General features: G+C 50.4%; 48 protein-coding genes and 2 pseudogenes (1 of these 50 running past the window's edge). 27 read left to right on the forward strand and 23 right to left on the reverse strand.

What is annotated here, in order from left to right; all coding sequences use genetic code 11:
• The first annotated feature begins 55 nt into the window (after positions 1–55).
• The 3 genes and pseudogenes from K7J14_RS00005 (at position 56) to K7J14_RS00015 (ending at position 1,651) form a co-directional block, all read left to right on the forward strand.
• A complete protein-coding gene (locus tag K7J14_RS00005; RefSeq protein ID WP_230751980.1) occupies positions 56–472 on the forward strand; it encodes a hypothetical protein in 417 nt (138 codons plus the stop codon).
• Between the two features lie 372 nt (positions 473–844).
• A pseudogene (locus tag K7J14_RS00010) lies at positions 845–1,135 on the forward strand (Ig-like domain-containing protein); the annotation flags it as partial.
• A 27-nt stretch (positions 1,136–1,162) separates the two neighbouring features.
• On the forward strand, positions 1,163–1,651 hold the full coding sequence (locus K7J14_RS00015) for a pilus assembly protein N-terminal domain-containing protein (protein ID WP_230751982.1): 489 nt from the start codon (positions 1,163–1,165) through the stop codon (positions 1,649–1,651).
• Positions 1,652–3,577: 1,926 nt separating this feature from the next.
• Here the strand turns inward: K7J14_RS00015 and K7J14_RS00020 are convergent.
• From K7J14_RS00020 to K7J14_RS00050, 7 genes and pseudogenes are all read right to left on the reverse strand, one after another.
• Positions 3,578–3,814 carry a TIR domain-containing protein gene (locus tag K7J14_RS00020; protein WP_230751983.1) on the reverse strand — a complete coding sequence of 79 codons (237 nt, stop codon included), beginning with the start codon at positions 3,812–3,814 and terminating at the stop codon, positions 3,578–3,580.
• A gap of 71 nt (positions 3,815–3,885) precedes the next feature.
• Positions 3,886–4,561 (reverse strand): annotated as a pseudogene (locus K7J14_RS16290) (hypothetical protein).
• Complete coding sequence (locus K7J14_RS00030) at positions 4,525–5,145, reverse strand: SIR2 family protein (RefSeq protein ID WP_230751985.1); 621 nt, start codon at positions 5,143–5,145, stop codon at positions 4,525–4,527. Before K7J14_RS00030 ends, K7J14_RS16290 begins: the two are co-directional and overlap by 37 nt.
• Complete coding sequence (locus K7J14_RS00035; protein ID WP_230751986.1) at positions 5,117–5,260, reverse strand: hypothetical protein; 144 nt, start codon at positions 5,258–5,260, stop codon at positions 5,117–5,119. The genes K7J14_RS00030 and K7J14_RS00035 overlap by 29 nt, the downstream gene beginning before the upstream one ends.
• Before the next feature lie 982 nt (positions 5,261–6,242).
• Positions 6,243–6,623: a hypothetical protein gene (locus K7J14_RS00040; RefSeq protein ID WP_230751987.1), complete on the reverse strand. Its 381-nt coding sequence runs from the start codon at positions 6,621–6,623 to the stop codon at positions 6,243–6,245.
• Positions 6,624–6,730: 107 nt separating this feature from the next.
• On the reverse strand, positions 6,731–11,980 hold the full coding sequence (locus K7J14_RS00045) for a MuF-C-terminal domain-containing protein (RefSeq protein ID WP_230751989.1): 5,250 nt from the start codon (positions 11,978–11,980) through the stop codon (positions 6,731–6,733).
• Between the two features lie 104 nt (positions 11,981–12,084).
• Positions 12,085–12,903 carry an ArdC-like ssDNA-binding domain-containing protein gene (locus K7J14_RS00050; protein WP_230751990.1) on the reverse strand — a complete coding sequence of 273 codons (819 nt, stop codon included), beginning with the start codon at positions 12,901–12,903 and terminating at the stop codon, positions 12,085–12,087.
• Positions 12,904–13,076: 173 nt separating this feature from the next.
• Between K7J14_RS00050 and K7J14_RS00055 the strand changes: the two genes are divergently transcribed.
• Together K7J14_RS00055 and K7J14_RS00060 are read left to right on the forward strand one after the other, a co-directional pair.
• On the forward strand, positions 13,077–13,523 hold the full coding sequence (locus K7J14_RS00055; protein ID WP_230751991.1) for a hypothetical protein: 447 nt from the start codon (positions 13,077–13,079) through the stop codon (positions 13,521–13,523).
• On the forward strand, positions 13,501–14,208 hold the full coding sequence (locus tag K7J14_RS00060; protein ID WP_230751992.1) for a PilZ domain-containing protein: 708 nt from the start codon (positions 13,501–13,503) through the stop codon (positions 14,206–14,208). Before K7J14_RS00055 ends, K7J14_RS00060 begins: the two co-directional genes overlap by 23 nt.
• 594 nt (positions 14,209–14,802) lie before the next feature.
• Here the strand turns inward: K7J14_RS00060 and K7J14_RS00065 are convergent.
• From K7J14_RS00065 to K7J14_RS00085, 5 genes are all read right to left on the reverse strand, one after another.
• Complete coding sequence (locus K7J14_RS00065) at positions 14,803–15,207, reverse strand: YHYH domain-containing protein (RefSeq protein WP_230751993.1); 405 nt, start codon at positions 15,205–15,207, stop codon at positions 14,803–14,805.
• A 109-nt stretch (positions 15,208–15,316) separates the two neighbouring features.
• Positions 15,317–16,063 carry a hypothetical protein gene (locus K7J14_RS00070; RefSeq protein ID WP_230751994.1) on the reverse strand — a complete coding sequence of 249 codons (747 nt, stop codon included), beginning with the start codon at positions 16,061–16,063 and terminating at the stop codon, positions 15,317–15,319.
• A 15-nt stretch (positions 16,064–16,078) separates the two neighbouring features.
• Positions 16,079–17,371: an ISNCY family transposase gene (locus K7J14_RS00075; protein ID WP_230751995.1), complete on the reverse strand. Its 1,293-nt coding sequence runs from the start codon at positions 17,369–17,371 to the stop codon at positions 16,079–16,081.
• Positions 17,372–17,385: 14 nt separating this feature from the next.
• Positions 17,386–17,766: a hypothetical protein gene (locus K7J14_RS00080; RefSeq protein WP_230751997.1), complete on the reverse strand. Its 381-nt coding sequence runs from the start codon at positions 17,764–17,766 to the stop codon at positions 17,386–17,388.
• A gap of 178 nt (positions 17,767–17,944) precedes the next feature.
• Positions 17,945–18,385, reverse strand: coding sequence for a GNAT family N-acetyltransferase (locus K7J14_RS00085; protein WP_230751999.1), 441 nt, complete (start codon positions 18,383–18,385; stop codon positions 17,945–17,947).
• Positions 18,386–18,669: 284 nt separating this feature from the next.
• Here K7J14_RS00085 and K7J14_RS00090 point away from each other — a divergent pair, with 284 nt between their 5' ends.
• A complete protein-coding gene (locus K7J14_RS00090; protein WP_230752002.1) occupies positions 18,670–19,956 on the forward strand; it encodes an MFS transporter in 1,287 nt (428 codons plus the stop codon).
• 99 nt (positions 19,957–20,055) lie between these two features.
• Here the strand turns inward: K7J14_RS00090 and K7J14_RS00095 are convergent, their stop codons facing one another.
• On the reverse strand, positions 20,056–22,092 hold the full coding sequence (locus tag K7J14_RS00095) for a S1 family peptidase (protein WP_230752003.1): 2,037 nt from the start codon (positions 22,090–22,092) through the stop codon (positions 20,056–20,058).
• Between the two features lie 111 nt (positions 22,093–22,203).
• Between K7J14_RS00095 and K7J14_RS00100 the strand changes: the two genes are divergently transcribed.
• Positions 22,204–22,773, forward strand: coding sequence for a hypothetical protein (locus K7J14_RS00100; RefSeq protein WP_230752004.1), 570 nt, complete (start codon positions 22,204–22,206; stop codon positions 22,771–22,773).
• Between the two features lie 36 nt (positions 22,774–22,809).
• Here the strand turns inward: K7J14_RS00100 and K7J14_RS00105 are convergent, their stop codons facing one another.
• Entirely contained in the window at positions 22,810–23,565 is a 756-nt protein-coding gene (locus tag K7J14_RS00105; RefSeq protein WP_230752005.1) for an SDR family NAD(P)-dependent oxidoreductase, read from the reverse strand.
• A 73-nt stretch (positions 23,566–23,638) separates the two neighbouring features.
• On the reverse strand, positions 23,639–25,360 hold the full coding sequence (locus K7J14_RS00110) for a glycoside hydrolase family 5 protein (RefSeq protein ID WP_230752006.1): 1,722 nt from the start codon (positions 25,358–25,360) through the stop codon (positions 23,639–23,641).
• Between the two features lie 109 nt (positions 25,361–25,469).
• Between K7J14_RS00110 and K7J14_RS00115 the strand changes: the two genes are divergently transcribed.
• The 15 genes from K7J14_RS00115 (at position 25,470) to K7J14_RS00185 (ending at position 44,689) form a co-directional block, all read left to right on the forward strand.
• Positions 25,470–26,033 carry a hypothetical protein gene (locus K7J14_RS00115; RefSeq protein ID WP_230752007.1) on the forward strand — a complete coding sequence of 188 codons (564 nt, stop codon included), beginning with the start codon at positions 25,470–25,472 and terminating at the stop codon, positions 26,031–26,033.
• Between the two features lie 103 nt (positions 26,034–26,136).
• The gene (locus tag K7J14_RS00120) at positions 26,137–28,245 is read left to right on the forward strand and encodes a type II secretion system protein GspD (RefSeq protein ID WP_230752008.1); all 2,109 of its coding nucleotides are present in this window, start codon (positions 26,137–26,139) and stop codon (positions 28,243–28,245) included.
• Positions 28,242–30,038 carry an ATPase, T2SS/T4P/T4SS family gene (locus K7J14_RS00125; RefSeq protein ID WP_230752009.1) on the forward strand — a complete coding sequence of 599 codons (1,797 nt, stop codon included), beginning with the start codon at positions 28,242–28,244 and terminating at the stop codon, positions 30,036–30,038. Before K7J14_RS00120 ends, K7J14_RS00125 begins: the two co-directional genes overlap by 4 nt.
• Positions 30,035–30,886 (forward strand): type II secretion system F family protein, encoded by an 852-nt coding sequence (locus K7J14_RS00130; protein WP_230752010.1) that lies wholly within the window; start codon positions 30,035–30,037, stop codon positions 30,884–30,886. The genes K7J14_RS00125 and K7J14_RS00130 overlap by 4 nt, the downstream gene beginning before the upstream one ends.
• 43 nt (positions 30,887–30,929) lie before the next feature.
• Entirely contained in the window at positions 30,930–31,385 is a 456-nt protein-coding gene (gspG, locus tag K7J14_RS00135) for a type II secretion system major pseudopilin GspG (protein WP_230752011.1), read from the forward strand.
• Positions 31,357–31,536: a hypothetical protein gene (locus K7J14_RS00140; RefSeq protein ID WP_230752013.1), complete on the forward strand. Its 180-nt coding sequence runs from the start codon at positions 31,357–31,359 to the stop codon at positions 31,534–31,536. The genes gspG and K7J14_RS00140 overlap by 29 nt, the downstream gene beginning before the upstream one ends.
• Entirely contained in the window at positions 31,533–31,850 is a 318-nt protein-coding gene (locus K7J14_RS00145) for a hypothetical protein (protein WP_230752015.1), read from the forward strand. Before K7J14_RS00140 ends, K7J14_RS00145 begins: the two co-directional genes overlap by 4 nt.
• Positions 31,851–31,868: 18 nt before the next feature.
• Positions 31,869–33,224 (forward strand): hypothetical protein, encoded by a 1,356-nt coding sequence (locus tag K7J14_RS00150; protein WP_230752016.1) that lies wholly within the window; start codon positions 31,869–31,871, stop codon positions 33,222–33,224.
• The gene (locus tag K7J14_RS00155) at positions 33,221–33,763 is read left to right on the forward strand and encodes a carboxypeptidase-like regulatory domain-containing protein (RefSeq protein WP_230752017.1); all 543 of its coding nucleotides are present in this window, start codon (positions 33,221–33,223) and stop codon (positions 33,761–33,763) included. The genes K7J14_RS00150 and K7J14_RS00155 overlap by 4 nt, the downstream gene beginning before the upstream one ends.
• Positions 33,760–34,242 carry a hypothetical protein gene (locus K7J14_RS00160; protein ID WP_230752018.1) on the forward strand — a complete coding sequence of 161 codons (483 nt, stop codon included), beginning with the start codon at positions 33,760–33,762 and terminating at the stop codon, positions 34,240–34,242. The genes K7J14_RS00155 and K7J14_RS00160 overlap by 4 nt, the downstream gene beginning before the upstream one ends.
• A gap of 1 nt (position 34,243) precedes the next feature.
• On the forward strand, positions 34,244–37,402 hold the full coding sequence (locus K7J14_RS00165; protein ID WP_230752019.1) for an InlB B-repeat-containing protein: 3,159 nt from the start codon (positions 34,244–34,246) through the stop codon (positions 37,400–37,402).
• Between the two features lie 4 nt (positions 37,403–37,406).
• Positions 37,407–42,815, forward strand: coding sequence for an RHS repeat-associated core domain-containing protein (locus tag K7J14_RS00170; protein ID WP_230752020.1), 5,409 nt, complete (start codon positions 37,407–37,409; stop codon positions 42,813–42,815).
• Complete coding sequence (locus K7J14_RS00175) at positions 42,812–43,471, forward strand: hypothetical protein (RefSeq protein WP_230752021.1); 660 nt, start codon at positions 42,812–42,814, stop codon at positions 43,469–43,471. Before K7J14_RS00170 ends, K7J14_RS00175 begins: the two co-directional genes overlap by 4 nt.
• Before the next feature lie 101 nt (positions 43,472–43,572).
• Positions 43,573–44,337, forward strand: coding sequence for a substrate-binding periplasmic protein (locus K7J14_RS00180; RefSeq protein ID WP_230752022.1), 765 nt, complete (start codon positions 43,573–43,575; stop codon positions 44,335–44,337).
• Positions 44,338–44,344: 7 nt separating this feature from the next.
• Complete coding sequence (locus tag K7J14_RS00185; RefSeq protein ID WP_230752023.1) at positions 44,345–44,689, forward strand: hypothetical protein; 345 nt, start codon at positions 44,345–44,347, stop codon at positions 44,687–44,689.
• 58 nt (positions 44,690–44,747) lie between these two features.
• Here K7J14_RS00185 and K7J14_RS00190 read toward each other — a convergent pair whose 3' ends face one another.
• The 3 genes from K7J14_RS00190 to K7J14_RS00200 all read right to left on the reverse strand — a co-directional run bounded on the left by K7J14_RS00190 (position 44,748) and on the right by K7J14_RS00200 (position 49,426).
• Positions 44,748–45,803, reverse strand: coding sequence for a hypothetical protein (locus K7J14_RS00190; RefSeq protein ID WP_230752024.1), 1,056 nt, complete (start codon positions 45,801–45,803; stop codon positions 44,748–44,750).
• A gap of 102 nt (positions 45,804–45,905) precedes the next feature.
• A complete protein-coding gene (locus K7J14_RS00195; RefSeq protein ID WP_230752025.1) occupies positions 45,906–47,534 on the reverse strand; it encodes a methyl-accepting chemotaxis protein in 1,629 nt (542 codons plus the stop codon).
• Between the two features lie 767 nt (positions 47,535–48,301).
• Positions 48,302–49,426, reverse strand: a complete 1,125-nt coding sequence (locus K7J14_RS00200; RefSeq protein ID WP_230752026.1) for an aldo/keto reductase — start codon at positions 49,424–49,426, stop codon at positions 48,302–48,304.
• A gap of 181 nt (positions 49,427–49,607) precedes the next feature.
• Here K7J14_RS00200 and K7J14_RS00205 point away from each other — a divergent pair, with 181 nt between their 5' ends.
• On the forward strand, positions 49,608–50,750 hold the full coding sequence (locus K7J14_RS00205; RefSeq protein ID WP_230752027.1) for a GGDEF domain-containing protein: 1,143 nt from the start codon (positions 49,608–49,610) through the stop codon (positions 50,748–50,750).
• A 67-nt stretch (positions 50,751–50,817) separates the two neighbouring features.
• Here the strand turns inward: K7J14_RS00205 and K7J14_RS00210 are convergent, their stop codons facing one another.
• The gene (locus K7J14_RS00210) at positions 50,818–52,308 is read right to left on the reverse strand and encodes a PTS transporter subunit IIC (protein ID WP_230752028.1); all 1,491 of its coding nucleotides are present in this window, start codon (positions 52,306–52,308) and stop codon (positions 50,818–50,820) included.
• Positions 52,309–52,442: 134 nt separating this feature from the next.
• Between K7J14_RS00210 and K7J14_RS00215 the strand changes: the two genes are divergently transcribed.
• Positions 52,443–52,766, forward strand: a complete 324-nt coding sequence (locus K7J14_RS00215) for an STAS domain-containing protein (RefSeq protein ID WP_230752029.1) — start codon at positions 52,443–52,445, stop codon at positions 52,764–52,766.
• On the opposite strand, the gene K7J14_RS00220 is transcribed toward K7J14_RS00215, so the two are convergent.
• The gene (locus K7J14_RS00220; RefSeq protein WP_230752031.1) at positions 52,703–53,071 is read right to left on the reverse strand and encodes a helix-turn-helix domain-containing protein; all 369 of its coding nucleotides are present in this window, start codon (positions 53,069–53,071) and stop codon (positions 52,703–52,705) included. The two genes, K7J14_RS00215 and K7J14_RS00220, sit on opposite strands and share 64 nt — an antisense overlap.
• Before the next feature lie 142 nt (positions 53,072–53,213).
• Between K7J14_RS00220 and K7J14_RS00225 the strand changes: the two genes are divergently transcribed.
• Positions 53,214–53,927: an SGNH/GDSL hydrolase family protein gene (locus K7J14_RS00225; protein ID WP_230752033.1), complete on the forward strand. Its 714-nt coding sequence runs from the start codon at positions 53,214–53,216 to the stop codon at positions 53,925–53,927.
• A gap of 14 nt (positions 53,928–53,941) precedes the next feature.
• On the opposite strand, the gene K7J14_RS00230 is transcribed toward K7J14_RS00225, so the two are convergent.
• The 3 genes from K7J14_RS00230 to K7J14_RS00240 are packed head-to-tail and all read right to left on the reverse strand — an operon-like array spanning position 53,942 to position 55,561.
• On the reverse strand, positions 53,942–54,334 hold the full coding sequence (locus K7J14_RS00230) for a nucleotidyltransferase domain-containing protein (protein ID WP_230752035.1): 393 nt from the start codon (positions 54,332–54,334) through the stop codon (positions 53,942–53,944).
• Complete coding sequence (locus K7J14_RS00235; protein ID WP_230752037.1) at positions 54,321–54,833, reverse strand: ribonuclease toxin HepT-like protein; 513 nt, start codon at positions 54,831–54,833, stop codon at positions 54,321–54,323. Before K7J14_RS00235 ends, K7J14_RS00230 begins: the two co-directional genes overlap by 14 nt.
• Before the next feature lie 47 nt (positions 54,834–54,880).
• A complete protein-coding gene (locus tag K7J14_RS00240; RefSeq protein WP_230752038.1) occupies positions 54,881–55,561 on the reverse strand; it encodes a DUF4386 family protein in 681 nt (226 codons plus the stop codon).
• Positions 55,562–55,741: 180 nt separating this feature from the next.
• Between K7J14_RS00240 and K7J14_RS00245 the strand changes: the two genes are divergently transcribed.
• Both K7J14_RS00245 and K7J14_RS00250 read left to right on the forward strand, forming a co-directional pair.
• On the forward strand, positions 55,742–57,022 hold the full coding sequence (locus K7J14_RS00245) for an ABC transporter substrate-binding protein (RefSeq protein ID WP_230752039.1): 1,281 nt from the start codon (positions 55,742–55,744) through the stop codon (positions 57,020–57,022).
• A 74-nt stretch (positions 57,023–57,096) separates the two neighbouring features.
• Positions 57,097–57,671 carry the 5' portion of a carbohydrate ABC transporter permease gene (locus tag K7J14_RS00250; protein WP_230752040.1) on the forward strand. 313 nt of this gene lie beyond the right edge of the window, so only the first 575 of its 888 coding nucleotides appear in the window; the start codon lies at positions 57,097–57,099; its stop codon lies beyond the right edge, outside the window.

A 57,671-nucleotide genomic window follows, 5' to 3' on the forward strand; every position in this document is an offset into this window, starting at 1 on the left:
CTCAAGCAGATATTGATGGACTTTCCTATCTTACTACACACAAAACGTTGTTCGGATGGTAACCGGTACTCAACAAACCGTAAGTGTTCGTTTATCAGGTACATCTGAAACAAGTGCTGCGGATTATGCTTGGACTTCTGACAACCCCTCTATCCTGCAAATCGTTGATAATGGTGGAACTGCGGTATTATCAGGAATCAGTGCGGGTGTCGCTCGTGTTACAGTGAAGCACGCCTCCTGTGTTTATCCGCTTGATATTACTGTAATTATATCAAATACACTCCAAGACGCAGCCTCAAGTCCTTACATCACATCAAGCCAAAACATTCTTTCCGTTACCAAGGGAGGATCTTCTAAAACGCTTTCAGTGACACTCGCTGGTGGAAGTGAATCGGATAACCAACATTTTTGTGGACGGTTGATCGTGGAGATCTTATTCAGCTTACCTCGAATGGTCAAAGCGCAGTCGTGAAAGGTATTTCCGCTGGAGAGTGCCGTCTTACTGTCACTCATCCAAATCGACATATCCATTCCCCTTGGTGGTAATTGTTGATGAAGCGGCCCCATCTTCAAACCTCTATAAACCCTTCGCTTCCAATTGTATCAATGAAACCTGCTGATTCAGCACAAACTGTCACAGCTACCTTAGTTGGCGGTACAGCTGAAGATAAATATGGCTTTGTATGGAGCGGATAACTATAATGTTATAGACCTTACCTATTCTGCAAATACAGCGGTCATAACGCCCCGACAAAGGAAAAGCTGAAATAACTATCTCGCATCCAAAATCTCCGTATGATGGGAAGATAATTGTCAGGTCACCGAATATTCTCAATTTGCTTTTTCTCAGTCATCAATGACGATTGCTGAAGGTACGACTCAATTTGTTGCAATGCAGGTTCCGGCTATCGAAGGAGAGTATTCCGGTAGAGTTACCTATGCAACTGACAACTCAAAGATTGTAACAATCACTGGCACTAATAAGGTCGCTCAGGTAACTGCTCTTGCAACTGGAACAGCGATTGTTACTGCTACAAGCCCTTCCGGAGCTAAAAGCGACTTAATGATTTATGTTAAGAAAGCTACTGAGATGACAGCTCCTATATTACGTCTCAAACCAATGTCCTTGCGATGAAAATTACTGATTCTCAGAGATCTGTGAGTGCTTCGATTGTCGGAGAGGGAATCTCGACTCCAGACCAGTATAATCTACAATGGAAAAATTACTGATCCATCTATTGCAAGTCTTATAGGCACCTCTGGATCAAATATCATCGTTAAGCCGTTAAAAGCCGGTGAAACGTCCATACGGATTTCTCACCCGAAGACATCAACTATCTATACCATACATGTACAGGTAGAAGGATCAAATGCTGGAATCTCGCTAAACAAGAACTATATAGCAACAGAGACCGGTAAAACGGTTGAAATATCTGCAAATATAGATCTTGGTACAAGCGAGGACTATAAAGCTATTACATGGAGCGCTGATAAGGTCGGTGGTGCTGAGATCGTGTCAATTCTCGGAAGCGGGAAAACAGTCGCCCTTTATGCCTTATCTACCGGAAAAACCACGGTTACGGCCGAGTTCAAGGGAAAAACAGCTAAATGTGATGTGTTGATAGCTGCATCAAGGCAATTCAGTTTTTGATACCCAGTCAATGCGTCTACAACCTGGTCAAAAGAAGACTTTCAAGTATGTCTTGATTCCTGAGGATGCTTCGATAAATTGGATGACCAATTCAAATGATTTTGTAACGTACGCTGTTGATACGAGCTCAAAAACAGTGACCGTTACAGGCCTTTCCGAAGGAGTTACAAAACTTTCCGGAACAGCGAACAGTATGAGCGCAAGTATCAATATTACTTGTGCTTGGGATTATAAGCTGAGCATAAATAAGACGCTTATTTAAGACTGACCAAAATATGATTCATCAAACCCACAATTGTACATAATTAGTTATGAGGTAAACCCTGCTGATGCTCGCATTGATTTGCTCATTGATAATGATATTGCAACATATACCATTGATAAGACTAAACGGGAGATTTACATACGTCCAACAAAGGAAGGAACCGCTAATTTCTCGGTTTCAGCAACAAATGTGTATAATAATTACAAATTCGGAACACAGACCTGTAGCCTAAATTTCGGATATAGCCGCCTTACAGTAAAACCAGTGATAATCTCCAAGCAAGGATCGTATTCAAGGTATAACGCTGAAGGTGGTATGTTGGTCTTAGGTGATGGAGAAGATGTATCAGTCTCTTTGTCCGTTGTAGAAGAGACGCTTCATACTCAATTAGCAATGTGCAATATGTTAATGCAACTTCATCTCCGACTCCAATAGTGCTAAGTCAACCGTCAACAGACTGTGGAATGTCAAGCATACGGTAGATTACATTATTTATGAAACGGCTTGTTACTCATGATACATATTTCAAAAAGATAATGACCGGCTAACAGTAAGATGGGAACATGCAGTGTATAATGGTGATAACCAATACTGGTATGCTTCATTCGGAAATAACTTGTATTTGTTCGCTATAAAGATGATGGCGGGACTCATACTGGGTATAATGCCTATATTTCACCAAATCTTCCGAACGGAAACGGTAACTCAAGCTGGACGTCAATTACAACATGGTCTCCAACTTTTGTTAGGCAAGAGCGTTCTACTCCGTTACGAATGTCTGAATCTGACTATAAAGCCAATACAGATTATTATTGGCCAGAACATGAACAAAGATATTCGTATAAAGTTGGGGAAGTGGTATGATCATCATGGAACCTGGTCTGCATGGATATAAATGAAGCTGCAAAAGTACCATCACTTGATAATCGATTATCAGCACAGTAACAGCCGGTATATTAATGGAACGGTTGTACGGCCAAGCGGAAATCAAGCCTTCCAGATTCCGATTGTTGTAGAGACAAGAAAGTGTACTAAATAGTAAGTACTACCTTATAAGGCCGTCCCAACAGACGGCCTTTTTTGTAACCGTAATACGCAAATTACTTAGTTCAGAATTATTAATTCTGAGTTAATATGTAATTTCATGTCTTAATTTCGATTTTTGTATTATTATCTGCTGAACATTTGCTTAACCTGCATTGCGTACATTGGCGCACTTTTTGCCGAGGAGCAAAGCGACGACTAGCAAAAAGTGTGACAATAGCAATGTAGGTTGAAGCAGTTGTTCGACGATATTATTGGCCTATTATATAGTTTCACATCCTTATAAATTCAGATATCCAATAAATCTTACAATTGATAGACCACATATATACACTTTATTAATCGTGAAAAAATATTGGTCTGAGTTAGAGCTTATTTTCTGTCTTCAATTGCTTTTTCAATCCAGTCTGCAAGATTTTCTTTTATATCATTATAAGCGTCTGTACTTTTAGGATTATAACATTCTACATAATCAGATAATTTTTTACCACTATTACAAGTAAATTGTTCAAAAGGGTTGTTCCCTTATAGCAAGTTCCTGTTTTTGGGTCTTTCAAATTATGTATGTAAATACCAACAGCCCTCTTTTTTCATTCCAAGCTTTTACAATTTCATGTTTAACCACGGTCTTTATAAGTATCTTCACCTATAAGAACAACTACACAACTTTTTCCATCCATATTTTCATCAATCCATTTTTCAATTGCTTTATCCCCACCTTTCTTTACTGTTTCCCAGTCATTCTTCGAGACAGGTTCATCTCCATCAATAGCACCCATGTTCCTAATTTGTTGAACTCTAAAAACATCGTTGTCGTAATGAAAACTGTAAAAAACTCTTCTTTTTGTTGCCATATAAATGCTCCTTTTTGTGTTCTATTGCCTTGAATTCAATGTATTGATTATTTTTAAAACGGTTTTAATTATCACTGAGTTATCAATAGTAGTATCACCAAGTAGTTTGAAATCGTCAAGTAAATATTCATGATTAGGAAAGAATCCTTAAATGAAGCAATAATTTGATCCCAAAGGCATTTTGACACAAATCCTGTGGCTCCAATAGGAATTAATAAGAGTCCATTCTCAAAAGCAATGTTGAACTCATCAATTACTCCAGTTGCTTCTTCAAGAACTCCGGTAGTTTTGTTCTTTCTGTTTCCAAAAACAAAAATTGCAATACCAGCTAAGGGTATAAATCTTTTCGATATTCGACCCATAATTCTTTTAAGTTTTTTCCGTGAGTTTCAAATTGAGGGAAAGGTCTCATAATTAAGTAATTGTCCATGTTTTGATTTCTTTCACTTTCCATATTATCTAAAACCCCGTTAATTACAGCACTACCAACACCCCAGCCAAAGCCTGTCAGAATCTTGTATGAATTATTTGAAAGAGACTTGCTAAGTCATGTAGAAGTTCTACAGCTCTTTTTTCACCAAAACTTCCATAATTTTCAGCGCTACCTGATATTAAAATTGTTGTCCGTAAAAATCTAGATTCTACTTCCTTAAGAATTGTAGTTATTTCGGGATATTCATTTATCCATAATGGATTTAATCCGTATTTTTTTAAGGAGTTCGCTCTAAGTTCTTGCCTTCTCTGCAATCTTGTATCCGTTTCTTTTTTATGAAATAATAGTCTGGTTTTATATTCTGGCCTAATGTTGTTCTTATACGACTAATTAAGTAGTCAAGATTGGGATCAGTAAAACTGAATCCGATAAATAAAAATGTTCTAGAAACATAGTCACTTTTAAATGCATTACTAAACAATTCTCTTTTTTTATTATAATCTTCATACTCATGTTTTGTTAGAACTGTTTCAGATACAGTTTCAATATCTCCATGCATTTTGTATATAATTGCATCTCGCTTTGGTAGATTTACTGTCAAATCTGATTGTGCTTTTTTAATATCAGGTGTTTTACCCTGTTCTAATAATGCGTTTTCAATTAGTCTATCATAATTGGTGGTCCAATATATTTGAATTGGAAGTCTAGCTAGAATCCGATGATTATCAGAGACTGACATTTTTGTTTTACCATATTCTTCGACAAGTATTTGGTCTAGTTCTCCCCTAACTCCTCCATGATCGTCAACAAAAAATTGAGCCAATGAAGTTAAATCATGTTGCTCATCATTAATGTCAAGCCCAAGCTTATCAGCAACTGGTTTTAATAGTTTTTCCAATCGAAAAACCTTGAGATACCGACATTCCTGATCCAATAAACGCTACAGCATTTTTTTCTTTCAACGCTTTTACATAGTTATTTATAAACGATTCAATATCCCTATCTAATTTCATTCTATTACTCCTTCATTTAATACAAATTTTCTATAATCTATTGAGCATAAAGCGGAAAACAAAATAGGTGTAATTTTTTCATCTCATTGCGCCGCAGGCGTCCGTCGAACAACTATTTGGCTGTTCTCAATAAATAATATGTTTATGTTAAACAACAAGATAATATGATAAATATAGATTGAAAAAATAAGATTGATAGAAACTACGAATCTAACAATTCTCGTATGTAGCTTGTCTGGAGTGATAGATTCACAGTTGCTTGTTTGTCCATGTAGAATCTTCTTGTGTACATGAAAAGAATCAATATTATCTTGTTTTAGGACATTAATATGGTTTTGATAAAATATGTTAAAAGAAACTAGTAAAGAACCACAAAAAATCATTAGTTAATGAATAGTTATTACATATAGTATCCTCAAGTAAATCTTTGTTGTGAATTCATACACTTCAAAGGGTTTTCTACTGATCAGTATAACATGATCTAAAAAAATGTCACTGATTTTATTTTATATAGTTATTCTTTGTGTTGACTTAAACCTAAGTTCTTCATTTTGATCTTTGAATTTCCACTATTTAGAATATTTCTAATGCCTTATTAGTCTTATTACTGATATCCAGAAGATTCGATCTTCTTTTTTTCAACTATTCGGAGTATGTATTAGTTAACAAGTGTGCTTTCTTAGGATTCTTACTCCCTATAAGAAAAGTAGGGTTTAATTTAACACTGCCTTTTTGAAAAACCAGATTGTTTTCATCCTTGTTGATTGAGTGAATTCTATTGCATGAACAACAAGGGTATCGTATTTTGGCACATTGTGGGTATTATTGTAATTCTTACTTCTGTAATAGGTATTTGAGTGATATTCAAGTGGTTCGTAAGTGTTATCAACAAGAAAGGCCAGTACCTATGTACTGGCCTTTATATGATAGTACCTACATTAAAGTTGGGTGATCAAAGATTCTCCAAAGTGATGTTTATACACTATTTTTTGGTATAAGTAAGAATGATTGGATATTTAAGCTGATTATACTCATCTCTTTCTGGCGATTCTGAGAAGTATACCTCCTTTGCTGTTATGCTTTTTTTCTGCCTGAGATATGATTCATTACCAGGAAGTCTGTCTTCGGGAATAATATCATTATCTGAGAATCCTCTTGTCGTTTGAAGAGTTATTTCAGTATCTGAAAATGTGTATGTACCAGAATATGAAGATATGGAGACTGTATCATCGACATATTGTAGAATAACACTTTGTTCAAAGGTTCCGTCATCGTTTACAGTCATCACGTGCTCTACAAGTTTAATTGCGACTGGCATAAAATATGAGTTTGTATATCCAGATTTATATACATATGTACTCATCCATGTTCCTACATACGGATTTTCTTGTGAAGAGCGACTTTGAAATTTCTTACACCCAATGTTTAAGAGGGAAAGACATATGAGTAATAGCACAAGAGGTCTGTTTCTCATAATTGCAGCTCCGCATCGGTTTTACTTCGTTGTTGACTCAGGCTAATTGTCTTAATCTTGATAGGTGGTACCCCTTCAACATCTTTCGCATTATAGAAAAATCGTGACTTACCATTATCAGAGATAACCAAGGGCTCTTTTACAGCCTCTTTTAGTTTTAATCCGGCCTTCAATATATCGGAAAGCTCTAAGAATCGTGGATCATGAGAATTGCTCATCCCCATAACATGCTGAGCTTTTTTTGCGGCCAAACCAACAAACTTCTCCCCTGTAACCGGGTTGTATGGCTCATATCTAGATCTGCTTTCACTCACCTTTTGCCTGATTTTTTCTCCGTCACGTGCTTGTTGTCCAATTTCACTCATGGTATTTTGACAAATCACGCTCGCTTTATTCCCAAGCTCGAAAATTCTGGTATAACACTTCTCATCATAAGATCGTTTGAGATCTTCCTCAAGGTTCTTCTGAAATGCCTCCATCGTGTCTTTCGTAGTTTCAAATCGAGCACCGAGAGATGTTGCCGCTAGATACTTACCAAGATATTTATCTGGTGTTGTTTCATTACACTCGACAATAATTTCAGGATTCTTGTTCTGTTCTGGTAATTTTGGAAGTTTTTCCTGATTATATACAGACGATTTAGGATAATAGCGATAGACATTCTGATGTTTGGTTGCAACATCAAATGTTGTAAGATTTATCCCTACAGAACCTTTCTTAATACCTGCCCCATGCCGTTTTGCCTGTTCGTAGGTAATAAGCTCGTAGTCTTTTCCTCCTGCTTCCTGTGTCATAATTTGCGCAATGATTTGATTCATTCCACGAAACGCTCTTCCTGTTTCTGCAGAACGGATTGCTTGTGGTACAAGTGTTATGGAAGCATTCTTAGCCGGTTGACCAAGGAAGGGGGCGGAACTTGACTTAAGCGAAGCAAGAATCCGTTCTGTGTGTAGCTGATTATACGACTTTTTAGGTTCTTCTATCGCTTCTTTAACTTCAGTCTGTTGAGGGTTTTTCAGGTCTTTCTGTATTTCGAGGTATCTCTCTCTTTCAGCGAGCGCTTTATTGAATAAGTAATTTCCTTGTTCTATACCATCGAGACTGAAGTTTTTTTTGACTAGAAAACTATCAAGTCCGTGTATAGACGAAAGTGGCGTACCCTGTTCATGGTCTATATCAGAAACAAATGCTGCATATAAAACGTCATCTGCTGATAATACATATTCTTTCTGGCTGACAAAGCCTGACTCATCATGAGCTAGCGGCCCCGCCATAACCGAAGTAATGTCTTGTAATGATTTCCCTTCGGGAAACAAGGGTTCAGCAGGGTCAATACCGATGCTTACATAAAAATGCTTTCTGTCCTGCTCATTGGTTAACACAAAAGACTCCAATGAATTTGCTTCTTTTCTGTTATCTTCCATCGTTCTTCCTCCATTTCCTCTTGAATATTCTTGTTGTGATTCTTGTACAAAACCACTGTTGACAAGCTCAGATTTACGTATTATATTTTTACTGTAAGCGACTGAATTGGACTTAACTCGCATTTGGAGCGTAAAGGTCAATTCAGTCGCTTTTTCTTTGTCGTTTACATATCGTAAAAGACCATCCTGTGCCCATCGTTCAATTCCCGCTTCATTTTTCCCATAGAGCGAAGTGATCCAGTTTGCCTCTACTTGGTGGTCTGCATTTTTATGTCGGAATGAAATAATAACGGGCTCGCCGTTTTTATCTTGAATGTCATACACCCCCACCAGTGAAGCTCCATCTCTCGACGCAAACACGTAATATGGGTTTGCAAGCTCCTTGAAGACCCTCTTAATGATATTTTTATCCAGTCCATCGGAATGCCCATGTTGGAACCGTTGGCCAGGCTGTACCGGCTCCAGATACAACGCACGTGCAATTTTATCGCGGTACATAGCTATTTTTGTGTCAGGTAACCCATTTACTGTAAGGGCGAAAGGTGTCTTTTCTGTGATAGTGATAAACACATTTGGTTTACCTATATCCGCTCGTGAGATACCCTCAAGAGCTGCAAAAAGTCCAGCGGTAATGTCCGTTCGGAAGAGGTTCTCATTACGTTCTTTTCCGTTATATTCTTCCAAAACTTTTGATGCTACAGACTCATCCGTTGTTTGTGTAATTACAGTTAGTCCTTCAAGCGCGAAAGTCGCATCGGTCGTTGTTCGCTCCTTTACCTCTGCTTGTGACATAAACGAGAAATAAGAGCCTCTATAATGATGGAGGTCAAATTCTTCTGATGTGGCTCCGGCAATATAGAAGTCCATGAAACACCCTTCTTTCATGTGCTCTTTGATAGCAGTGCATAAAAGGGTGTCCTGAGCAAGTTCATCTGAAAGAATTGGAAATGCCCATAGTGCACCTGTTTGAACGCTTATAGTCTGAAATTGTCTCGCCATGTCATTGGAAGAGACGGTTTCAAACCATTCTTTTGAGTAATACCGTATGCCTCCAATTCGAGCATCGGCACTGGTAAATGCTACAGGAACCCAGTCCGTATTATTCCATCTATCATTTTCATTGATTTTTTCGGCTATATCGCGCAATACCATCGGATTAATGATTTTCTCTTGAGTAAACTCCGGTAATCGTGTTTTTAGTAGTGGATCACGCCCCTGAGTCTTAACATGAATGGTATCCCAGGTATTCGATTCGTATAATCCAAAAGAATCATGGTCAAGAATAATATGACCAAGTAAAAGAGGCCGCCCATCTGTCCCGATCAATGTTGATTCAAGGTCTTTGGTGATTGCTTCATCTTGTGGTGTTTGAGACACATTCCCTGAAGGATGATTATGGACAAATACAATTTTAGTATTTGTTCGTACAGCATAGTCTTTAACGTGCTCTCCCAGTTCACTAGTGAGTGAAAAAAGAGCCACTTTTGTGGGTAAATAGCTGGAAATCGCTAACTGGTCAGTGATAACCCCATCAGGGGTGACGAAAAGCACACGGAATGTTTCAAATCGTTTATCGCGATAAATATGTAATGCTTGGTGAAGTTGCTCCCATCCTTCACGGGTAATTTTTCCATCTTGACCGGTTGCCACCTGAGCGCCTTGAATATCAAAAATACCGTGCTTTTTGAAATCTCTAAAGGCTGTCCATAATCCGCTTTTTGTTCCCTTGAGAATCCCCTTGGTATATTTTCTTTGCGCTGCCTTTACCTCTCGAATATGCTCCCTCGTTATCGTGGGATCTCCTTCGATTATTTCAGTAACACTTCTCCCTTCTTCCCTCTCTTGCGCACTATATTCTGCCGCCTTTTCAAATAACTCTAGCTGAGTAAACGTACCCGTCAGTAGAGAATGTTCCTTTTCTTCCTTTTTTCTTTCCTCTTCCTTCTTCTCAAGTTCCATCAACTTGAGGGTAAGTCGCATACCTTCTTTATCGATTTCTTGTAGGCTTGAATGTAGTTGCGTTTCCTTTTCACGATACGCTCTTAGGCTTTCGCTTTCTGGAGTAAAATCATATCGAACGGCATTGTATCTTTCAGCAAGTTCCTTTTTTTGTCCTTCGAGGTTGCGTGCTAGTTCTTCAGCACCGCCTGATTCACTTTGCAATAATAGCTTCCTATCAATGGCTCCTATTTCTGTACTGATTCTTTTCAATTCCTGCTCGAAAAGAATTCTGCGTTCTTCATTTATTTTTTCAGTTATACTTCTCGCTTCTTTCTCAAGTCTGTTTTTTTCCACGGCCAGGCTATAGATCTCTTTTTGAAGCTCTTCGATAGTGACTTCCTGAGGAATAGCAGGAATAGCTTTGCTCGTAGTATTTTCCAGAACAAGACCGGACTTACTCACCTCTTGCTGTTTACTTGTATAACGCTCTCTATACTGCTCTAAAAGTCTATTAACCAAAGGTTCTATATTTTCTTTGAAAGGAAGATATTTCACACTACCGGGCTTCGCTATTTTTTCATTGATTTTGTTTATAGAGTCTATCGAAAAGTTGTCAACCACCTCTTGTTCACGAATATGCGTGATCTGTGCATACTCTTCTATCGCACGGGCAAAACACTCACACGTTCTGCTCCAATATGCGCCTTTTACATCTATCATCTGTCCACGGAATTCCACCGCAATTTGGTTTTCAAGAGTTCCTGGAATATCGGAAGCGTGCCATGCATTTAGTTCTTTGCCGGACAAATGATCCATAAAGTGCGCATATTCGTGAATTGCCGTCAGGCTTGCTTCGGCTTCACCTCCAGCAAAGGAAATACCGATTGCCCGATAGTACGGGGTAAAAAGACCGATATACTTTGAAGCGTGCATCTTTGTGTTTCCTGCATGGCTTACTTTTAGCCCCCATGCTTGTGAAACATCAGAGATATTTCCAAATACTGAATGAACTCGATCAAGAGCTATTTTTAGCTCCTCAATCTCCTTTTTGGATATATTCTCACCGTTCTGTCGTTTAACCCGTATGCCATACGTTTGCAGCAACGAATCATCAAGATTTGTATCCCCATACGAGGTTTCCCGACCCTTAGTCCAGGTCGATTCCCAGTCGGCCTTCTGTAGCTCCATATCGAGTATTTTCTGGTTAACATCATCAAGGCATTCACGGTGCATTCTAAATATGCCGCCCCGATTTAATGTTCCTCCATACGCGTTATTCATGTCTTGAATGAAATAAAAGGCTTCTACCCCCATTCGTCCGCTTTTAGTGCTCTTTAAGGAAACCCTGGATGGTTTATGTTCTATATGCGGGTATCTATGGGTGTACGTGTTACTTATTGAACGTGCATCAAATCTACCAGGGATTATTGGTATATCTTTTTCTCTTATTGCAGGGTATTCATTTATTCCCTCTTTTAACGCTTTTGCACGTGACTCTTCGTTTAGCTTTGCGACTGCTACGAAGGCGGCACGGTCAAACTCAAGATGATAATTGACCAAGGCGGCATATACATCAAGCGAGACTTTATAGATACGTGGATTATGGAGTTTGCCATTCTCATCACGCCGTAATTCATCGGATTCACGAAGTAAATACACATTATCACGTACCTTGTACGCAGGAATGTCATAGTTGGTATTTCTTCGTATGTGTACTGGTGGAAGATAGGAAGGGTATTCTTCTTCCAGTATTGTTTTCCGGTTTGCAAGGTAAACTTTATCCGGTTCTACTCCCGTGTAATCAATAAAACCATCAGCTCCGACTGAAGGGATATATTTATAAGTATTGCTTGAAGCTTGTCTAAAGTCAGAATCGCTCATTGTATTTTTGCTCCATCGAACAGTTGTTAAAAGAATGATTGCTCAGGTGGGATAAAAAAATAATTAGCTTCATATGAAGCTAATTATTTAAATTGTTACATTTCTTACAGTGAAAGCCCTTGTTGATGTTCTTGTTGTCTAGTTCGTGCGACTGTTCGCACTTTATCATTTTCAAGATTCATACCTCGGGAGATAAAACGATCTTTTGCAACTTCTGCGTGATATAAGGTTGTAAGAAGTGTAGCTCCGTGTGTTTTAATTGAAGCATCCTTCATGGCAAGTAGTGGAGCCTGTGGAATAAAATTTCCTTTGAATTCTTGAGTCATACGATAACGTGAAAGTTCTTGAGCGATAAGCCGTGCTTTTTCATCCGTTATCTTCTGTTCTGCACTACTACTTACCTTATCAAGTATTTCGGGAAACCGATTTGTCTTGGTATTCTCTACAACTGTTTTAATCTTTTCTTGAACCAGTGCTCGATCAAGTGTTAAGCCTGATTCTCGTATTAAAGAATACTCTTTCAGTTGTTCAATATTGTACATGTAGTAGTATTTCTGTTTCGGATGTTTTTCGTCGAATGCTTTTCCAGTTGAAGGATGTACATCAGTTGCATGAGCGTAACGGTTTACATAGGCAATGGGTGTTGGTTCCATTCCTGGGCGAACACGTAATTTCAGATTATTGACTTCGCTTTCTGATAACCATCTGGATTCTTTGAAGCCTTGCTCAGCAGCACTCATTTCGAGCATGAGTGCATTAACGCCTTTAAATATAACTCCGGAAGTTGGATTGTACGCTATATCACGTTCAATCTTTCCTTCTTTGAGCCATGGTGCTTTTCCGGTTAATGTAAGATTTTGATAAGTTCGTTCAAATTTTTTATAGAACAGTTCGTCAGTGATCTGCCGTTCTCTGATACTCATAGACACCTCTCTGATGAGGAAATCAATCAATGCTCACGAATAATGTTTCGTAAGAAAAAACGAGTGATTGATTCTGTCGTTGAGTTCAGCTTGTAGTTAGTATAACAACAACCACTTGTATGCGTCAATGTCATTGTATTGCACTTTTTGTTATTCGCTGTATAGTGATTTATATGAACAATAGAATTCTGAGTGTTGAGATATTGAATGCACCTCATTTTTATACTCTCTATGCTGATGGTCATGAGGACACCATGATTGAAAAACCAAACGGTGTTGAATTACTCTATCCCCCTCATGCTGTGTTATTTCTGTATTACACATTCCCTGCTCATCGAAGAGTATATTGTGTAAGAAATTCTGAAACTGGGAAAAGCTCTTTACCTGGCTTATCCATGCCAGTATCGATACTATTTAAGCAGTATGCCTCTCGGGTTGATAAAACAAAACGCGCAGTCTCATATCTTCGGGAACACTATCCTGATTATACATATTCATTATCTGATTCGTTTTATACACGACTTGGAATACACTTGCTCACAAAAGGCAAGCTATCGTATGAAGCGATTGATTCATTACTTCAAAGGAGTCTTTCTCATGGATGTTTTACTCACACCTGATGTTATATCTCGTCTTGATATTGCAAGTGTATCAATTCATAGTACGAACACAATACAACCTTCCGTTGTATTTGCTTTTTCAAAATCTCATATCTCGTTCATTTCAAAAGAAAAGCCAGATCAATTCATTGATCCCACCTTCGTGAAGATTACAACCAGATTGGATTCATTTTCACTTCCGGTATCATATGAAACGACTATGCAAACAAAAACAAGACATTGGATATTCACCTTTTCTTATTCACCGGACACAATCGAGCCGCCTTTGCATGATACATGGATGACCCTTCTCGATATTACACACGTTCAGCGGTTGCGCGCCGATGTACGCGTGAGCGCATCTAAGAAGAATATAGATGCGCTTCGCATGAATCCAATGGCGACTGAAGTCTTTTTTCATGAAACAAAATTGGATTGTTCTATACAGAATATTTCTTTTTCAGGAGCACGATTGCTATGCATTGAAAACAACTTGATCGAAGGCGACGACAAGCTAGTACTTAAAATTCCATTTACGTCTCCCAGTGAAATTGCAACCCTTCGCGCTGTCGTATTGCGAAAACAGATAATTGATATTGCCGGAACTTCTTGTGTTGATATTGCGGTACGTTTTTTTGAACCAATCGATTTAGTACTTCGCTCACGTCTTGCCGACTACTTTCAAAAACAATCTATCGAGAATTAGCTTCATGTGAAGCTAATTCTCTCAAGCCATAAATTAGCTTCACATGAAGCTAATTAACTGAGACCGATTAAGCCCTGAACACTCTGGTTCAGGGCTTTTTTTTCTTCTAAACTTGTCTAGCTCTCTCTAATCATAACTTTTCTGGTGTGTGGTACAAATAAGTCCATACCATACAAGGAAATATATCGCAAGTGTGGTACTAATGAATCTATGTGGTACAGATATATCTATATATAACAAAGAATTAACCCGCCTTGTACCACGCCCTTTATCTTGCCCTGTATGCGGGCCAGTAGGATATCATTGACAAGCCCACATCTTCTTCATTGATGAGAATTAGCTTCATGTGAAGCTAATTTAATTAGTAGCTTGATAACCTCGAATTTGGGAAAATAGCTTCATGTGAGGCTAATTCTTTCTTGTCTGTCGCGGAACTTAATTTTTGCTCTAGATACTATCCACATGAGGGAGGCCATTAAAGAGCCGGACGATTGTGGATAGTATCTCGCATGCTACTATGATTTTTTTGTATAGAAGATTAAGCAGCAGGGCAACAGGTGTTATAAACACCTGTTGCAAAAGAAATATATGATTCTATTTTTCCGTTCTTAGTAATGAAGTTGAAATCCACGCAGTGCCAGCAAATAACTCTTCCGACTCAACATTTGCCCAATTTCCTTCAACACTTAATATCGTTACATAGGAATCTTTTTTTATCACTTTTAGTATTTCAAACGTTGACCCTGGACCTGTTCGTAAATTAGCATCTTGAATAACATGAACCTTGCTTCCTACGTCGGACGAGGATATTGTCGTTTTCGGTGTTTCTGAAGTTTTTGCCTTTTCCGAGGGAGTACTGGATTTGCCACCATTATGATAATGGTAGGTTCCTGTCTTTCTGTTATAGTGTCCTCCATTCGCATCAGTTCTCCCACTATGACCAAATGTTAGTGTTGCACATACACTCAGAAATAATAAAACCATTAAAGACTTTTTCATAAGTTCCTTCCTTAACAAGCAAAAGATTCTTTATTATCTATTCAAATATTGAACAAATCTATTATAAAATAATTTATGTTCTTAACAGCCAAAATAGCTTCATGTGAAGCTATTTCATGACTACGGCACGTAATTTTTTTCGTGAATCCTTCCATTCAGAACTAATTTGGTGATAGTAACAGAGAGCTTGCTCTTTGCTTCCTTGTTTGTAGGATTCTGGATACTGCTCTGGTTCTTTCATTTTTCCTGTTATTAAATCGATTATGATGTGATTGGTTTCAGTTGCCCTTTCATATGCTTTAATTACCCCAGAATAATTATTGTTTATTTGAAGTTCTATAAATAGCTTTCCAAAAATATAGTGATATGAGTTCTTAGGAAAAAACAACAATTCTTCTGTCGCTTCCATATATTGCTTGCTACTCGCAAACCAGTACATCAGTTTTACGCGTGCCTCCATGTGATCCGTTTCATCAAGTGTGAGCAAATATTGAAACTGTGATATTGCATCAGTGGTTAGATTCTCATCCCACAATGCTGTTCCATATCCATATATACTACGAAGATATGGGCGGAATTGTATGCTCCAGAAATTCCCTATGTATTCATCAAACTCGGTTTGATTTGTACGTTCAAGAAAACTCTCCAACCCTTTTTTATAAAATTCTAAACGTTTCTTATTACTTTTTGCATACAAGGCAAGGATATTGTATGCATCACAACATAAGGGATCGAGTTGAAGCGCTCTTAACGCCATAGTTTTTTTTTCTTCAGTTTTTATTGAGTCCCAGGCATCCCATACATATTCACGGGCTTGCTGAATCGGGTCAAAGAGGCATTTTATTTCTTCTGCCATGGCCGTCTCCTTACGTTAACTCACCTTGCTATCCTTTTTCGCATTTACTCGGAGGTATTTATCTATAAGAATTTGAGTGACTTCTGGCATATGAGTATATAAATGACGATTGTCATAAAAATCGCAGAAACGAATATCATAAAACGATTTACCGCACATAGCTTTTATTCCAATTTTTTCGCTCATTACAATTGTAATTTGCTTGTTTCGACATTCCGGTGCATCGATAACGAACTTAAAGTTCTCGAATGAGAACACTCCCTGGCTATTGGTTTTCCGAATAACTCGTGCTGTTAAAAGCGTATCCAGGAATGTGGTGTCTTCCAAAGGTACAAATCGGCTATCATCTTTTGCAGGAGGAACAGAAAATTGTTTATTAAATTGTTCTATATATACCTGTGTTAAGAAAGAATTTGCTTCTTCAATTGTCTTAATTCCTCGTATTCGAAATTCTGTCGGTAAACGCCCTTGAAGTGTTTGCCATAATCGCTCAATTCTTCCTTTAGCTTCGGGTGATCCCGCTGGAAATAAGGAAATATCTAATTCTTCAAGAATTTCTCCCATTTGTGTTTTTGCTTCAGATTTCCCTTTTAATTGTTCCTCTATACTTATTTTGTCCCTATCTTTTCGATTTACAAAGAACACACCTACACGATCCGGGTAAATATTTAAAGGTATTCCATGGTTTTCAAGTGTTTGACGTGTTACTTCAAGATATCCTAGAAGACATTCATTTTTGCACAAGTATAATCCAGTGATTTTTCCTGTTGCATCATCTTGATATCCGTGGAGCGAATACTTTTCTCCAGTATTAAGCCAATCATAAGGACTTGCATCTGCTTGAAGCAATTCTCCAAAACACTCTCTTCGTGGTCTTGGAGGATGCGGTTGCTTTAATTTCCTTGGCCGCCGTCGTTTCGGACTTTTTATACCTGCATTTTTTAAAATATTCGTTATTGTTGTTTTGCTATAACGAATTCCTTCATATTCCGCTAATAATTCTCTAAAGTGAACAAAATTTGTTGTTCGGTATGCATCAGACTGTTTTAACTCGACTATTCGTTTTTTAATTTCCTCAGGGATTTTTGATGCAGGCGCTCGTCCTTTGTTCCCATGAATAAAAGCTGCTGCGCCGATCGTTCTATAGGCTCGTTTTAGCTGTTTAACCCGTTGTTGAGTAATTTTCAAACGATCAGCGCATTCAGAAACAGTAAACATTCCTTCGCATGCACCCTTGATGAAATACGCTCGTTCAAAGGTTTTTTGTAATTCATTTTCCATAACTTTACCTCTTTTCAAGAATTTCATATAATTTACAATAACTAGTAAAAAGAATCTTTATTAGTTATTGGTAAATTATCAAAAGTGCTTGACAGATACATAGTAATCAACATAAACGCTATCCCGACCAATTCAAGCAGCACCGCATCGAAGAGCAATTTTTTTCTCTTCCTGTTATTTCTTTCATACCTGTTATTGAAGAATAGCTTCAATCTTCCGGAAATAATTGCTTCATACGTTGCATTTCGTTCTGTTTTATCGATCACGAAAACAATCTCGAGTTCTTTTTTACTGAACAACTTGATAGTCCGCATTCTTAATTCATTGAGAAAATCCGAAGAGAAATACCGTTCTTCGTATCCTCTGATATCAAAATCGGAAAAAAGATCATCGTAATTATCTATAGCGATTTGCACACTCATGGCACCCTCAACCAATACTGCGCCGACGGCGAACAGCCGATACTTAGTATAACACTTGAAGTTAGAAACCCGCATTATAAGCACAGCAGCCGGATGCCGTTGCCGGTTATATTTCCTAAAAAGGCCGACTATTTCGCTTGTACCGTTTGATAATCATTGCAATAAAAGGGTTTATCTCTCATAGCAACCTGAGTTCAAAACCTTTTTTTGAATTTCCATTAAACCCAAGCGATTCATAAAATTGATGCGCTTCGATCCTTTTTGAACTGCTTAACAATACTACTTTATAGCAATTATTCGCTTTTGCTAGTTCAACGGCATTTTCCACCAATATTTTGCCTATTCCTTTTCTTCTGTGTCTGATTGAAGTGATGACATTTTCAATTATTCCATAAGGCCTGCCGGATCGCGTTAAATTGTCGATTATTGCTATATTACAGGTTCCGACAATTTCATTATCCTCAATCGCAACTAAATACGTCAGCACATGTTGGAATTCGCTTTTTTTCCAAATGGCTTCCGCGTTGTGTAAATCCAATTCATCATCTTCCGGATTCAATTCTTTATACAAATCAAGTATCTTTGGCAGATCATTAATTGACGCTTTTCTGACTTTCATTTTTTCCTCCATCGCCGTGGACGATGATCGCGAGCAAATTATAACCAGCCCTCAAGAAAGGGTAGATATAATAGAGAAATTATACCCCAAAACCTATGCCGCCGAAACAGGCTACAGGAAAAGACTATTTGGAAGTTAGTACTTTCAAGTATTTTATCATAAAATTCACTGCTTTTAAGGGAAAAAAGTGTAAGCATCCTTTTTATGCTGCAAGAGATTTTGCATCTCATTGCGATCGATCTTGTTTGACAACTCAGCCTGCTATAGATACTATTGTTTCCACTATGAAGACGGCAGAAAACTCGTTAATTACAACCTTGATCGGTTTGCGCGGGAACGCACGCGCGTGCGTATATACAGAACCCATGTGGGGACTTTCCATGAGCCTCTGTCTCCCCTATGCGTCTATTTACATGCTGGCGCTCGGCATTAAAGATGCCGACATCGGCTTATTGACTACGGTCGGAATGTTGTCGCAGGTGGTGTTCGGACTGCTCGGCGGAGTCATCACCGACAAAATGGGACGCCGCAAAACCACGGCGGTCTTTGATTTCCTTGCCTGGTGCGTGCCCTGCGTTATCTGGATGTTCGCCCAAAATTTCTGGTTCTTTCTTGGAGCCCAGCTCGTCAACGGGATGTGGAAGGTGACGCAGAATTCCTGGGACTGTCTTCTCGTAGAAGATGTGGAAAAAGACCAGATAACCAAGGTCTATTCCCTCGTGATCATCGCAAGCCATCTCTCGGCTCTCTTCGCGCCGATTGCGAGCTTCCTTGTCGCCCGGATATCCCTCGTTCCCGCGGTCAGGATTCTCTACCTTAACGCTTTCATCGTCATGACCGCCAAGATATTCATCCTGTATGCCGCGTCCCATGAAACCTCGACCGGCGTAGTGAGAATGCGGGAAACAAAGGGGAAAAGCATCCCATCGCTCCTTGCGGGATACGGAGGGGTTATCAGAATCATTCTCCGCTCGAAGGGAAGCATATTCTCCCTCGTCATCGCAGCTCTCGTGGGCGCCGTCGGCATGGTGAACACCACCTTCTGGCAGGTAATCGCAAGCAGAAAGCTCCTCGTGCCGGACGCTGTTCTGCCCTTCTTCCCGATGCTGAGATCGTTCATTGCCATGTTTTTTCTGTTCACGGTAATCCCGAGGGTAACCGCTACCCCGCGACTACAAAAACCCTTGCTCTTTGGTTTTATTTCTTACTTCATCGGGCAGAATATACTGGCCCTCATCCCCGCTCCGGCACACGCGCTTGCTGCCCCGGGATACGCGCTCCTTGCTTTTTCGCTGGCGTTCGACGGTTTCGGCGCAGGCATTCTCGCGATGCTGGCGGAATCACTCGTCGCCTTGTACGTAGACAAAAAGGAGCGCGCGCGGGTTATGGCCGTCCAACACATGATCATCATGCTGGCTACCGCCCCCTTCGGCTGGATAAGCGGACTCCTGTCCAGTATTTCGCGAACCCTGCCGTTCCGGCTGACTATCGTGCTGATATTCCTGGGCATTATCACCACGTTGCGATACTACCGGACGATCGAGGACTGTCACGAAAATCAAGTCGATTAACACTACTTGATTTATAGTCGATATTTGATTTCAGTCCTCCTGCATGTACCCGAAGCCGGAGGAAACGGGCGGCTTTGGGGCGGGTCTCAGGCTGAACGGTTAGCGTATAGCGATGTTTTCTTCAAGCGAGCGCAGGGCGCCGGTCATTGTATCGTTTGAGACGAGACCGGATTTTCCGAGGAAAATGAAGAAGAGGTTTTTATTCTTGGGCATAGTGACGGAATCCAGTATGAAAGTTCCGTGAATCTTGCCGGCTTTTGAATTGCCTTCCTCGACATACGGGACGCCTGAGTACGGGTGTTTTCTTTCAAGCGCGTAATTCTGCCATTCGTCATGGAAGGTTTTCGGCAGGCGGGGATCAGGTTCGGTCATGCGCATGATATAGGCGAAGTTGTTCGGGTCCGAACCCTCCGCGAGAATCGCCCTGCGCACGTCCCAGACGGGTTCGTCGTTTTTCAACAGGAAGTTAAGATTAATAAGCATGAGGGTTTTATCCTCGATCGGAACGACGGGGTCGAAAGCCTTCAATGAAAAATCTCCGGCATCAAGAGCCGCAGTTTTGCCGTTTTCGTACGAAAACGACATTTGTTTCAGCGGGCCTGAAAGAAAATCGGGACGAGCGAAAAAGGCCTTCCATTCTTCCAGTGTTCCCATATACGAAATCCCGACGAAGTCCACCAAATGTTTCATGTCCCACATCCAATCGGTTCGATCCGCGCTGGAAATGTCCTTGTACAGGAGAGAAACGCCCTGAGGTGTCGGAGTCGAGAAAATAATGATCATCTGGTCGGCGTATTCCATCAGCCATTGATGTATATCCCACCGGCGGCCCCAACGATCTACATGAGAACCGGTATACAAAGGATCGCCCATGGAAGTAATGCGGACGCCGATATCGGAAGACGTCACTTTGCGTTCGTATTTTATGCCTTTGACGATATGATCCATGAGAATCCTGGGATTATCAGTGTATTCGGCGGGGGAGACGGAATCAGGATGTTCTATATCGAGAAAAAATATGCCTGAATTCTCGTACGGCTCGCCCCAATACACTTTGCCGTTCTCTCCGATGTCGGAGGAATTCGCCTGTATGTTCGACATGAACCAGGAATTATCGTTGCTCCCCTGCAGACACAATTGCGGAAAAGCCGAGACATAGATGGAGTTCAGAACCTTCAGCGAATTCGGGCCGTTCGGGAAGAGATCATCCCTGTTTTCTTCCAGAAGAGCCGCCATGCCCTCGGAAGCGATTTCCCGATTTCTGAGAGACAGCCACTGTACGAGATCACGATAGGGCATCGGCAAGGCCGTCTCTTTAACCGTGGTGCGCGTCAGTTTTTTTGTGAATATCGAGAAACCGAAATTCAGGCGCGAGTATAGTATCGCTTTGCCGGGAATGATGTCCTTCATGCCGAGCGCATAGCAGAAATCGTCCTTTTTGCTGAGAACAATCCCGATTACCTTGAAAGAAGAATCGAGAAGAGGTCCGCCTGAGTTTCCGGGATTGGTCGCGATGGAGCTTTTCAGGTATTCCCATTCGCCGTTTTCCGGTTCGGGAAGCGTATCGAGCAGGCGGCCTTCGCGTATGACGATGCCCTCGCCGTATGCATTGCCGGCGGTATATATCGTTTTGTTGAACTGCGCTTCATCCGCGATTTCGAACCATGAAGAGCACTCGAAGTCTTTTACGGTGAATACCACATAATCCCTGTTCGACGAGTAGGAAACGACGGTATCGATTTCGCGGACTATCTCCTCGGTCTTGCCGCTGCCGGTACGTATTTTTTGCCGAATGTAGCGTTCGGTGAATACAAGAGAATCCCGATCGAGGCCTAATACATGGGCTGCCGTCACCAGTTCAGTCCGGCTGACGGCGAAAGCGGTCCCCAGACCGATGTACGGATCGTTCCGTTCCTTGAAATCGAGAAGGTTCCAATGGGGTTCAGCCTCATATGAAAGAGAATCCGAAGTTGGTTTCTTCGCAACGACTTCGTAGCAATTGGAGTTTATCATTTCTACTGTTTTTGAATTAATCGCGGCGCCCTCTCCCCTGGCTGAGTCGCCGGAGGAGGCGCAGGAAGCAAAACCGACCAGGAACACCGCTGCGAGAATGACTGGAAAGACTGTCTTTTTCATGAAATCACCTTACTATGTATGGGCATTTTACGTGATGAACCCCTAGTATATAACGTAAATCCCTAACGAGTAAATCTCGATATTGCGGATTACGGAAAAAGGAGAGACGGTATGAGAAGATTAGCGGCGGCGGTTATTTTTATTGCGGTAGTGCTTGGGCCTGCGGCGGCGCAGAAGAAAAAGGCGGCCGAATACGCGAAGGAAAACGACTTTTCCTTTTTCTTTCCCGAATACAAACATACTCGAAATTTTACCGACATAGACGAGGCGTACGATCATATCGAGGCGTCGATGCATAAGCTGAAAAAGACAATCGGCATGCCGAAGGCTAAAGGACTGGCGGCGAAACTTATCGGTCCAGAACGCGCGGACAAAAAGCCGATCAGCGTCTCGTACTTCCTTTCGGCTAGCGACTCCAACGGCGCTGTGAATGTACACAAGGAGGGATCCGGGATCGAGTCTTCTTTGAAGAATCTGATAACCGCTTCGATCGTATACGTCGTGTTCTGCGACGATAGAGCTGTTTCGATATCCGAGTTCTACATTAAAGACGGATACCGTTTCAGTTCTAATTCGCAACCGAAAAAGTTTACCTTCGGGAAGGACGAATATTCTGCCGTGTATCCCTTCGGGTGGGGCCTCGACAAAGCCTTCGAGTATCTGAAAAAGGAACGAGACTGAATCCTGAGATTCGATGCAGCGTCGCTCCCCTTTCCGTTACATCATCCTGCCTGCTGCGCGCGCGAGGAATTTCCGGGGGGCGAAGCGGGTGAAAAAGGCGGTCAGTTTCCAGATAGCGGTCGGAAGAATAGCGGCTTTGCCTTTTTCGGCCGCCTTGAGGGCGCGGCTGACGACGAGGGAGCTCGGTACGAGACCCTTCATGCCGTGGTCCTTTTTGTTCGCGGCGATTTCGAAGAACTCGGTGGCGACGGGGCCGGGGCAGAGAGCGGTAACAGAGATGCCGCGGGCTTCGAGTTCTACGGCAAGGGCTTCGCTGAAGCTGAGCACGTAGGACTTCGAGGCGGCGTAGACGGCCATCGTGGATATCGGAAGGAAGGCCGCGAGGGAGGCCACCTGTATGATGGAGCTACCCGTTGCCATGTACGGGAGCGCGTCGTAGGTGAGCGCGGTCAGGGTTCGCACGTTAAGGTCAACCATGCCCAGGTTGTCGCCGCGCGAAAGGTCGGAGAAATTCCCGATCTTTCCGTAGCCTGCGTTGTTCACGAGGATGCGCACGGAAGGCTTCTCGGCGGCAAGCTTCGCCGTGATAATCGAGATGCCTTCGTCGGTAGACAAGTCGGCTTCGATGATGACGGCGCGGGCATTCTTCAATTCGCCGGCGAGGGATTCAAGGCGCGCACGTCTTCTGGCGACGAGCCAGATTTCGTCTATTCCTTCCCGCCCGTCTATCTGCCGGGCGAAGTCCGAACCCATTCCGCTGGAAGCTCCGGTTACTATGGCAATCTGTTTCATTCTGTTTTTTCTCCTTGAGCGATACCGTTAATATCAGCATACCGAAACAGGAAGGCTACTCAATTTTTTCCGCTCAGTTTCCCGTTTGGGCTTTGGTGAAAGCGTCGATGAGGACGCGGTTCGCCCAAGCGGGATCGGGGTAGCCGCGGTCGTTTCCGTAAATTCCGAAGGCGCTTTCGTGCCAGGTGTGATAGTTGTAGTTGATCGAGTACTCGGCAAGGATGTCCAGGATATCGGCGATCCAGATTTCTCCGCCGCGGTTCTCCGCGAAAGCTTCGCGCATCAGGCCGAATTCACCGATGTAAAGCGGCACGTTGCGCGTTTTTCCGTAGTCGGCGTACTCCCTGAAGACCGATTCAAGATACGCCTTGTTCCACACATGGACCGAGTCCGCGGAGTAGTAATCGAGGCGGACGACGACGCGCGACGACGGATCGGCTTTCTTGATTTTAACCCAGCCGCTCGCCTTGTACCCGTTGCCTTGCGTGATTTTCAAGGGAGAGCCGTGGTCGCTGATGTTGGCGTCGCCGGTTGAGCCGCTGATCTCAAGCGCAGTTTTTGCGGTGCGTCCGCCCGCTTTTTTGGCGAACGAGCCGCTCGAGTCTTCAGACCAATAATACCAGCCTGACTCGGAATCCGCCGCTGAGCGGTATACGACGCCGAGGGATCTTCCCTCGGGATCGAACTCTTCTATTTCCAGATCCGAGACGAGAACTGAGCCCGAACGGCCGAGCGAGCGGGCTTGAACGGTCGGGTGGCCCAGTTTGAATCTATCGTTCGCGGGATAGTGAACGGCCCCTTCGAGGTAAATCCACCCGTCGCGGTCTACAGGAGCGGCGGGATTGGAGTCGGTAAAACCGGCCCATCGTTTATTTTTCGCCTCGATCCGGTTATTGTCGGGCCAGACGGCATACGAGCCTTTATAGCTTGTCCAACTTGCATTTTGGTGACTAAAGGGCATCGGATCGTAGAGGTGGAATTCATAAACGAGTTGTCCGCTCGGATCTTTCAGTCCCTGGGGGAAGTAGAGGTTCTGTTCGATTTCCGCCGTTGTTCCGTTTTTAAGCCAGATGGCGCGCTCGACGAAGATGAGGTGGCGCTGGTTGACGGAGCGGATCGAGTCGATGAGGTTTTGCGCGAGGGTTTCCCACTGCTTCATGCCGGAGACGGGAACCGGCTCGTTGAGGATGCCGAAGCCGAGAACGCCGCTTTCGCCTGCGTACCTGCGGGCGATTTCCTTCCAGAGCGCGCCGAGGCGTTTCTGGTTAGCGGGGTTGTTCCACAGGGCGTCGCCCTGCCCGATCGACTGGTAGCCGCCCTGGGGATAGTGCATGTTGAGAAGAAGGCGGATGCCCTGCTTTTTCGCGGCTGCTATGTTCTGGTCGAGCCAGGCGAAGCCCGCTTCCTTGTAGGCGTAGGGTTTAGAGTCGTCTTCGAAGAGCCCGTAATTGATGTAGAAGCGCACCGAGTTAAAGCCCATCGCGGCTGCCGCGGCGTAGTCGTCCATCGTGTGGTGCGTAAAGCCGTTCGCGCTCGAAGGATTCGACCACACCGAGTTCCCGAACGCGACCCCGCGCACCGTGTACGGAGAGCCGTCCGGCTCGACAAGCAGGGTTCCCCGAGCCTGAATCAGATCTCCCCTATCCTGCCCGGTTACAGGCGCTGTCGACAGTCCGGAACCGGACTTCTCGCCTGTTCCTGCGGAATATGCCGGAGAAACTGCGAAAAACACGAAGGCGAGGAAAGAAATCAAAGAAAGATAAAAAGGCGAATTGTTTGAGCGAAGTGTATTCATGAGGTCAAGTATACACCAGGACGAGGGGGCGGCGTAGTAGCGTTTTCTTGCCTATACCTACCGGTAGGTATAGGCAAGAAATACCTGCGAAGCCAGGGGGAGCCGCGTCTTGAGAGCTATCGGGAAGGGGCGCAGCCAGTCGCTAAAAGGGAGAGCTGTTCCCCCTCCTCCGTTCTTGTATTCCGGGCCGGCAACGCTGATCCCGGGCTATGAAAGGCGCATGGACTACGATTTTCTGGATTGGGCGCGGTTTTGGGCGTTCGCGTTTTTGTACGCGAGGGCGGCGGTAGAGGACGCGAGGACGATGAGGATGCATACCCGTCCACTGGAGGCGGCAGCGGTTCTGTTTTCGGCGGAAGGTTTCGCGCATTCTGCAGGGTGCGCGGGAGCGGGTTTGTGGTTTCTCGCGGCGAGGACGATGGCGGACGCTGCGGCGGGAGGAAGGAAGACGGCGGGAAACGGGGACCTTGCGGCGTGCATGCTGCTAGGCGCCTGGGGAGGATTCGAGTTCGCGGCGAAGGCGATAACGGCCGGGACGGTTTTGTGCACGGGGGCCCTCGTCGATGCGGAATTCAGGAAGGGGAAACGGAGGATGCCCTTTGTGCCGGCGCTCGCGGCGGGTGCGTTGTGGACGATCGCGTCGGGACTTGCGTCGGGTTTTCTGTCCGGTTGAGGCTTGCTGTTTTTTTTGAAGCGGATATTGGGCCAGAAAGACGGATCGAGGGCGATGTCGGGGCATGGAACGCATTAGTAATCGCTCGCTTCGATGTCATTGCTTGTTCGCATCATCGCCCGCTCGCTCGCTCGCGGTCTGTCTCGCTCTTTGTCTCTGCGCTTCGCCGGCGAGGGCGGAAACAAATTCAGGCGGGAAGCTGAAAACCGCGGCCTTCGATTTTGTGAACCAGGAGTACGGGGATATTCTCTACGCGTTGTCTCTCTGGAGCGGCTTTACGCTGACGGCCGACGACACGGTGAATGGGCGGGCGACGTTCCGGTATCGGGGCGCCGAGTTCCGGGAGGCGTTTTCGCTTTTTCTGAAAACTGAAAATCTCTATGCGCAGGAATCAGGCGGGGCGTGGACGGTGTCGAGAATGTCGCTTTCACGGACCGACGGCGGGTCGGAAGCAAACGGCGGGTCGAGCTCGGCAAGCGGCGGCGATAAAGATGCCGAATGCGAGTGGGTTCTGGACGCGTCGGGGGTGAGCGCGGAGAAGATGCTCGAACGAATTTCGAGGGAGAGCGGGCGGACCATCGTGTGGGAGGTGCTGCCGAACCGGCTGCTTTCTATCCACGCGCGGACGCAGTCGGTCGACGAACTAGCGGCCCTGGTGATAAAGCCGTTTCCGGGATGGGCGGCATTCGACGACGGAAGCGCTCTTCACATTAAACAGGCTTCTCTCGGTGAGGCTAATCCTGCCAGGGAGAGCGCGAGCGGTTTATATATAGAAAAAAAAGGAAGTTTGTATTCGGTCGATATCCGGCAGGCGCGGCTCGGCGAGGCGGTGGACCGGCTTTCGCGCGAGGAAGGAAACGCCTGCGTGAGTCTATTAAAATCAGACCCGATGATAGCCTCTCTCCGCGTCGAGGACCGATCGTGGGACGAGGTGTTCACCCTCGTCGCGGAGCAGGCGGGCGCCGAGTGGATCGAGAGGGACGGGATACGCTACATCCTGCCGGCCTCCCAGGACGCGCAGAAAAAAATCCGCGAGGGAGGCTGGGATTGGCGGGTGTATACGCTGACGAACGTGAGGCCTTCCGGAGCGAAGAACCTTTTGGCCGCGCGTTTTCCGAATCTGCGCTGCGAGGCGGCAGGAGACGGAGGAGTCATCCTCCTGCAGGGCGAAAGCTCGGCTTTGGAAGAGGGAGAGCGGTATCTCGAGCTGGTGGACAGGAGCCAGCGAAGTTCGCTCGTCGTCCTGAAATATATTTCCGCGGAAGAATTATTCAAGAGCCTGCCTCCTTCGGTTAAGAAGGAGGATCTGACGGATACGGGCACCGGGAAGTCGGTGTTCTTTACCGGGCCGGAGGGCTTGAAGAAGACTTTTCTCGCAGAGCTTGCCGAGATCGACCGGCCGAAGACACGGTTGCGTTACGACCTGTTGATCATGCAGTTCGAAAGCTCGTCCGCCGTTTCCTGGGGCACGAGCGCAGAGATGGCGCGCATGGAAAGGGGCGACGCGAGCGCGGTCGCGGGCAGATTCGGAAACCTGCTGGGATTGAACTTCGACGTGATCACCCTCTTCGGCTATACATTTTCGGCGCGGCTCGACGCGGCTCTTTCGGAGAACCGGGCGAAGGTGTACGCCGACACGACGCTTCACGGCATATCGGGAGAGCGCGTCTCTTTCAAAAACACGACGACGTACCGCTACCGCGATTCGAACATCGACCCTGAAACGGGGAAACCGATGTATTCGGGGGTGACGAGGGAAATCGTATCGGGCATCACGGTGGATATTTCGGGCTGGGTGTCCGGCGACGGGATGGTGACGATGACGGTCGCGGCCGCGGTGTCCAAGCGGGGAGCCGACGTAGCCTCGGCCTCGTCGAATCCGCCGCCTACATCGGAGCGGAACGTAACCACCAAGGTGAACGCCGCCGACGGAGAACCGGTTATTTTAAGCGGACTGCGCCAGGACGACCGGAACGAGGGAACGGCCGGAGTACCGATCGTCTCGAAAATTCCGATTCTTGGAAGCCTGCTTTCGCAGCGGGAAAAAAAGAGAGAAAAAACGGAAATGGTGATGTACATCGTTCCGCATGTATGCGCCGAAGACAGCGAGGACGACGGAGAGGAAGGCGCGAGGGAGCTCGCGGCGACGGCCTACGAGAGAATCGTCGCGCCGCGTCTTGTAGAGGCGGCGTACGGGAGGGCGGAAAGATGAGGCAGTTCGCTCCCGAATTCTGCGCGGCGCGAAAGCTCTGCATGCTGAGCGAGGACGCCGATTGCGCGACAGTCGGCTATGCCGGCGGGAAACCGGACGCCGAGGCTCTCCGGCTTCTCGCGGACGCGTTCGCGGGCAAGAGAGTCGAGCTTGAGAAAATGAGCGAGGGCGCCTTTATGCGCTGGGTCGCGGCGATTCGTCCGCAAAAGGAAGTTCAAGGATCCCTTGCGTTTTTTCCTGCGAACATCGCAAGACTTTTCCCTGCGATGCGCTCTCGATTAACCGGTGATTATAGAAAGAAAAAAATATTTTTAACCGCCGGCGGGAATCTCCCGCTCGCCGCCCTTACAGCTCCCGGATGGAGCGTCGCGGAGATGAATCCGTTATCTCCGGCGGTGACGGCGATGAACGGTTTGGTTACCGAGGCTCTCGAACGGGGAGCTTCGGATATTCACATCGAAGGCGACGCAGGCGGCGCCGCGGTGAGGATGCGGATCGACGGAGCGCTCTATCCGGTCGGACGGTTCGAGCCGGATCTTTCCGCGTCAGTTGCCGCCCGGATCAAGCTGATGGCGAACCTCAACACCCTTGAAACGCGGAAACCGCAGGACGGAAGGTTTTCCGTCAAGACCGGCGGACGCAGAGAACGCGATGTGCGCGTTTCCATAGTGCCGGGAATTCTCGGCGAGTCTATCGCCCTCCGTTTTCTCGACGGCGGAATCGACACCCCCTCGATCGAAGGTCTCGGACTGCCGGACCGCTACTCGAAAGCCCTCGACGATATCGCTTCGCTTCCAGGGGGACTGGTAATAGTTTGCGGCCCGACGGGAAGCGGAAAAACCACGACCCTTGCGGCGGTGCTCGCATCCTGCTCTCCCGATGCGCGAAAGATTATCACGCTCGAAGATCCGGTCGAATACCGGATACCCGGAGCGATTCAGATACCGGTACAGGAGCAGCTCGGTCTCGGGTTCGATACCCTCCTCCGCCGGGTGCTCAGGCAGGACCCCGACGTCATCATGGTCGGCGAGATCCGAGACGGGGAAACGGCAGCCCTTGCCGCGCGCGCGGCTCTCACGGGACATCTGGTGCTGACCACGGTCCACGCTTCCTCGTGCGCGGGTGCCCTTTCGCGGCTCGTCGAACTCGGTGCCGACGAGGGAGTCCTCCGGGAGGTCGTACGCGCGGTAATTTCCCAGCGCCTCGCCCGCCGCATCTGCCCCGAATGCCGAGGGGCGGGAGCTGTACTCGCTGACGCGCGAGCTGGACACGCTGACGCGCAAGCTCAACTCCCAGGCGCGCAAGATTGGCACGATGACGCGCGAGATTGTCACGCGGGCGCGCGAACAAATCACGCGGGCGCGCAAACTCAACTCGCTGACGCGCGAGCTGGACACGCTGACGCGCAAGCTCGACACGCGGGCGCGCAAGCTCAACTCCCAGGCGCGCAAGATTGGCACGATGACGCGCGAGCTGGACACGCGGGCGCGCGAGCTCAACTCGCGGGCGCGCGAGCTCAACTCGCGGGCGCGCAAGGTCAACACGCGGGCGCGCGAGATTGGCACGCTGATGCGCGATCGGGACTCGCGGGCGAGCCGGCAGGTTCGGCGTGCTCGGCGTGCGCGGTGTGCGGGGGCAGCGGATGGAAGGGGCGGATCGCGTTGATGGAAACGAGCGGATACGGTATGCCCGCGGGCTCGCTGCGGGATTCGGGGATGGTGGCTGCGGCGCGCGGACAGACGACCGGCGAGGAGATAGCGCGGATTCTCGGCGCTGAGGGAGGAGCAGAATGACGGGTAAAAAAAGGGAGGCGTTCATCGAGTCGCTCGGGACGCTCGTGGAAAGCGAATGCACGGCGCGCGAGGCGCTCACGGTTCTCGCGAAAGAAGACGAAGCCGCCGGAGCTCTCCTTGAACGAATCGAACGGGGCGAGCTCTTTTCTGCGGCCTTTTGCGAAGAAGGATTCGCGAAGGGCTCCCAATGGAAAGGATTTCTCGCCCTCTTCGAAACGACCGGACGGCTCGATCAGGGGCTCGCCCTTATGAGCGAATCGCTCGAGCGTTCCGACCGTTTCGCTTCGCGGCTTGCCGGCTCCCTCGCCTACCCGCTTCTCGTCCTCCTTCTGTGTTCGGCCGTTTCCCTGCTCGCCCTCGCCGTATTCCTTCCGGCCCTGCAAAACTCGAACCTCCCGCTCGATGCTCTCAGCCTCGAGCGGATGCGAACGGGAGCATTGACGGCTCTCGTCTTTCCGCTCGTCAGCGTTCCCGCCTGCGCGGCTTTTTTCGTCCTGCCGCTGGCGCGAAGGGAAAAAGAAGCCGCGTTCTGGGCAGTCCTTGAACGCCTCGCAAGCTCGAAGCTTCCGCTCGACCAGTGTTTGCGCGCTTCAGGCGCGAGCGGCGGAATCGAAACGAGGGAACCCTACCTGTACTACTCGCTTTCGTCGGCGGAGACAACCGGAGACTACGAGCGCGCCTTCGCGAAAAACTCGCGCTACTGCGCCCGGCGGCTCGACGACGCCCATGAACTGTCGGGAAAACTGATGGAGCCGGCTCTCCTCGGAATCGGCGGAATCGACGTGCTTCTGCTTGCCTGGAATTTCTTTCTGCCGATTCTCTCCGCCGCGGGAAGCATCGGCGCGTGACCGTAAACCGAAGCGAAAACAATACGCACGCCGGGAGGCAACAATGAAAACAACAGTAAACCGCATATCCGAAAGCGCCGGAGAGGACGACGGATTCACCTTCGTGGAAACCCTCATTGTCCTCGCGATCATGGCGGTGTTGAGCGCGGGGATCGGAATTCCCGCGCTCAGCCACATCGAACGCGCGAGAGAAATTTCTGCGAGGACGCAGATCGATGCATTCAGGACGGCTCTTCATACCTACAACCTCGACTGCGCGCAATTCCCCACGACAGACCAGGGACTCGCGGCGCTCTGGAAATTACCGGAACTCCACCCCGTTCCCGCGAACTGGAGGGGCCCCTACCTCGACCGACCGCCGCGGCTCGACCCCTGGGGATCGCCCTGGCAATACCGGAGTCCGGGAGCGGAGAACCTTCCCTGGACGCTCTCGTCCTACGGAGCGGATAAAAAAGAAGGAGGCGAAAAAGATGGCGCGGATATTTCCAGCTTCGACTGAAGAAGGATCAGTCACTGCATTCATGATCGCCGCGGTGATCCTTACCATCGCCCTGCTCGGCCTCTGGGAAGCCGGCGTTGCGCGAAGCGAACGCCAGACGGCGATCCTGGAAAAGGCCCTCGTCGCAGAACAAGCGGAAGACGGCAGATGAATTACATCGACGTGCTCTGCGCGCTTTGCATCGCGGCAATCGCTCTTCCGCCCCTTGCTTCCAGAGGCTTCCTCGTCTCGAAACGAGAAGCGGCCGCCGCGATCCGCGCGAAAACGCTCTGCGCTCTCGCGGCCGAGAAACAACTATTCGAGAGCGATTGCGAATCGGGAACGCCGGAAGCCGCGCTCAGCCGATGGCCGCAGGCATCCTTCGAAATAGAAGAAGCAGACGGAAAGACCCTCCGCTATTTGCGGATCGAAGCGCTCGGCCGCCCCTGGTATTTCCCCGGCGAAACGGCGACCGCCGACGACTGACGACGAAAAGGAGGACCCATGCGCGCGACCGCACTCATGCCGGAAGGCTCGTACAGCTCATATCTGATGGACTATCAAAAACCGAAGCCGTCGACGCGGCAGCAGAACGAGTTTCTTCGCGCCGTCCACCCGTTTTACCCGGACGGCACACGCGTCGACCGGAGAACCCTTGACGACGGAAACACCCGCTCGCTCCTGCTCACCCTCGTCTCTGCCCGCCGCGAATATCCGCGCGGAGTCCGCTTTGTGACCGCGGAGATGATACGGAATGCAAAACGCATATCCCCGCTTCTCCGCGGCCTGAGTCTTCCCCGGGAAAAAAAGAAAGGAGAATACCACGCGGGAAAAGCAGCGCTCCTCCTTTCGTCGCTTGTACTTCTCTGCCTTTCCGCGGGCGTACTCGCCTCCTTCCGAAACCCGGGAAGCGCCGCGGAACCCATAGCGGAACCCATAGCGGAACCGATTGCGGAAGTCGTCGCATCGGATGAATCAGCGTCGGCGCGTAAGCCGCCGCTCGCCGACGCAACGCCGGCTGATCGGGCCGCGCAGAGCGAAACCTTTTCCGCGCTTTTTAACTCGGCAATTCGCGCGGCGGCCTTGCATAAGGGAACGGTTCGGGAACTGTCGTTTTCAAGAGGCGAACGGCCGCTCATGAAAGCGCGCTATGAAATTATAAACGCGGCGGACGCGCTGGCCGGATTCGCGGAGGACGAGAACGGGGTAACCATGGCGAGCGGAGAGATACGCTGGAACGGAGGCATCGCAGAAGCTCATGTCGAACTTTCAGTCAGAGGCGCCGCGCTTGAACTACAGGGGCAGGATGCGATCCGGCCGGACGCGATCGCGGCGGACGCTATCCCGGCAGCAGAGCGCGCGCGGAGGAATCTATCCGAAATGGAACGCCTTGCGCGCGCGACGGGACGGCATCCGCTTTCCGTTCGAACAGCGAACGAAAACACCCAGTTTCTCCTGGGCATGGAAATCGAAGAAAACGCGCTCCCGCTTTTTTTCGCCGACCTCGCGAACGCATACCGTGATGCAGGAATGAGAGTGGAATCGTTCGCTATCCGAAAGAAACCGACAGACGACTCCTTATTTTGCATCGACGCGGAATTGCGCGCGGAAACGGAAACCGCTTTACACCCGACACCACTTCCTCCCGAGGACATGATTCGCAAAGCCTTCGCCAGTAAAAAAAAGAATGCGAACAAACCGGCGGGACTCGCGGTGCGAACGAAGGCCGCGGATGAGGTCGAGGGGACGATCATCGGAAACATCGAGGAGGAGGACGGCTCGCGCTGGATATTCACGCGGCTCGGCGACGGCACGGTGCGGGAGCGGCTCGCATCTAGCGAAAAGGAGATTCTGAAATGAACAATATCAAGGCGTTCGCGCGCGAGGTCTCGCGGGCGATTTTGCTCTGTGCATTGCTATGTTCCTGCGCGACGGCGAAGCCCTTCGGAAGAACGGGAACCCTGCAAGGGATGATTTACGACACGGCGAACCGGCCGGTTCCCGGCTATGCGATCGGGACGGGCGCGTTCAACAAAACTGAAACAGACATCAACGGACGGTTCGCGCTCGAGCGGGTTCCCTACGGCGAGACGGTGCTTCGGGGCGAAGGGAAACGCCATGCGTCGGTTTCGCAAACGGTCGAGTTCTCCGATCCGCGCATTGTCGCGTACATCCGCGTTCCGTCGAGAATCGCGGTGTATCGGCAGATCGACGGCGCGCTTTCTGAAGGAGGCGCGGAGGAAGCGCGGGCGCTGCTCGAATCGCTACCGGAGGAAGAGCGGGTGACCCGGGCGTGGAATGTGTACGCAGCGATAGGCGATTGGCTTGCCTCCGGCTCGGAACGCGAAGACGAAGCGCTTGAACGGGTCGAGCGTTGGGCGAAGGAGGTTCGCGAATGAATGTACGGACAACGGCCGGTCTCGCGGTATTGATCGCCGCGCTGACGGCATTCGGTTGCGCGGCGGACGGCGGCGAGTTCTTCGAGCTGTTCGCAAACGGCGGAGCAAAACCCTGCGTGGTTTCGGCACCGAAAATGTCGATCGGCGAGTCGGCGGGAAACTTCGCTATCGCGGGAATCGTATTCGACGCGATCAATTGCTCGAATAAGGAAATATCGGAAATCGAAGCGGTCATGTTCTGCACGAATTCGAGCGGAGAGCCGGTAGAGATCGCCGGCGGAAACCCGGTGCTGGCGCGGGCGGAAATATCTCTGGCGCCGGGAGAGCGGAAAACGCTCGCTCTCAGCCTCGACGCAAAACTCAACTCGATTCCCGAAGAAAACTGGACCATCGATCCGTGCGAAATCGTACGGGTCTCTTTCAGCGACGGCTCGAGCTGGCGGGACCGGTCGTTTTTCGCGATCGGCGTGGAGGACTGATATGAAACGAGGTACGCTATCGGGTTTTCGCGCGCTCGCGATCAAAACTGCTCTCCTTGTCGTTCTGAGTTCCTGTTCGAAGGATCTTCCCTTCGAGCGGCTGGCGGAATTCGCAGTTCCAGAACAGCCGGCGCCGAAAGGCTTCGCCGTTCAAACTGACGACGCTCCGGGAGGGAGGATTGAACGGTCTCCGATGAAAACCGCCTACGAGGCAGGAGAGCTTGTTCGAGTCTCCGCCCTTCCCTCGGCCGGCTGGGAGTTTTCAGGCTGGGGCGGCACGATCTCGGGAACGGAAAAGACGACGGAGAATCCGCTCGTCCTGAACGTCGAAAAAGACGAGTGGATCATTCCACGCTTCGCGCGCGTTCCCGAACCGGCAGTACCGCCGCCGCCCGACCCGGAACCCGTCTGGTCGATCCGCTGCGACTCGGCTCGCGGAGGAATCGCGGAAACCTCGCCGATTAAAACCGGATACGCCACCGGAGAACTCGTAAAAATGACGGCCGTTGCTGACGAAGGATGGACCTTCGCCGGATGGTTCGGCACGGCGGAAACGGATTCGCTCGATCCGGTGCTGGTGATCCAGGCGGCGCGGGACGAATGGATAATTCCCCGATTTACGGAAATCCCCGCGCCCGACGCTCCGCCGGAGGAACCGCGATGGACGCTACGGGTCGACGGAGCCGAGGGCGGAGTCGCGAGCTTTGAGCCGGGAAGCTCGAGCTACGCTTCAGGCGATTATGTAAAGCTTTCGGCTGAATGCTCTGAAGGATGGCGTTTCCTCGGTTGGACGGGAACGGCTGAAAGCGCGTCGAACCCGCTCATTATTACTATTGAACGGAGCGAATGGATCGTGCCCCTGTTCGAGAAAATTCCCGAACCTCCGATTGAAGAGATCCCGGAACCGGTCCGCTGGAAGATCCGCGTCGATGATCGGCCAGGCGGAAGCGTTACAGCGGAACCGGAGAAAACAGAATACGAAGACGGCGAACAGGTGCGGTTGATCGCGCAATGCGAAAGCGGCTGGAAATTCGCCGGCTGGAGCGGAACGCTGGAAAAATCGGGATCGATGGATGTCGGCGACGAAATACTCCTCATCGAAGCGCGGGCGAACGAGTGGATTATTCCGCTTTTCAGAGAAGAAGCTGAAGTTCTCCCCGAGCCGCCGCCTGAACGTTTTACCGTAAAAATAGACTCTGCCGAGGGAGGATCGGTCGAACGGTCTCCCGCTTCCATGGATTATGCGCCTGGAGAATTCGTCAGGCTCGCCGCGACGGCGCAAGCCGGTTGGGAGTTCGCCGGATGGTCGGGAACCATCGGCGACAGTGCGGCAACCGGAATCCGCAACAATCCATACATCCTCGAAGTGCGGCGAAACGAGTGGATCATCCCGGTCTTCAGCAGAATCCCGGAGCCTGAACCGAAACCCGAGCCCGAACCCGAGCCTCCGCCGAGATTGTATACCCTCAAAACCGAATCTTCGGCCGGAGGATCAGTACGCGCGGTTCCTTCGAAGACGGGCTATGCGGAAGGCGAGTATGCAAGAATTACGGCGGTTCCCTCGCCCGGCTGGCGATTCAGCGGTTGGAGCGGAACATACGCGGGCACTGAAGACGACATTTTTATCCGCATGACGGACGACCAGTGGATTGTCGCCAAGTTCGCTTTAATTCCGGTCGCGGCGGAATACACGCTAAACTCGACCGTTTCGGGAAGCGGCCGGATCATCCGCTCTCCGGAGAAGGCCGTGTATGCGGCCGGCGAGACGGTCGAACTGGCAGCCGAGCCTTCCCCCGGATACCGCTTCGTCGAATGGACGGGAGATCTTTCCGGGGACGCGGAAAACGAGACCATCAAGATGAACGCGAATGCCTCGGTATCCGCGCGATTCGAAAAAAGAGAATGGACCTTCATCGTATATATGGCGGCAGACAACGATCTGGAAGCGGCGGCTATTCTCGATATCAATGAAATGGAAGCGGCGGAAACCGGCTCGATGAAGGGAGACATCCTGGTGTTGATCGACAGGAGCCCCGCCTACGATTCAACGAACGGAAACTGGAGCGACACGAGGCTCTACAAAATCAAGCGGGACCCGGCCGGATCCGACACGGTAATCCGGTCGCAGAGAATCGAGTGCCCCGCGCTCGGCATAACGGAGAACCAGCAGACGGAGCTCGATCTCGCGCTCCCGAGCACGCTTTCGCTGTTGCTCGACCACGCGAAGACGGCGTATCCGGCGGCGAATTACGGGCTCATTTTCTGGGGCCACGGTACCGGCTGGAGGTCGGATGAAACTGCGGGCGGAAGTCCCGCAGAAAGCATGAAGGCCCTGGCCATAGACGATACGTCGGGAACTTCCATGACCCTCGCGCAGGCGGGAAACGCCGTTCGAAACAGGGGGATCGCCGCGATCGGCATGGATACCTGCTTCGGAGGAATATTAGAAGTGGCGAGGGAATTTTCGGATTGCGCCGCATGGCTCGTCGGATCGCCGGGAGCGATTCCTTCCGCCGGCTGGAATTACGCGGCGCTGTTCACCCTCTTCGGAACAAGCTCACTGACCGCTGAACAATTCGCCTCCGCGGCCGTGGATCAGTTTCGCGTCCAATACGCGCTGACTCCGAATACCGGCATATCGGCGATACGTCTTTCGGCCGTCCCTGCGCTCTCGTCCGTCTTCAACGCCTTCATGGAAAATGCGGCCGCGGGGATTCAAAACAGATCGTCTCAGACTCTTCTTAAATCGATTGCCATGGATGATTCGCGGCTATATCGATTCGCTTCATACCCGACCGATTCCTATATCGATATCAGGTCGTTCGCAGATTTGATTCTCTCGGCGCGCGACGGACTTTTTTCTTCGGCGACAATAAAAAACCGCGCCCTTACGCAGGCCGCAAGCCTTAAAACCGCGCTGAACGCGGCTGTTCCCCTCGGCTGGGAACAGGGAGGTCAAGGCGAAGGGCATATGGGCGTCCACCTCATTCCGCTGATGGCTCAGGGAACGCCGAAGGCGAGCCACGAGGCGGGCTACATTCGCGGATCGGGAGCGGCGAATCAAAGCCGCTTCGTCCTTGAATCTACCGGATGGGTCCCGAACAAGACTGCCGCGGGCAGCCTCCTGGACAAACTCTTTTATACCTATTTTGAGGATTAACATGATGAAAACACCCAGTAAACGGATTTTAGCCGCCATGCTTATTTCATGGCTGACGAGCGCTCATGCTCAGAATACGCCGGGACAGACATACGTCAGCTACGACTCTGTAAACGGAAGAACGACCTACACAGTGCCGGGAGGAGAAGCGGAAAGCGGAGGCGAAAGCGGCGGTTCGAGCGCCGGAGACAGCACCAACGCCGATATTGCGGAAGCTGAATCGATCGTCTCGGAAGCCGCATCGCTTAAGACGGAAGTTGCCGCGGAAACAGATAAATCGAAGGAAGCAGCTGAAACCGCAAAGGCAGAAGTCTCCGAGGAAAAGGCGAACGCCGATTCCGACAAAGCGGGAGATCCGGTCAGGATAACGACGGGCGAGTTCTATCTTGAAGAATCGGACTTCGAGTTTCCGCGGATCTACGCGAGCAATTCTCCCGGCGGTCCTTCCTTCGGGAAAGGGTGGTTTTTCTTCGCCGATTCGCGCATCATCCGCGGAGTCGATATCGGAGCGCTCAGCGCGAAAAACAGAATCAAAAGCCGGATAATCGATCCGCTTCAAGAAAAATGGGAGCGCGCCGATCTTCTCGCCGCCCGGACGGCGTCCTGCGCGGATGAAGCCCGGGAAGCGAAACGCATATTGAATGAAGCGCTCGAAGAATACGAACTCGTCAGGGATCAGGCAGATCGCGCAATGGCTCTCGCGTCCCGCAACACGCTGTCCTGGTGGAGCGGATTGCCGATTGGATGGATGGGCATAGGAAACGACTCGTTGCTCTTGATAAATCCCGAAGGAGTTCCGCATATTTTCATTCCGGACGGCGCCGGCGAATGGAAAGCCCTCGACCCGGACGCGGCCCGAACCGACAGGATCGCCAGCATCGACCGCGCGGACGCGCTTTCAGCGCAAGGGTTCGTGTATACCGCATCGGACGGCGCATCGTACCGCTACGATTCAAACGGACTGCTGATCCGGGCGGAAAAACGCAATCCTTACGGAGACCCGCTGATTCGGGAAATCTCGCGGAATACAGCGACCGGCGGAATACGGGAAATCATCGACGCCTACGGGTACCGGTACGCGGTCGAAGGCGAGAGGCAGCGCATCGACGCGATCGTCGACCCGCTGGGGAGAAAAATCGTATACAACCATGGAAGCGACGCGTTGAGTTCCGTCACGGACTTTGAAAACGACTCGATAGGATACGGGTATTCCCTGGGCAGATTGGCCGAAATCGTAAAACCCATGAACGCGAAAACAAAAATCATTTACGGACAAACCGATCGGAAAGGAAGGCCTCTGGTTACCGAAACCGTTAACGAGGAAGGACACCCGGAATATTTTGAGTACCGCCCGGCTGAACGGAAAACGCTGTGGACCTCTCCGGACGGAGACAGAAAAATAATCGAGTGGGATGAATTGCACCGGACGGTATCGATCGAGGAAAGCGGAAAGCCGACTATCAGATATATCAGAGATCAGGCGACCGGAGACGTGCTCCGGGAAGAAAGCATGCAGGGAACGACCGTGCATGAATACGACCAGCGGGGAAACAGAACAACGACGCTTTATCCCGACGGTTCGCGCGAGATTCTGAGCTTCGATGAAAACGACCGGCTCGTCGAGCGACTAAGCCGGGGCGGAACGCTTGAAACCTATCAATGGGATGCATGGGGAGTATCCGGAGTCTTCAGAGAAGGACGGCCTCTTAAAACGATCGAGCGGAATCAAAACGGATTCATCGTCAAAATCGTTGAAGACGGAAAATACATCGCGAACATCCAACGCGATGCGCATAACAAACCGATACGGATTCTCCAGGGTGCAGGAGACGAAATCATCCAGTCCGATCTTGCGTGGGACTCGGCGGGACGAATAATTTCTTTCATCGACGGCGAACGAAGAAAAATTGAATGGAAATACGGACGCCATGCAATGATAATTTTCGATCAGGCTGGCCTCGAAACCTCGTGGAAATGGAATAGCAGAAAAGACATCGTCGAGATTATCGAGAAGGACACGGTGGGCGGAGAAACGAGAAAAAGGGAAACAGTATTCGACAAACGGCACCTGCCCCTCAAGGAAACGCTGAACGGAAAGGAAATCGCGCGATACGCCTGGACGGCCAAAGGAAAAAAAGCGTCGATCATCCGGGGGAGACTCCGCACGGACTTTGCATATTCAATAGAAGGAAAAGAAGAGCTGACGCAAACATATGCCGGCAGCGAACCGTTCCGCATCGTCAGGACTAAAGAGCTAACGCCGTCCGGAGCGATCATCACCGTTCAGGACGGGTCGAATAGAGCGCAAACGCTGCGCTACGACAGCGAAAACCGGCTGTTATCGAAGCAAAGCGGAAATCTCGCGCCTGAATCTTTTGCATGGGACCCTGACGGATCTATCGCCCGATTAGAAACCCGCCTGGGAGGAATCGTCGACCTGCAGGGAAACAAAAAAACCGGAGAGTTCAAACAGTTCCGAAACGGCGAACTGGCTTCGCGGATGGTTAAGAGCCCTGCGGGTAAAATTCTTGAATACACCGACGAAAACGGAAGCCTCGTTTCAAACGAATACGATTCGACTGGTTTTTTGATTCGGGAACGACGCAGCGCCGGATTTGTTTCGTACGAACGGGATAAGACGGGAACAGCGGTTTCGCGGAACGTGTTCGGTGCCGACGGAGAGTTGATCGAATCAGTGTCGATATCGCGCTCGCATGATCTTCGCTCTGCGGTCGTCCTGGAAGGCGGAATATACCGCAGGGAATACCGGCTCAACGGATGGGGGGAAGTCACAGGATTCGCCGACGGGGAAAACAACCTCCGCTCGTTTGATCGGGACGCGTTCGGCCGCGTTGAGGTCGAAACCGATCCGTACGGAAATGAGACCCGCTATGAATACGACGATTTCGGGGAGATTTCGAAAATCGTGTATTGCGACGGCTCCTTCGAGGCATACGAACGAAACTCGGCAGGACTCGTCGTCCGGGAAACAGACGCAGCTGGAGTTTCGGCAGAATACGACTACGACGCAGGAGGCAGACGCATCTCCGAATATACACGCGGAGGGGTGCGCCTTTCCCGTACATTTGATGATAGCGGGCGGACGCAAACGCTTAACCGTGGAGACGATAACGCCCTCGTCTTCAATTTCGAATATTCTTCCGACGGAAAAACTATCGCTTCCAAAGACGCTTCCGGAAACTCCATGATCTCGGTCTTCGACGGATTCGGCCGCCTGGTCGGGGAAACAAACAGACTGCATGTTTCATCGACGCATCGGTGGGATGCCCGAAGCCGCGCGATAGAAGGCATCGATGGAAACGGGGTCAAGACTTCAAGGAGATATATCTCGGACGGAAGCAAAATAATCGAAGAAACCGGCGGCGGCGGCAGAATCGAAATAATCAAGGACGCCGCCGGAAGGGAGATCGCGAGAGGCAACGACACGACGAAAATCGAATTCGATTTCGATCAGGCTGGACGAATCGTCGGACAGAAAGATGCGTTGAGCGGCGCTGAAATGCAATTCTTCTATGATAAGGCCGGTCGGATGATCCGCGCGAAGGGAAGCGGGAGAGACGTCAGACGGCGGTTGGGAAAAAACGATGAAATCCTGGAACTAAGGGATCTGTCCAACGGGTTAACGATAACGTTCGCATACGATGCTCGAGGAAGAGAAATTCGCAGAACCTTCGCTAACGGCATACAGATCGAGCGCGGATACGACGAGGCGGGAAGAATCAGTTGGATACGCGAAAAAAAGATAACAGGGGAAATACTGAGAGCCGAAGCGTGGGCTTACGATGAAAACGGAAGGCGCCGGCTGGGGGTCGACGAAGAGGGAATGATAACGCGATACTCATGGAATTCGCGCGGAGAGCTGGTCTGCGCAGAAACGCCGGCGGATGCGGAGGGAGGAGATGGGTTGGAGCGGGTTATTTTTTCGCCTGAAGACATCCGCACGGCTGTTTCGCTCATGGGGAAATTTCTACCCGGTGCGGCTCCCTCAGTCAGCGAATCGCAGGTGGTCCGCAAAGAACGCTATGCCTACGACCAAAATGGAAACATGACCGAAATCAGGCTCGGAGGAAGTTCTATTCGAATGGAATACGACGCGGAAAACAGATTGACTAAGCGAGGCGAGGCCTCATTTTCGTACGATAAAAACGGCAATCTCGTGAAAATGTTTGACTTGCGAAATTCGCTAGTATGCTCGTATAATGACAAAAACAGGATGGTCCGTTCGGTCGTTGCCGACGGAATGAGAAACTCGATCGTATCGACGGATTACGCGTACGACGGGTACGGCCGGCGCTCGTCTATCCAGGATGACGGAGCCGGAGCTATGGTCGCCAGTTATATCGGCACGGAGTTTGATATGTTTTCAGTGAAGCCTGTTCAATCTGCCGCTTTCGCTACCGACGATTCTTCCGGCTCGAGGTATCGATGGATCGGAGATGCCGAGTCCTCCCGCTCGACTTCCGTGCCGTCGCCGTCCGGCGGTGAGACTGCGCATTCGCTGTCATCCCGCGAGCTTCTGACCCTGGGAGGATTCCCGGCGGCTTCATCGGTCGACGGAGCGAACTACTACTACGGAATATCCGTGAACGAATCCGTCGCCTCTCTCTCCGACGAGTCCGGCGCTTTCCAAAAGCTGCCGCGCATGAACGCGTTCGGCGGAATCGATGAACTCGCTTCAAACTCGTCTCTGCTCGGTTCATCCGTATTCGACCATCCCTCCTTCGTCTCCAAATACCGCTCGCCCGCCACCAGTTTGATGGACTTCGGCTACCGCGACTACGCCCCCTCCCTCGCCCGCTTCACCACCCCCGACCCCATCCGCGACGGCTACAACTGGTACACCTACTGCGCCTCCGACCCGATTAATTTCGTGGACTTGTGGGGATTACTCCTTACGCTTTCTGTGGATAAGGACAGTCAAAAGATGACCATTACATTTAAGGACGGTCAAATAACATCGACTAAAACAATCAATGTTACAACAGCTGTTGTGTCAAAAAAAAACAGTAAGAATAATACAACATTTAATGAAGACGCCAACCGCACTCAACAAACAGGCGACTCAACTACGCATCCCACTCAATTTCCTAACGGAACATATGATGTTACCGGCACTATGAAACCAAGCGATTCAAGGTTTGGAGAAACGCAATTTATCACGAACGCTTCGCAAATGTTGAAAAACACAGAAGGCAATTTTGTTAAGGACATGGGGTATAATATTCATTTTACACCATTGACAAATACAAATGGCTGCATTGGTATTCTTAATCAAGCGGATATGGATTCTCTTCTCAGTATTCATGCTATGAACGTCGACACTTTTGACAACAGAACGATTGTTAACGTATTTGGAAATTCAACAGTAGGCGAGGGAAACAAAAACAAATGAATAGCAGAACCCTAACCTTTATCCCATTGCTCCTTTTCTTGATCTTCCTTTCCAGCTTTTTCATCAGTTGCAATACATCTGAGTATATTGTTGATTTTGATTCGACAAATGACACCTCGAAAATACTGGCAGTGTCAAAAAATAAGGAAAGGATCATTCTTGACGAGTACCCCCTATTTCCTGGACTAACAAGAGATAGCATATTAGTGAATAGAGCTGGAGCATTCTATGAAAATGGAAACGTTCTTGTTATGGTACCAAATAAAAATACAACAAAAAATATTATAGCATGGAATGATTTTTCATATTTAATCGATATTATTTTTATTGAGCCCGGAAATAAAAGAATCACGACGCTTTTCAGCAATCATGATAGTTATGTCAGCATTGTACCAGATGCAAAAGCAACACATGCGATAATCGCATTCGATAGAGATAAGACGCTGACTCTGCTTCGTGTAGACCAAAAAGGAAAAATACTTCAGGAGGTTCAATACAAATATCGTGTGCTATATCCTGATTTCATCGGCGTAACAGAAAAAACCGGGAAAGAAGTTATCACCTTATCATGTATTGAAAATGAAGAGAAAATTTCCATAGATTGGAAAAACGGAATCATCACGCAGATTTCGTATATGGAATCTCAATACGAATAATTCTTGAAATTCGACAAAACAACTGGTTACTCCTATACTAGGGGTAACCGTTTTTTTAAAATTGCGTTAAAATAAAAATACTATGCTAAGGCAGGTCGGGAATGAGCAAGAACAAGGTTCTGAGCCTCATGCTTTGTTCATCAATGTTAATCAGATTCGCGGCTTCCGCGGCGGCGCAGGAGGAAATTCTTATAGTCGCCGAGGAATGGCCTCCGTTCACCAGCACTAAACTCTACAAACAAGGCCCGCTGGTCGATATCATAGAGCATGTCTTTAAAGATTCTGCATACACGGTAAAAATCGAATTCTACCCGTGGGCGAGAGCGCTCGCAATGGTGCAAAAAGGCGAAGCAGACTGCATAATTGGCGCCTTTAAAACGATTGAAAGAATGCAGTACCTGGAATATCCCGAACCTCTGATGTCGCAGGAAACAGCTCTCTTCCAATTGTCGAAGAACGATTTCGCTTTTTCCGGGTTGCAGGACTTGTCAGATCGCAAAATCGCCAGAGTGCATTGGGCATCGAACAGCGATGCATTCGATCGATTAAACGGTCCGACTATCATCGACCTTGTCAATCTGACGCAATGCATACGAATGCTTCTTGCAGAAAGAGTCGACTATATCGCCGGTCCGACTATGAACGTCGAATACCTGATAAAAACATGTTTTCCGGATTCCGTAAATCTAATAACAAAAACCGATCCACCGTTAGCTCAACAGAACATGTATTGCGCAATTTCAAAGAAATCGAAATCAGCCGCAGGCATCGCAAGAGAAATTAACGCCAAGATTGCGGCATTCAAACAAAACGGGGTATATGATAAAATACAGCATGAACATATTGAATTGCAAATGCTTGATTAAAAGGGTTATGGCATGTTTGATTTTCGTATCCCCGCTCGCATCCCCGATATCCGCATCAGCCGAGGAAACGATAACCGGGGTTTACTCGATTCAAAACGCGGTAGAAGACTACCGGGGAACGCGTTCTTTTGAAATCTCGCGGAATCAATACCAGGAATACGTAATTACCGCTGACAGATCATTCGAAAGCGTCGCCTACTACGACGCCGAACATCATGAACTGTTCTGCGTGATAGAAACCGCCCACCAATACAACACCCTGATGAAGTTCCGAATCGAAGGCGGCGCGCTCACGGTTTATTCGCTTTACTCAGAAAAATGGAACGAATATCCCGGAGTCGATAAAAAATAAACGAGGGACATACGAGGCAAATCCGGGACCGGCTCGATCGAGCCGATCCCGAAAATCTTTAGAACCTGCCGGTGCCGAGGGTGAACGCGAGCGTGCCCATGAGCCGGCGGGGAACCGGCAAACCGCCGGTGAAATCACCGGTCTTGAGAATCCACTCCCTGTCGTCGGCGCCCCATGCGGCGGTTAAGCCCCACTTGATGGAGAAATAATCGAAGGGAGAGAAAGTAATTGAGGGCGACGCCATGCCCGAACCGTCCACCCAGTTCTGCGTCCACAGAACCTGGGCCGACACTTCGTCGCTAAAGGGAAGCTCGCTCCACGACAAACTCAACGCGGAATTGTGCTTCGCGGAATAACCTCCGATATCGGCCATCATCACTGGCATGGCAGACCCTGAAAATTCAGCGATTAATCGATCATACAAACGTGACGAGTACTCCTCGTCAGTGCTTCCCCATCCCAGAAAAAGATACTCGCCGTACGCAGTGAATTTCCATTCGGAGTTGACGTACATGCCGCCCAGGGTCGCCGCGTAATGGAGGCCGTCGTCCGGAACGGAGCTTGCGTATACGGGAACGGGCGATAAGGGATCGAGAGAATCTTCGAGAACGGCGGAATCGAGGCCCCAGTAGACGGCCTGATCCGTGAAAACCTGAAGCTTTCCGAAACCGGTCGAGTACCCGAGAACCGCTCGAGGCGCGAGGTTCTTTTGGTAAAAGGCGCCGAGGGTCAGCTCACCGTTTCCCAGTATCGGATTCTTCGGAGGGGTTACGAGAAAGTCTCCCTTGACGCCGAATGCCGCGTCCTGAATGCGCGGAGCGGACGTATCCGATAGATACGAGTCCTTCACGGCGCCGTAGAAGTACAGGGTGTTCAAACCGAGCGGCAGGGACACGCGGAGGGCAACGGGTCCTTCAAGGTCTGCGCCGGGATCGTCGAGATCCTTTACGCCTACGCTCAAGGGATCGGCAATCTGATAGAAGCGGCTCACGCCCCACCCCGCGCTCTGTTTGCCGAAGCGGAAAAAGAGCCGCTCGTTCCAGTTAAAATCCGCGAAGAGCTCCAGGATCTCGGCGGTCTCCAGGGGAAATTCCGTCTGAAGCTTTCCGCTCACGCGATACGACCGAACCGGTATCTGTCAATATACATATAGTACTCGCTAAACCAAAAAAAAGACCGGCCAAACGCCGGTCCTTCATGCGATGCGAGCAGAAGCCTACAGGCCCGCTCGATCAAGCGCCTTTTTTATCGCCGAGAGGCCTTCGGAATTGAGCTTTCCGATTTCCTCGACCTGGCCGGCTTCGGACGCTATCGACTGGACATTGCCGCGAACCTCCGAAAGCTCGCTTTCCACTCGCTCCGCCGCATGAGACAGGGCGACAAGGCTTTCTCTCGCCTTGTCTATCTGCACATCTAGCGAGGCTACAGCAGTCCGCAGTTCGTTCGTGCTGGATACCGAATCCGCGACGCCGCGGTTTATTTCCTCGGTTCCGCGCGAAAGTTCGTCAAGGCCGTTGATGATTTCGTCCATCGCTCCGGAAACGAGCGAGGCTTCGCGGGCGATGGAAGCGAAAGACTGCACCGCGCGGAGGTTTCCGTCCGAAGCGATGCGGATATCGCTGATCGTCGCCTTCACCGTATCGTTCACCGCCCTGACGCTCTTGCTCGTCTGCTCGGAAAGTTTTCTGATTTCGTCGGCAACGACCGCGAAGCCCTGTCCGTATGTTCCCGCATGGGCGGCTTCGATCGCGGCGTTCATCGCCAACAGGTTCGTTTGGGCGGCTACCGCGCTGATCACCTTAACGATATCAAGAATAGCTCCCGTTGAGGATTCTACCTTTTTCATCGATTCGGATGAATGGGAGACGACCTGCTGGCCTTCTTCTGTGCTATGCGTCAACTCGTTCACCGCCTCCCGCCTCTCGCGGGTCACCCCTGCGATGTTATGGATGGAGGCCGTCATCTCTTCGACAGCCGCGGAAGTCTGGTTTATTACGCTGCTCTGGGCTTCCGTGCTGGTGCGCACGGTGCGGGAATTCGAACTGATTCCGTCGAGCTCGCCGCCGAGCTTGCGGCTGTCGTTCAAGACTTCGCGCATCGAGTTGCCCGCGGTATCTGCGAGGGCAAGCGCCTGCGATGAAAGATCCTTCGTGCGCGCCGCGGACGACGAAAGCTGATCACCGCGCGAAAGAGCGTCTCCGGACGCTTCCATGGCTCCGCGGAGTATGCCGACCTGCCGGTCGCTCTTTGCTCCCGATTCCTTCGCGAGCCGGTTGAAACGGGTAGTCCGGGAAAACACACCCCACAGGCTGAATGCCACGCAGAGGCTTAAAACCGAAACTATTGCGACGTCGTCGAACTGGGGAGACCCGCCGGTTTCGCGCGCCCAGGGTATCACGCGCAAAAACGCGTTGAGCACGACGGCGAGAATTGAAATGCCCGCGATAGGGAACACCTGCCACTTGTAAAAACCGACGAGAATCGTCAGCCCCATGGCGAACATATTCATGAATCCGATCAGATAGTATTCCAGATATCCGTTGCAGTTCGGATTCGTAAAAACGAGAGAGCTCAGGACGACGGAGAGCACAAAGCTCAACGCGAGGCTCGCCTGGCGGGCTCTGCCGTACAACACCATCGCAGAGATGACGACGAACACCGCGAACAGAACGCCGATTATCGGCCGCTCAAGTCCGGAGCTCCTGATCACCAGAGTCATAATCAACGCAAGACACGATAAAAAGGCCGACACATAAAAAAGCACCCGGGCGACCGTCGTAAACTCGTCGTCCTCCGACAAATAGGCCGCTTCCAGGCGCTTCTCGACAAACTGTAAACTTCGCATACTTCTATTATATCCACTCGCGCAAAAAAAGGAAATAAAATGCGTGCGCTCTCAACCTGCGGTAAGCTTAACACGCTTCACTTTTGCGCTCCCCGCCAACCGCCAGCGTACCTCGCTTTTCCGCGCGCACTCCCCGCCAACCGCCAGCGCGTCACGCTTTCCCGCGCGCTCACCGCCAACCGCCAGCGCCGCTCGCTTTCCCGCGCGCTCACCGCCAGCCGCCAGAGTACCTCGCTTTCCCGCGCGCGCTCACCGCCAACCGCCAGCGTACCTCGCTTTCCCGCGCGCTCACCGCTAACCGCCAGCGTACCTCGCTTTCCCGCGCGCTCTCACCGCCAACCGCCAGCGCAACACGCTTTCCCGCGCGCTCATTCGCCAACCGCCAGCGCAACACGCTTTCCCGCGCACTCACCGCTAACCGCCAGCGTACCTCGCTTTCCCGCGCGCACTCACCACCAACCGCCAGCGTACCTCGCTTTCCCGCGCGCTCCCCACCAACCGCCAGCGCGTCACGCTTTCCCGCGCGCTCCCCGCTAACCGCCAGCGTACCTCGCTTTCCCGCGCGCACTCACCGCCAACCGCCAACGCCGCACGCTTTCCCGCGCGCTCACCGCTAACCGCCAGCGTACCTCGCTTTCCCGCGCACTCACCGCCAACCGCCAGCGTACCTCGCTTTCCCGCGCGCACTCACCGCCAACCGCCAGCGTACCTCGCTTTCCCGCGCACTCCCCGCCGGCGGTAAGAGTATCACCCCGCGATGCGAGCGATCACTGGCGTTTGATAGCGGAGAGTTCGGCGGCGGCCCGGGAGAGGTCGGCGGGGATGGGGATGTTCTGCGGGCACTTGGGGACGCATTCGCCGCACTGGACGCAGGCGTCGGCGCGTGCGGAGGCAAAGTCGGGATTGTGCCAGTTCCAGCGGGCCTCGCGGGCGTTGGAGTATTTGCCCCAATCGTTCCAGAGGGCGAAATTCCGGGGGATGTCTACTCCGTGCGGACAGGGCATGCAATACCGGCACGCGGTGCAGCCGTTGCGAACCCGGCTGTCCAGGACCTGCTTCGCTCGTTCAAGGGCCGCCTCTTCTTCGGCGTTCAATGGCGCGGGGGAATCGCAGATCCTCAAATTTTCTTCAAGCTGTTCCATGCTTCCCATCCCGCTGAGCAGCACCCGGATATTCCGGTCTCCGGCTAAAAAGCGCAAGGCCCACTCTACCGCGGTGGAAGCCGGATTGATTGCACGGAGCGGGGCCATCGCGTCTTGCGGGAGGGCGGCGAGCGATCCGCCTTTCAGCGGCTCCATGATTACGACCGGGATGCCCAGCTCGCGGGCAAGGTCCGCGCCGCGTTTTCCCGCTTGGTCGTTCACATCCATATAATTGAGCTGGATCTGGCAGAAATCCCACTTCCGCGCTTTGAGAATCCGCTCGAAGTCGCCGTAGGGTCCATGGAAGGAAAAACCGAGCTTCCGGATCTTCCCCTCCGCGCTGCATTCCTCCAAGGCCTCGGGAACGCCGAAAGAAAGCATCTCCTGCCAGCGCTGGCCGTTCATCGCGTGCAAGAGGTAAAAATCAATATAGTCGGTGCGAAGATTCGCCAGCTGTTTTTCCACGAATGAGCGCGCGTCCTCCCGGGAATGGACGAGCCACACCGGAAGCTTCGTCGCGAGCTGATAGCGCGAACGATCAAAACCGGAGAGAACCGAACCGACAAAGGCTTCGCTCTTCCCGTCGTGATAGGGCCAGGCCGTATCGAAATAGGTGACTCCCGCCTCAAGAGCCCGCTCCAGCATCTTGCGGGAAGCTTCCTCGTCGATCTTCCCTTTTTTAACCGGGAAGCGCATACAGCCGAATCCCAATAACGAAACCTTTTCCTCGCCGAGCGTGCGGTATTCCATTCTGAACCCTCCTTGCAGAATCTGCATTATAATGAAAGAAACTGTGTAAAATATCTCCAATTTATCCAAATTGCGCCGAGCGGACACTTGAACAAACCGCTTGTCCTGTACAAAATATACCATGCCCCGGCGCCTTCCGCACCCTTGTAGCGCGCGAACATTCCCGGGCGAGGAGAACTGATTGCCCTCGATCAAAACGGCAGTATCTATTGCCGGAAAAGGATCCACCGAACTTCAAATCTACAACATCATCACGTTCGGAGGATTGCTGTTCAGTTTAAAATCGACCATGCTGGCCGAAACCCTGAGCCTGTCGATCTTCCATATAACGCTCAACGCCCTGTTCATCGGAATGCTCGCTCTCCTGTACTTCCGCTCGCGCGTACTCCGCCGGCTCGACACCCTCGGCTACGCGAGCCTCGGCCTCGTGGTCCTCTGCCACCTGCCCGTTCTCTGGTTCACCGGCGGCGGAGTCGAAGGCGGCACCCCCCTGGTCATGCTGCTCGTGCTCACCTACGCGATTCTGTTGGCGAGCGAAGCCAGCCGCAGAAAAGGCGCCTTCATCACCTACCCCTCGGTCCTGGCCATACTCGTAGAAAGCGTCATACTCTTCCATATCGAATACATTCGCCCGGACCTCATCCTGAGGCACGGAACTCAAGCGGCCCGGATGTGGGACACCGGACTTTCCATGTTGATCGTCATGGCCTGCCAATATGTTATACTTACCATCTTCATCAGGCGCAACGAGCTCCGCCTGAGAAAAACGCGGAGCTACTCCCGCGAACTCGAACGCCTCGTTTCCTGCGACGCCATGACCGGACTTCTCAACCACTGCTACGGCCTCGAACGCCTGCAAAAGGAAATACAGCGCGCGCGCCGCCACGGCTACCCTCTGTCGCTCGTCATGATAGACCTCGATTTTTTCAAACGCATCAACGACAGCCTCGGGCACGCCGCTGGAGACCGGGTCATCATATCGATAGCAGACGCGATTAAACGGGGGATCAGGACCGAGGACTGCGCCTGTCGCTACGGGGGCGAAGAATTTATACTCATTTTACCCCACACCGAACTCCAGGAAGCGGAATTCGTTACAGAGCGCGTCGCGGAAATTCTCTACCTCGACACTCTTAAAAACCTCTGGCCCGTAACCTTAAGCGCCGGAATCGCGATGAGCCGCAACAACGACACCGCGAACACCCTCATCGACCGCGCCGACGCCCTTTTATACCGTTCCAAGCGCGAAGGGCGCAACCGCATCACTCTCGAAACATCACAGGATCTTCAAAAGACCGAGGCAGACATCGCAGACAGGGTTTGAGATTCCTCGTTCGGAGCCCCCTCATGCTGAAGTTCCATGAACGGCGGAATCGCTTCACCCTGCTCTTCTAGACTGCTTTCCGCATAGATGCGCGGTGCGCTTTCCACGCGAAAAACACGAGGGCGGCAGCCAGGGGCAGAGCCGCGATCGCGTAGGGGTTTCCCTGAAACAGATGATAGAGCCAGAAGCGAAGCTGGTTGCCGCCGTCGGTAAAGGCGGTAATCTCGCGGCCTGAAGCGCCCACGTCCATGCCCGCCTTCAGCGCCTCGCGCGTGAACACCGGAGAGAGACTCGACGAGAACCAGAGAAAGGTCGCCAGTACGGGCAGGGCCGCGAGCACAGCCCGGATCACGTTGCCGCGCAGAATGAGAACGGTCAGCGACATGATGGAAATCAGGTTCGGCAGGTCTCCCACGGGAATCACCCGGTTGCCCGGCAGGATAAAGGCGAGCGCGAGCGAAATCGGCATTAGAATCAAGCCGGTGGCGATCACGGAAGGATTCGTCATCAAAAAGCCCGTATCCATCGCGATCGAAAGTCCCGTAAAGCTCGGGAACTTCCGCTCCACCAGCTCCTTCACTGCGCGCGATACCGCGCCCATGCCCTCGCCGATCAAACCGCCGCAGCGGGGCAGCAAAAACATCACCGCCGCGATATTCACCGCCATTTCCAGCAGTTCTCGGATGCCGTAACCGGCCAGAAAGGCCAAAAAGGCGCCCACCAGAAAGCCGATCACCATCGGCTCTCCCAAAAGGCTCTCCGCCGCCGGAATCGCTGCGGTTTTTTCGCGGGAAGACTCGCCGATGGCGCTGGCAGCATCCGCTGAACCGCCGCTCTCGGAACCGCCGCTCTCGGAACCGCCGCTCTCGGAACCGCTCGCATCGCCGCCGATATTCCGCTTTCGCGAAGGGTTCCAGGAAAGGCGTCGAAGGCCGGGAACGCGGTCGAACAGCCAATCTACGCACACCGCGTACGGCAAAAGGCCTGCCACCGAAAGAGGGCTCACCGCGATGCCGTCCAATCCGGTCTCGCGCAGCACATGGGGGGCGCTCCACTCGGCGCACTTGATCGTGTATACGGTAATCAGCACCACGGACGCAATTCCCAGAAAAACGCTGCCGGTAGCCCCCTGGATAATGACGCCCAGAAAGGCGAAATGCCAGTAATTCCATAAATCGACATAGAGGTTGCGCGTCATGCGCGTCGCCAGCATCGCGAGGTTCACCAGCATCGCAAGGGCGATCGCCAACGGAGTAAGGGACGCGGACCAGGTAATAGCGGCAAGGGGCGGCCAGCCGATGTCGAGCACCGGATAATCAAGGCCGCGAACCTTTATGATCGAATCGATGGCAGGGCTTATCTGCGAAACGAAAAAGGTGAACACCACGAAAATGCCCGCGAAACCCGCTCCGATCTGTATCGCCGAACGAAGCGCGTCGGAGGCCTTCATGCGCGCGGCAAAGGCCAGAATCAGCATAAAGGCGGGAAGAATCACATACGCCTTATACGAAAAAAAAGCGGTAAAACCTGAGCCGAGGATTTCAATAAAGGTTGTCATATGCACGAGTGTAGGTTACCGCTGAAAGATCAGTCAAGTGACGATATCACTTATTATCTTTCGGATAAATTCAGCTAACTGAAAGGTATAAATTATTGACATATACCGCTATATAGGGAGATACTGATACAGAAATGGAAGCAGCGGAAGAACCTCATCACAGAAGAAAAAATACATTCGCCTTCGCTGTTCAGGAACTGGAAGAAGAAAACGGCATCGTCCGCCTCGACCTGTCGGCGCTCCCGTCGGTCGACGCGCAGGGAATGCGCGCGCTGATAGACCGCTGCAAACAATGGAAAAAGCAGGGAGTCGAAGTCCGCTTCTCCGGCACGTTAAAGGACAACAACGCGCAAAGAAGCTTCGATTTGGTCAAACTGCAGGAACTCCTGGAAAGCTACTTCGCTTCGGAGGCCAGGGCCGCTTCCTCGGGCTCCAGGAAGGCTTCGCTGGACACATAGCGCTTTACGGCGGCCTGCACAGCCTCCCGAATCTCCCGCTCAAGAATGCGTTCCGGAGTTTCCCTTTCTTCGATCTCCGCCAAAGTTTCTTCGGCGATAGGCTCGAATAAACGAGGAACGCTCACCCCCAGACACCTGGCGATGGTATCGACCGTTTCCAGAGACACTCCGCGCGTTCCGTTTTCAATATGAAACAAAAAGGTCGGAGTAAGATCCGTTAGTTCCGCCAGGCGAACCCGGCGCCAACCCAATTCCTTGCGAAGCATTTTGATATTGGTTCCTAAAACCAGTTTAATGTTGCTCACACTGATAGCATAATACGTTCTGAATTAATTTTCACTGGAAACAATGTAAATTCTCCATTATCTACACTTTTTCAATTATCTGCACAGGTGATTCAGCCCTTTTAGGTGCAACCTCAAGCCTGGAAGAAGAGTCTAATACTGCATGTTGAATACAGTACAAAACCTTGCCGTATGGGGTGATTCTATTTTAAAAGGCGTCGTGCAGGGATACGGCGGCAAACGATACGGAGTATGCGAACGCAACTGCCTGAGCGTTGCCGGACGCGAACTGGACATCGCAGTAATTAACCGCTGCTACTTCGGGAGCACCATCACAAAAGGCAAAACCATCATGCTGAAAGACATCGAACACTCGATTGCCTGCGATTCGGCGATCATCGAATTCGGCGGAAACGACTGCAATTATAACTGGAACGAAGTATGCGAATTTCGGGACAGAAAGCACCAACCGGCGACTCCCCTTCCGCAATTCGTCGAAACGCTTCAGGAATTGATAGACACCGCACGGAGCAACAGAATCCGTCCCATCCTGATGACCCTGCCGCCCTTGGATCCCGAACGATACATCAAGACGATCTCGCGGGGTTTGGATGAACAGTACATCAGAAACTGGCTCGGGGATATTCACTACCTGTACCGCTGGCACGAAATGTATTCGCTGGAGGCGACCAAGCTCGCGCTTAAAAACAACTGCTTCATGATAGACATGCGCAAGGCCTTTCTCGCCGAACACAACTACCAGCGCCTCATCTGCGAAGACGGCATCCACCCGAACGAAGCCGGCCACGAGTTCATGGCCGCCGTGCTCATCGAAACCACGCGCGACGCCCGCAGGAACAACGTGCAGGTAGCATGAACGGATCGCGGATCTCAACCGTCCCCGCGTTCGAACAACAGCCTGCCCCGAGATCGGACCCGCTCTGCGAAGGCGTCGGTCGCGGATGTGATATCGACAAGATCCACCGGGAAAGCCGAACGTTCCGCGATGCGATAGAGTCCAAGAAGGGACCCGCCTTCCAAAGCAAGATCTATATCGGAGTTTAAAGTGAAAGGGAGAGCGTCCTCGAAAGTTGAACCGAATCCCCAGATTTTCTGGATACCGGAATCGGCAAGGGACAATTCAACGGCGAGCCGTGCACCCTCCGCCTGAGCTTCAATGCGCCGGACTGCGCTAACCTCTGTGTTTCTCCGGTTGGCAGCTGAAATGCGCCGGACTGCCGCGAGAAAGTCGAACTTCAGAGAGCCCGGATCATGTTCGCTCATACGACTCAAGCTCGGAGGCAAGGACATCGAGAAAATCCAGATACCGTTTTACTCCGCGGGTATAAGAACCAACCGCGCCGGGGACATTTTTCTGCAACAGCATAAGTCGTTCGGAATCGAAGGGTCGATTATAGAGATTTCGAAACACATGACGGAACGCCCGGATTTCGTCCCAGACAAGGTTCTCCTCATGAGAAAAAAAGCGCGGCCTGACTCCCTGTATATCCAGAATCATTCGGGAAAGCAAATCTTTTTGCCAACTATCCCGGGAAAGACCGTTTTCAAAAAACTTCGAAATCCGGTAACAGGTATTTTCAACGCATCCATAGATATTATGAATGGTATAGCCGAGCGCCGCGTAATCAAGCTCGTCGGAAGAACCATGCGCGATGCGCTCCTCTGCCCGGCGGTTGCTGACAACAAGCGGTTCAACAAGACTCGCATCCAGCTCCAACTCGGACTTGAGCCTCATAATGTCCTCTACGCGTCGCGTTTCCATGCCTGTAAATGTACAGCCTTTTCAGAACCTTCGCCAGAGAGGATACTTCATCGCGCGGACAGTTTTCTGAACACAAAGGCGAATCGGACGGCGAACACGTACCAGGGTATGAGCGAAAGCACGGAGAAAACCAGGCCGACTGTGCCGGCGGTAGAAGGGATCATCATCAATATTCCGGAGGAAAGTCCCCATGCGGCAGATGCTTTGCCGAACAAGGGGCTCCTGAACATGATGATCGACAGGATCAGCAGGGTAACGCCGTTGAGCACGTAATAGGAGTCGAAGGCCGTGCCCTGCCAGCCGGAAAGCACCGCGGTGCCCGCTGTTGCCAGAAGAACGCGGGCGTCTGCATCGGCGGTTCCTGAATATTCGCGGGCAAGGGCGAACAGCTCAAAGGTCCGGTTGGACGAAATATAGGCGGCTATTCCGATCAAGCCCAGCATCACCGCGATCTGCATCATCCCTTTATTAATCCCTTTCAGGGTATGGTAGAAGGCCAGATAGATCACTGAAATGAGAATGTTGTTCACCAGGATAAACAGATCGGCGTGGAAAAAGCCGAGCAGCGGGTTGGCGGAAAAAAGAGCGAACCAGTCTTCTATTGAGCCGGGAATCCCGGTTGCCGCGAACACGACCAGCTGAACCGGAATAATAACGAGCATGATAAGGGTTGCGAAAAAGGCGCACGCGAACAAAGACGCGTACTCTCCTGAATCTCTTTTTTCCATTGGCGTTTAGCTCCTTGTTTTTCGAAGTGTATCCGGCGATCAGCAATTCGGCAACAAAAAAAGAGCGCGCCGTGTTCACAATTTTGTTGACAGCCTGTCAAACGATGCTATACTTCGGTTTATAGGTGTTACGTAACACCTGGCGAATGTGGTTGAGGAGAAATCTAGAGGAGGAAGGAAATGATGAAAGTTGCAACGAAAATCGCGGTCGCCGGATTGATGGCGGCAGTGATCGCGGGAGCTGCAGGATGTACTGGAGGAGGATCGAAAAAGGCGAAGGAAGCCTCGGTCAACATGTTCCAGCTTAAAGTGGAAATCAAGGACGCCCTTGACGGATACGCGGCGGCGTACACGGCGGCAAACCCCGGAACCAGGGTAACCGTGGAAACCCTCGGCGGCGGCGGAGACTACGGCGGAGCGCTCAAGGCAAAGGCCCAGGCAGGACAGATGCCGGACATCTTCGTGATCGAAGGACTCGGCGGATACGAAATCTGGAAGGATTATATCGCGGACTTGAGCGGCGAAAGCTGGGTGCAGGACACCGACCTCGCCATGAAGGTAGGCGGAAAGGTCGTGGGATTCCCCGTGGCGATCGAAGGATACGGACTCGCCTACAATGCGGAAATCCTTAAAAAAGCCGGAATCGATCCGGCGAAGCTCACTACAAGAGCGGCCTACGAAGCGGCCCTGAAAACGCTTGACTCCAAAAAAGCGGAACTCGGAATCGACGCGCCCGTGGCGATGGCGGCATCGGTCGCCGGCGGAATGTGGTGGGTCGCGGCCCAGCACAACCTTGCCTGCTACTGGGGCGGCGGACTCGAGTTCACCGATACTACCGTAATAAACAAGGCGCTCAAGGGAGAGCTGGACATTCCCCGCTTTACCCAATACGCAAAGTATCTCCAGCTCCTCTACAAATACGCGGACCAGAAGATCCTGCTGAACGGAAGCTACGACGACCAGGTCGGCGCCTTCGCCCAGGGAAAGACAGCCTTCCTGCATCAGGGCAACTGGGTAGACCCGAACCTCAAACAGCTCGGCGTCACCTTTGAAATCGGCTACGCGCCCCACGCCTTCCTCGATACCGAGCAGAAGGGCCTGTATCTGTTCGCTCCGAGCTGGTACTGCGTAAACGCGAAGAGCGCCAATCTTGACGCCGCCAAAGCCTTCCTCAAGGCGATGGCGACCACGCCGGAAGGACACGACTACATGGTCAACAAGGCCGGCATGATCCCGGCGTTCAAGTCCGTAACGCTCAAGCCCTCCGGACAGCTCAGCCAGGCCCTCATGGCGGCGAACGCCCGCGGCGGCAACTACGGCGTATTCTTCGGAATGCTGCCCGACGGAGCCGGCCAGAACGTATTCGGCCCGATCTTCGACCTGTTCGCCCAGAATCCGGACAAGATGGACCAGTTCATAACCGACATGCAAAAAGCGGTAGCGGGACTTCCCAAAATGTAAAACGCCCCTTGCCTCGCGGCGGGGTGCCCGCCCGGGGCGGGAGCCCGCCAAGTCCAGTATCGAGGAGTTTCTTCATGAAGCAAAGCCGAATCGTCAACGCGCTTTTCATCGCGCCCTGCGCGATCGCATTCACGCTTATCATCGTCGTACCGTTTTTTTTCGGCCTCTATTATTCGATGACCGACTGGAACGGCGTAAACGACAACGTCGCCTTCGTGGGGCTCAGGAACTTCCGGTACCTGTTTTCCGCGCCGGATTTTCTCTTTTCGTTTCTGATAACCATAGCTTACACGGTCATCAACATCGTATTGGTGAACGTCGTCAGCTTTGCTATTTCCCTTATCGTAACGAGCGACATACGCTTCCGCAATTTTTTCCGCGCCGGGTTTTTCGTCCCCTACCTGATTGGCGGAATCGTGCTCGGCTACATCTGGCAGTTCATCCTGAACAATATCGTCACGGGCTTGGGTAAAACCCTCGCCCTCGAATTTCTGCAAGTGTCCCTCTTGAGCCGCCCGGACACGGTCATCTGGACGATGGCGGCAGTCAATACCTGGCAGTACGCCGGCTACATCATGCTGATCTACGTAGCGGCCATCCAGGGAATACCGGCGTCGTTAATGGAAGCCGCCAACGTAGACGGAGCGAG

The organism is Teretinema zuelzerae (assembly GCF_021021555.1).
Taxonomy (GTDB): domain Bacteria; phylum Spirochaetota; class Spirochaetia; order Treponematales; family Treponemataceae; genus Teretinema; species Teretinema zuelzerae.

Bases quoted from the DNA above. Each gene is read 5' to 3' on its own strand.
- K7J14_RS00005 (WP_230751980.1), top strand. From the start codon at position 56: ATGGTAACCGGTACTCAACAAACCGTAAGTGTTCGTTTATCAGGTACA.
- K7J14_RS00020 (WP_230751983.1), bottom strand. From the start codon at position 3,814: ATGGCAACAAAAAGAAGAGTTTTTTACAGTTTTCATTACGACAACGAT.
- K7J14_RS00035 (WP_230751986.1), bottom strand. From the start codon at position 5,260: ATGAAATTAGATAGGGATATTGAATCGTTTATAAATAACTATGTAAAA.
- K7J14_RS00040 (WP_230751987.1), bottom strand. From the start codon at position 6,623: ATGAGTACATATGTATATAAATCTGGATATACAAACTCATATTTTATG.
- K7J14_RS00045 (WP_230751989.1), bottom strand. From the start codon at position 11,980: ATGAGCGATTCTGACTTTAGACAAGCTTCAAGCAATACTTATAAATAT.
- K7J14_RS00050 (WP_230751990.1), bottom strand. From the start codon at position 12,903: ATGAGTATCAGAGAACGGCAGATCACTGACGAACTGTTCTATAAAAAA.
- K7J14_RS00055 (WP_230751991.1), top strand. From the start codon at position 13,077: ATGAACAATAGAATTCTGAGTGTTGAGATATTGAATGCACCTCATTTT.
- K7J14_RS00060 (WP_230751992.1), top strand. From the start codon at position 13,501: ATGGATGTTTTACTCACACCTGATGTTATATCTCGTCTTGATATTGCA.
- K7J14_RS00065 (WP_230751993.1), bottom strand. From the start codon at position 15,207: ATGAAAAAGTCTTTAATGGTTTTATTATTTCTGAGTGTATGTGCAACA.
- K7J14_RS00070 (WP_230751994.1), bottom strand. From the start codon at position 16,063: ATGGCAGAAGAAATAAAATGCCTCTTTGACCCGATTCAGCAAGCCCGT.
- K7J14_RS00075 (WP_230751995.1), bottom strand. From the start codon at position 17,371: ATGAAATTCTTGAAAAGAGGTAAAGTTATGGAAAATGAATTACAAAAA.
- K7J14_RS00080 (WP_230751997.1), bottom strand. From the start codon at position 17,766: ATGAGTGTGCAAATCGCTATAGATAATTACGATGATCTTTTTTCCGAT.
- K7J14_RS00085 (WP_230751999.1), bottom strand. From the start codon at position 18,385: ATGAAAGTCAGAAAAGCGTCAATTAATGATCTGCCAAAGATACTTGAT.
- K7J14_RS00090 (WP_230752002.1), top strand. From the start codon at position 18,670: ATGAAGACGGCAGAAAACTCGTTAATTACAACCTTGATCGGTTTGCGC.
- K7J14_RS00095 (WP_230752003.1), bottom strand. From the start codon at position 22,092: ATGAAAAAGACAGTCTTTCCAGTCATTCTCGCAGCGGTGTTCCTGGTC.
- K7J14_RS00100 (WP_230752004.1), top strand. From the start codon at position 22,204: ATGAGAAGATTAGCGGCGGCGGTTATTTTTATTGCGGTAGTGCTTGGG.
- K7J14_RS00105 (WP_230752005.1), bottom strand. From the start codon at position 23,565: ATGAAACAGATTGCCATAGTAACCGGAGCTTCCAGCGGAATGGGTTCG.
- K7J14_RS00110 (WP_230752006.1), bottom strand. From the start codon at position 25,360: ATGAATACACTTCGCTCAAACAATTCGCCTTTTTATCTTTCTTTGATT.
- K7J14_RS00125 (WP_230752009.1), top strand. From the start codon at position 28,242: ATGAGGCAGTTCGCTCCCGAATTCTGCGCGGCGCGAAAGCTCTGCATG.
- K7J14_RS00130 (WP_230752010.1), top strand. From the start codon at position 30,035: ATGACGGGTAAAAAAAGGGAGGCGTTCATCGAGTCGCTCGGGACGCTC.
- gspG (WP_230752011.1), top strand. From the start codon at position 30,930: ATGAAAACAACAGTAAACCGCATATCCGAAAGCGCCGGAGAGGACGAC.
- K7J14_RS00140 (WP_230752013.1), top strand. From the start codon at position 31,357: ATGGCGCGGATATTTCCAGCTTCGACTGAAGAAGGATCAGTCACTGCA.
- K7J14_RS00145 (WP_230752015.1), top strand. From the start codon at position 31,533: ATGAATTACATCGACGTGCTCTGCGCGCTTTGCATCGCGGCAATCGCT.
- K7J14_RS00150 (WP_230752016.1), top strand. From the start codon at position 31,869: ATGCGCGCGACCGCACTCATGCCGGAAGGCTCGTACAGCTCATATCTG.
- K7J14_RS00155 (WP_230752017.1), top strand. From the start codon at position 33,221: ATGAACAATATCAAGGCGTTCGCGCGCGAGGTCTCGCGGGCGATTTTG.
- K7J14_RS00160 (WP_230752018.1), top strand. From the start codon at position 33,760: ATGAATGTACGGACAACGGCCGGTCTCGCGGTATTGATCGCCGCGCTG.
- K7J14_RS00165 (WP_230752019.1), top strand. From the start codon at position 34,244: ATGAAACGAGGTACGCTATCGGGTTTTCGCGCGCTCGCGATCAAAACT.
- K7J14_RS00170 (WP_230752020.1), top strand. From the start codon at position 37,407: ATGAAAACACCCAGTAAACGGATTTTAGCCGCCATGCTTATTTCATGG.
- K7J14_RS00175 (WP_230752021.1), top strand. From the start codon at position 42,812: ATGAATAGCAGAACCCTAACCTTTATCCCATTGCTCCTTTTCTTGATC.
- K7J14_RS00180 (WP_230752022.1), top strand. From the start codon at position 43,573: ATGAGCAAGAACAAGGTTCTGAGCCTCATGCTTTGTTCATCAATGTTA.
- K7J14_RS00185 (WP_230752023.1), top strand. From the start codon at position 44,345: ATGGCATGTTTGATTTTCGTATCCCCGCTCGCATCCCCGATATCCGCA.
- K7J14_RS00195 (WP_230752025.1), bottom strand. From the start codon at position 47,534: ATGCGAAGTTTACAGTTTGTCGAGAAGCGCCTGGAAGCGGCCTATTTG.
- K7J14_RS00200 (WP_230752026.1), bottom strand. From the start codon at position 49,426: ATGGAATACCGCACGCTCGGCGAGGAAAAGGTTTCGTTATTGGGATTC.
- K7J14_RS00210 (WP_230752028.1), bottom strand. From the start codon at position 52,308: ATGACAACCTTTATTGAAATCCTCGGCTCAGGTTTTACCGCTTTTTTT.
- K7J14_RS00215 (WP_230752029.1), top strand. From the start codon at position 52,443: ATGGAAGCAGCGGAAGAACCTCATCACAGAAGAAAAAATACATTCGCC.
- K7J14_RS00225 (WP_230752033.1), top strand. From the start codon at position 53,214: ATGTTGAATACAGTACAAAACCTTGCCGTATGGGGTGATTCTATTTTA.
- K7J14_RS00230 (WP_230752035.1), bottom strand. From the start codon at position 54,334: ATGAGCGAACATGATCCGGGCTCTCTGAAGTTCGACTTTCTCGCGGCA.
- K7J14_RS00235 (WP_230752037.1), bottom strand. From the start codon at position 54,833: ATGGAAACGCGACGCGTAGAGGACATTATGAGGCTCAAGTCCGAGTTG.
- K7J14_RS00240 (WP_230752038.1), bottom strand. From the start codon at position 55,561: ATGGAAAAAAGAGATTCAGGAGAGTACGCGTCTTTGTTCGCGTGCGCC.
- K7J14_RS00245 (WP_230752039.1), top strand. From the start codon at position 55,742: ATGATGAAAGTTGCAACGAAAATCGCGGTCGCCGGATTGATGGCGGCA.